The 56,465-nt window shown below is 69.8% G+C and carries 55 protein-coding genes (1 of these 55 running past the window's edge); 43 read left to right on the forward strand and 12 right to left on the reverse strand.

Features of this window, described 5'->3' with window-relative positions; genetic code table 11:
• The 7 genes from B2W79_RS14745 to B2W79_RS14775 form a co-directional block, all read left to right on the forward strand.
• Window positions 1-360 (forward strand): CPBP family intramembrane glutamic endopeptidase (locus tag B2W79_RS14745; RefSeq protein ID WP_292790655.1); only part of this gene is annotated, 360 nt, incomplete at its 5' end.
• Between the two features lie 206 nt (window positions 361-566).
• Complete coding sequence (locus B2W79_RS14750) at window positions 567-1,496, forward strand: CPBP family intramembrane glutamic endopeptidase (protein ID WP_292790658.1); 930 nt, start codon at window positions 567-569, stop codon at window positions 1,494-1,496.
• A gap of 37 nt (window positions 1,497-1,533) precedes the next feature.
• Window positions 1,534-2,316: a CPBP family intramembrane glutamic endopeptidase gene (locus B2W79_RS14755; protein WP_292790661.1), complete on the forward strand. Its 783-nt coding sequence runs from the start codon at window positions 1,534-1,536 to the stop codon at window positions 2,314-2,316.
• A gap of 21 nt (window positions 2,317-2,337) precedes the next feature.
• Window positions 2,338-3,267: a CPBP family intramembrane glutamic endopeptidase gene (locus B2W79_RS14760; protein WP_071329874.1), complete on the forward strand. Its 930-nt coding sequence runs from the start codon at window positions 2,338-2,340 to the stop codon at window positions 3,265-3,267.
• A 224-nt stretch (window positions 3,268-3,491) separates the two neighbouring features.
• On the forward strand, window positions 3,492-3,845 hold the full coding sequence (locus B2W79_RS14765) for a hypothetical protein (protein WP_292790666.1): 354 nt from the start codon (window positions 3,492-3,494) through the stop codon (window positions 3,843-3,845).
• 114 nt (window positions 3,846-3,959) lie between these two features.
• Window positions 3,960-4,277, forward strand: a complete 318-nt coding sequence (locus B2W79_RS14770) for a sugar ABC transporter ATPase (protein WP_292790667.1) — start codon at window positions 3,960-3,962, stop codon at window positions 4,275-4,277.
• Window positions 4,277-4,489: a DUF2188 domain-containing protein gene (locus tag B2W79_RS14775; RefSeq protein ID WP_292790670.1), complete on the forward strand. Its 213-nt coding sequence runs from the start codon at window positions 4,277-4,279 to the stop codon at window positions 4,487-4,489. Before B2W79_RS14770 ends, B2W79_RS14775 begins: the two co-directional genes overlap by 1 nt.
• A gap of 14 nt (window positions 4,490-4,503) precedes the next feature.
• Here the strand turns inward: B2W79_RS14775 and helR are convergent, their stop codons facing one another.
• Window positions 4,504-6,633 carry an RNA polymerase recycling motor ATPase HelR gene (helR, locus tag B2W79_RS14780; RefSeq protein WP_292790673.1) on the reverse strand — a complete coding sequence of 710 codons (2,130 nt, stop codon included), beginning with the start codon at window positions 6,631-6,633 and terminating at the stop codon, window positions 4,504-4,506.
• 128 nt (window positions 6,634-6,761) lie between these two features.
• Between helR and B2W79_RS14785 the strand changes: the two genes are divergently transcribed.
• Entirely contained in the window at window positions 6,762-7,343 is a 582-nt protein-coding gene (locus tag B2W79_RS14785) for an NADPH-dependent FMN reductase (protein ID WP_071329869.1), read from the forward strand.
• Between the two features lie 20 nt (window positions 7,344-7,363).
• On the opposite strand, the gene B2W79_RS14790 is transcribed toward B2W79_RS14785, so the two are convergent.
• Window positions 7,364-8,227: a DUF72 domain-containing protein gene (locus B2W79_RS14790; protein WP_071329903.1), complete on the reverse strand. Its 864-nt coding sequence runs from the start codon at window positions 8,225-8,227 to the stop codon at window positions 7,364-7,366.
• An 84-nt stretch (window positions 8,228-8,311) separates the two neighbouring features.
• On the opposite strand from B2W79_RS14790, the gene B2W79_RS14795 reads away from it, so the two are divergent.
• Together B2W79_RS14795 and B2W79_RS14800 are read left to right on the forward strand one after the other, a co-directional pair.
• Window positions 8,312-8,527 (forward strand): hypothetical protein, encoded by a 216-nt coding sequence (locus tag B2W79_RS14795; protein WP_292790675.1) that lies wholly within the window; start codon window positions 8,312-8,314, stop codon window positions 8,525-8,527.
• A gap of 388 nt (window positions 8,528-8,915) precedes the next feature.
• Window positions 8,916-9,296, forward strand: coding sequence for a hypothetical protein (locus tag B2W79_RS14800; protein WP_292790677.1), 381 nt, complete (start codon window positions 8,916-8,918; stop codon window positions 9,294-9,296).
• Between the two features lie 48 nt (window positions 9,297-9,344).
• Here the strand turns inward: B2W79_RS14800 and B2W79_RS14805 are convergent, their stop codons facing one another.
• The 3 genes from B2W79_RS14805 to B2W79_RS14815 are packed head-to-tail and all read right to left on the reverse strand — an operon-like array spanning window position 9,345 to window position 15,117.
• The gene (locus B2W79_RS14805; RefSeq protein ID WP_292790680.1) at window positions 9,345-12,800 is read right to left on the reverse strand and encodes an error-prone DNA polymerase; all 3,456 of its coding nucleotides are present in this window, start codon (window positions 12,798-12,800) and stop codon (window positions 9,345-9,347) included.
• Window positions 12,800-14,335 (reverse strand): DNA polymerase Y family protein, encoded by a 1,536-nt coding sequence (locus B2W79_RS14810; RefSeq protein ID WP_292790683.1) that lies wholly within the window; start codon window positions 14,333-14,335, stop codon window positions 12,800-12,802. Before B2W79_RS14810 ends, B2W79_RS14805 begins: the two co-directional genes overlap by 1 nt.
• Window positions 14,332-15,117, reverse strand: coding sequence for a hypothetical protein (locus B2W79_RS14815; RefSeq protein ID WP_292790686.1), 786 nt, complete (start codon window positions 15,115-15,117; stop codon window positions 14,332-14,334). Before B2W79_RS14815 ends, B2W79_RS14810 begins: the two co-directional genes overlap by 4 nt.
• Window positions 15,118-15,246: 129 nt before the next feature.
• Between B2W79_RS14815 and B2W79_RS14820 the strand changes: the two genes are divergently transcribed.
• The 6 genes from B2W79_RS14820 (at window position 15,247) to B2W79_RS14845 (ending at window position 19,634) form a co-directional block, all read left to right on the forward strand.
• Window positions 15,247-15,717, forward strand: coding sequence for a prepilin peptidase (locus B2W79_RS14820; RefSeq protein WP_071329863.1), 471 nt, complete (start codon window positions 15,247-15,249; stop codon window positions 15,715-15,717).
• A 47-nt stretch (window positions 15,718-15,764) separates the two neighbouring features.
• On the forward strand, window positions 15,765-15,980 hold the full coding sequence (locus B2W79_RS14825; protein ID WP_025105115.1) for a hypothetical protein: 216 nt from the start codon (window positions 15,765-15,767) through the stop codon (window positions 15,978-15,980).
• Window positions 15,973-16,584, forward strand: a complete 612-nt coding sequence (locus B2W79_RS14830; RefSeq protein WP_292790690.1) for a CYTH domain-containing protein — start codon at window positions 15,973-15,975, stop codon at window positions 16,582-16,584. The genes B2W79_RS14825 and B2W79_RS14830 overlap by 8 nt, the downstream gene beginning before the upstream one ends.
• Window positions 16,585-16,646: 62 nt before the next feature.
• On the forward strand, window positions 16,647-17,804 hold the full coding sequence (locus B2W79_RS14835) for a type III polyketide synthase (protein WP_292790693.1): 1,158 nt from the start codon (window positions 16,647-16,649) through the stop codon (window positions 17,802-17,804).
• Window positions 17,801-18,526, forward strand: coding sequence for a methyltransferase domain-containing protein (locus B2W79_RS14840; protein ID WP_292790696.1), 726 nt, complete (start codon window positions 17,801-17,803; stop codon window positions 18,524-18,526). The genes B2W79_RS14835 and B2W79_RS14840 overlap by 4 nt, the downstream gene beginning before the upstream one ends.
• On the forward strand, window positions 18,513-19,634 hold the full coding sequence (locus B2W79_RS14845; protein ID WP_292790698.1) for an FAD-dependent oxidoreductase: 1,122 nt from the start codon (window positions 18,513-18,515) through the stop codon (window positions 19,632-19,634). Before B2W79_RS14840 ends, B2W79_RS14845 begins: the two co-directional genes overlap by 14 nt.
• A gap of 53 nt (window positions 19,635-19,687) precedes the next feature.
• Here the strand turns inward: B2W79_RS14845 and lpdA are convergent, their stop codons facing one another.
• Both lpdA and B2W79_RS14855 read right to left on the reverse strand, forming a co-directional pair.
• Window positions 19,688-21,085 carry a dihydrolipoyl dehydrogenase gene (gene lpdA / locus B2W79_RS14850; RefSeq protein WP_071329858.1) on the reverse strand — a complete coding sequence of 466 codons (1,398 nt, stop codon included), beginning with the start codon at window positions 21,083-21,085 and terminating at the stop codon, window positions 19,688-19,690.
• Between the two features lie 9 nt (window positions 21,086-21,094).
• Window positions 21,095-21,751, reverse strand: a complete 657-nt coding sequence (locus B2W79_RS14855) for a copper resistance CopC family protein (RefSeq protein ID WP_071329857.1) — start codon at window positions 21,749-21,751, stop codon at window positions 21,095-21,097.
• Between the two features lie 100 nt (window positions 21,752-21,851).
• Between B2W79_RS14855 and B2W79_RS14860 the strand changes: the two genes are divergently transcribed.
• From B2W79_RS14860 to B2W79_RS14870, 3 genes are all read left to right on the forward strand, one after another.
• Window positions 21,852-22,334 carry an FHA domain-containing protein gene (locus B2W79_RS14860; protein ID WP_060921153.1) on the forward strand — a complete coding sequence of 161 codons (483 nt, stop codon included), beginning with the start codon at window positions 21,852-21,854 and terminating at the stop codon, window positions 22,332-22,334.
• Entirely contained in the window at window positions 22,334-23,020 is a 687-nt protein-coding gene (locus tag B2W79_RS14865; protein WP_071329856.1) for a MerR family transcriptional regulator, read from the forward strand. Before B2W79_RS14860 ends, B2W79_RS14865 begins: the two co-directional genes overlap by 1 nt.
• Before the next feature lie 99 nt (window positions 23,021-23,119).
• A complete protein-coding gene (locus tag B2W79_RS14870; protein WP_060921155.1) occupies window positions 23,120-23,665 on the forward strand; it encodes a MerR family transcriptional regulator in 546 nt (181 codons plus the stop codon).
• Between the two features lie 64 nt (window positions 23,666-23,729).
• On the opposite strand, the gene B2W79_RS14875 is transcribed toward B2W79_RS14870, so the two are convergent.
• Window positions 23,730-24,542: a ParA family protein gene (locus B2W79_RS14875; protein WP_060921164.1), complete on the reverse strand. Its 813-nt coding sequence runs from the start codon at window positions 24,540-24,542 to the stop codon at window positions 23,730-23,732.
• Between the two features lie 92 nt (window positions 24,543-24,634).
• On the opposite strand from B2W79_RS14875, the gene B2W79_RS14880 reads away from it, so the two are divergent.
• The 3 genes from B2W79_RS14880 (at window position 24,635) to def (ending at window position 30,082) form a co-directional block, all read left to right on the forward strand.
• Window positions 24,635-28,042: a pyruvate carboxylase gene (locus B2W79_RS14880; protein WP_292790713.1), complete on the forward strand. Its 3,408-nt coding sequence runs from the start codon at window positions 24,635-24,637 to the stop codon at window positions 28,040-28,042.
• A 64-nt stretch (window positions 28,043-28,106) separates the two neighbouring features.
• Window positions 28,107-29,591 (forward strand): MinD/ParA family ATP-binding protein, encoded by a 1,485-nt coding sequence (locus tag B2W79_RS14885; RefSeq protein WP_292790716.1) that lies wholly within the window; start codon window positions 28,107-28,109, stop codon window positions 29,589-29,591.
• Complete coding sequence (gene def / locus B2W79_RS14890) at window positions 29,591-30,082, forward strand: peptide deformylase (protein ID WP_071329853.1); 492 nt, start codon at window positions 29,591-29,593, stop codon at window positions 30,080-30,082. The genes B2W79_RS14885 and def overlap by 1 nt, the downstream gene beginning before the upstream one ends.
• Window positions 30,083-30,172: 90 nt before the next feature.
• Here the strand turns inward: def and B2W79_RS14895 are convergent, their stop codons facing one another.
• Window positions 30,173-32,005, reverse strand: a complete 1,833-nt coding sequence (locus B2W79_RS14895; RefSeq protein WP_292790719.1) for an AMP-dependent synthetase/ligase — start codon at window positions 32,003-32,005, stop codon at window positions 30,173-30,175.
• A 150-nt stretch (window positions 32,006-32,155) separates the two neighbouring features.
• On the opposite strand from B2W79_RS14895, the gene B2W79_RS14900 reads away from it, so the two are divergent.
• Complete coding sequence (locus B2W79_RS14900) at window positions 32,156-32,845, forward strand: lysophospholipid acyltransferase family protein (protein WP_071329902.1); 690 nt, start codon at window positions 32,156-32,158, stop codon at window positions 32,843-32,845.
• A 47-nt stretch (window positions 32,846-32,892) separates the two neighbouring features.
• Window positions 32,893-34,233, forward strand: coding sequence for a class II 3-deoxy-7-phosphoheptulonate synthase (locus B2W79_RS14905; RefSeq protein WP_071329851.1), 1,341 nt, complete (start codon window positions 32,893-32,895; stop codon window positions 34,231-34,233).
• A gap of 61 nt (window positions 34,234-34,294) precedes the next feature.
• Here B2W79_RS14905 and pknB read toward each other — a convergent pair whose 3' ends face one another.
• Together pknB and B2W79_RS14915 are read right to left on the reverse strand one after the other, a co-directional pair.
• Window positions 34,295-36,250 carry a Stk1 family PASTA domain-containing Ser/Thr kinase gene (gene pknB / locus B2W79_RS14910; protein WP_292790724.1) on the reverse strand — a complete coding sequence of 652 codons (1,956 nt, stop codon included), beginning with the start codon at window positions 36,248-36,250 and terminating at the stop codon, window positions 34,295-34,297.
• A gap of 76 nt (window positions 36,251-36,326) precedes the next feature.
• Window positions 36,327-37,451, reverse strand: coding sequence for a LysM peptidoglycan-binding domain-containing protein (locus tag B2W79_RS14915; RefSeq protein WP_292790727.1), 1,125 nt, complete (start codon window positions 37,449-37,451; stop codon window positions 36,327-36,329).
• Window positions 37,452-37,580: 129 nt separating this feature from the next.
• Between B2W79_RS14915 and B2W79_RS14920 the strand changes: the two genes are divergently transcribed.
• Window positions 37,581-37,937 (forward strand): Rv2175c family DNA-binding protein, encoded by a 357-nt coding sequence (locus B2W79_RS14920; protein WP_349680470.1) that lies wholly within the window; start codon window positions 37,581-37,583, stop codon window positions 37,935-37,937.
• A gap of 9 nt (window positions 37,938-37,946) precedes the next feature.
• Here the strand turns inward: B2W79_RS14920 and B2W79_RS14925 are convergent, their stop codons facing one another.
• Window positions 37,947-39,050, reverse strand: a complete 1,104-nt coding sequence (locus tag B2W79_RS14925) for a polyprenyl synthetase family protein (protein WP_292790730.1) — start codon at window positions 39,048-39,050, stop codon at window positions 37,947-37,949.
• 84 nt (window positions 39,051-39,134) lie between these two features.
• On the opposite strand from B2W79_RS14925, the gene B2W79_RS14930 reads away from it, so the two are divergent.
• The 18 genes from B2W79_RS14930 to lspA form a co-directional block, all read left to right on the forward strand.
• Window positions 39,135-39,509 carry a DUF3040 domain-containing protein gene (locus B2W79_RS14930; RefSeq protein ID WP_025105096.1) on the forward strand — a complete coding sequence of 125 codons (375 nt, stop codon included), beginning with the start codon at window positions 39,135-39,137 and terminating at the stop codon, window positions 39,507-39,509.
• Between the two features lie 261 nt (window positions 39,510-39,770).
• A complete protein-coding gene (mraZ, locus tag B2W79_RS14935) occupies window positions 39,771-40,202 on the forward strand; it encodes a division/cell wall cluster transcriptional repressor MraZ (protein WP_025105095.1) in 432 nt (143 codons plus the stop codon).
• 103 nt (window positions 40,203-40,305) lie between these two features.
• Window positions 40,306-41,244, forward strand: coding sequence for a 16S rRNA (cytosine(1402)-N(4))-methyltransferase RsmH (gene rsmH / locus B2W79_RS14940; RefSeq protein WP_071329847.1), 939 nt, complete (start codon window positions 40,306-40,308; stop codon window positions 41,242-41,244).
• Complete coding sequence (locus tag B2W79_RS14945) at window positions 41,241-41,813, forward strand: hypothetical protein (RefSeq protein ID WP_071329846.1); 573 nt, start codon at window positions 41,241-41,243, stop codon at window positions 41,811-41,813. Before rsmH ends, B2W79_RS14945 begins: the two co-directional genes overlap by 4 nt.
• A gap of 25 nt (window positions 41,814-41,838) precedes the next feature.
• Entirely contained in the window at window positions 41,839-43,608 is a 1,770-nt protein-coding gene (locus tag B2W79_RS14950; protein WP_292790741.1) for a peptidoglycan D,D-transpeptidase FtsI family protein, read from the forward strand.
• A 27-nt stretch (window positions 43,609-43,635) separates the two neighbouring features.
• A complete protein-coding gene (locus tag B2W79_RS14955; RefSeq protein WP_292790744.1) occupies window positions 43,636-45,048 on the forward strand; it encodes a UDP-N-acetylmuramoyl-tripeptide--D-alanyl-D-alanine ligase in 1,413 nt (470 codons plus the stop codon).
• Window positions 45,045-46,151, forward strand: a complete 1,107-nt coding sequence (mraY, locus tag B2W79_RS14960) for a phospho-N-acetylmuramoyl-pentapeptide-transferase (RefSeq protein WP_071329843.1) — start codon at window positions 45,045-45,047, stop codon at window positions 46,149-46,151. Before B2W79_RS14955 ends, mraY begins: the two co-directional genes overlap by 4 nt.
• The gene (murD, locus tag B2W79_RS14965; RefSeq protein WP_292790747.1) at window positions 46,141-47,676 is read left to right on the forward strand and encodes a UDP-N-acetylmuramoyl-L-alanine--D-glutamate ligase; all 1,536 of its coding nucleotides are present in this window, start codon (window positions 46,141-46,143) and stop codon (window positions 47,674-47,676) included. The genes mraY and murD overlap by 11 nt, the downstream gene beginning before the upstream one ends.
• Window positions 47,645-48,850: a putative lipid II flippase FtsW gene (gene ftsW, locus B2W79_RS14970; RefSeq protein WP_292790750.1), complete on the forward strand. Its 1,206-nt coding sequence runs from the start codon at window positions 47,645-47,647 to the stop codon at window positions 48,848-48,850. Before murD ends, ftsW begins: the two co-directional genes overlap by 32 nt.
• Window positions 48,847-49,923: a UDP-N-acetylglucosamine--N-acetylmuramyl-(pentapeptide) pyrophosphoryl-undecaprenol N-acetylglucosamine transferase gene (locus B2W79_RS14975; RefSeq protein ID WP_071329840.1), complete on the forward strand. Its 1,077-nt coding sequence runs from the start codon at window positions 48,847-48,849 to the stop codon at window positions 49,921-49,923. The genes ftsW and B2W79_RS14975 overlap by 4 nt, the downstream gene beginning before the upstream one ends.
• Window positions 49,924-49,965: 42 nt before the next feature.
• Window positions 49,966-51,366, forward strand: a complete 1,401-nt coding sequence (gene murC / locus B2W79_RS14980) for a UDP-N-acetylmuramate--L-alanine ligase (protein ID WP_071329839.1) — start codon at window positions 49,966-49,968, stop codon at window positions 51,364-51,366.
• Window positions 51,367-51,549: 183 nt separating this feature from the next.
• Entirely contained in the window at window positions 51,550-52,293 is a 744-nt protein-coding gene (locus tag B2W79_RS14985; protein WP_256209486.1) for an FtsQ-type POTRA domain-containing protein, read from the forward strand.
• Window positions 52,294-52,457: 164 nt separating this feature from the next.
• The gene (gene ftsZ / locus B2W79_RS14990) at window positions 52,458-53,612 is read left to right on the forward strand and encodes a cell division protein FtsZ (RefSeq protein ID WP_060922670.1); all 1,155 of its coding nucleotides are present in this window, start codon (window positions 52,458-52,460) and stop codon (window positions 53,610-53,612) included.
• The gene (locus tag B2W79_RS14995; RefSeq protein WP_071329838.1) at window positions 53,609-54,316 is read left to right on the forward strand and encodes a YggS family pyridoxal phosphate-dependent enzyme; all 708 of its coding nucleotides are present in this window, start codon (window positions 53,609-53,611) and stop codon (window positions 54,314-54,316) included. Before ftsZ ends, B2W79_RS14995 begins: the two co-directional genes overlap by 4 nt.
• A gap of 43 nt (window positions 54,317-54,359) precedes the next feature.
• Complete coding sequence (locus tag B2W79_RS15000) at window positions 54,360-54,827, forward strand: cell division protein SepF (protein ID WP_071329837.1); 468 nt, start codon at window positions 54,360-54,362, stop codon at window positions 54,825-54,827.
• A gap of 3 nt (window positions 54,828-54,830) precedes the next feature.
• Window positions 54,831-55,130, forward strand: coding sequence for a YggT family protein (locus B2W79_RS15005; protein ID WP_025105081.1), 300 nt, complete (start codon window positions 54,831-54,833; stop codon window positions 55,128-55,130).
• Window positions 55,131-55,311: 181 nt separating this feature from the next.
• A complete protein-coding gene (locus B2W79_RS15010) occupies window positions 55,312-55,914 on the forward strand; it encodes a DivIVA domain-containing protein (RefSeq protein ID WP_071329836.1) in 603 nt (200 codons plus the stop codon).
• Window positions 55,915-55,923: 9 nt separating this feature from the next.
• Window positions 55,924-56,465 carry the 5' portion of a signal peptidase II gene (gene lspA / locus B2W79_RS15015; protein ID WP_396654767.1) on the forward strand. The gene runs 31 nt beyond the window's last position, so 542 of the gene's 573 nt are visible here — the first part of the coding sequence; its start codon is at window positions 55,924-55,926; its stop codon lies off the right edge, out of view.

Genomic DNA, 56,465 nt, shown 5'->3' on the forward strand with positions numbered 1-56,465 from the left:
ACCACTCAAACGGACGCGGCCGGCGAACGCGCGAAAGACAGGATCACCGCCGGGGCTTCACTCGCCACCATCGCCTTCGAGGTCGCGTTCCTGGCGGCAGCCGGCGCCTCGTCCTACTGGGTGCGTCGAGTGACTGGACGGCTCTGGGTCGCGATTCTCGTCCACGCCTTCACAGACTGGGCCCTCTACCTCGCCTCGGGTGCGGGTACCCCGGCTGCCTCCCTGCCGCAAGCTCACTCCTCGGAGAACCCTGACCCCTTCCAGGCCACCTTCCAGACCCTGTTGCGCATCGCGACGACGATCAGTCTCGTCAGCATCATCCGCGAAGACCGACTCACGAGGCGCGAGATGCGCGTGTAGACGACGGATGCCTGACCTTTTCCGCCCGAGCTCGTCCATATCCGATCGGTCCTCCGGACTCGGCGAGCGACCACTCGCCGGGGCGATCCCGGCGCGGGTCACGGCGTCCGAGTCGCGTCGAACCGTGTACGCCCGTTCAGCGTTGCGCTAGCGTGACGAGCAGAACTTCGCTCGATCTTTGTCTCGCCCCCCATACGAGGAGACCGATGTCCGTACGTTCCACGCCGTTCATTCAGGATGCCGCTACCGGAAAGCGCGTGACGCCCTGGTGGCTGGCTTACATCTTGGTGTTCCTCGTACTCATCATCGGGGTGCAGGCGGGCGTGCTGGCGGTGTTCGCGCAGGCGTGGCCGGTGGAGAAGGGCACCCCCGAGGCCCAGCTGCAGGACATGATTTCCTTTGCTGTCGCGGGCCTGGCCCTGTTGGTGTGGGTGGTGGTGTTCGAGCGCCGCAGGATCCGCACCCTCGGCTTCCGCCGGCCAGGTCGGGGTCTGCTCACGCTGCTCATCGGTTTCGTCGCCGGCGTCGTCCTGCTGTCTATCCCGACCCTGTTCCTGTGGGCGACGGGGGCGTACGTGCAGGTGGACGCCCCGGTCGCATCGACCAGTGGTGCCAGCGCCACGGGGCTGCTGGTGCTGCTTGCTCTGACGTTCGTGGTGCAGGGCGGCACGGAGGAGCTGCTCACGCGCGGGTTCCTGCTGCAGAACGGTGGCCTGAAGTTTCCCGGGTGGTTGGCGGTGCTGCTTCCCGCACTGCTGTTCACGCTGATCCACGGCGTGCTCATCCACCCGCTGCCGTTCGCGATGATCTTTCTGTTCGCGTTGATGGCCTCGTTCCTCGTGCTGCGCACCGGCGCGCTTTGGCTCGTGATCGGCATCCACGCCGGCTGGAACTTCACGATGGGCAACATCTTCGGAGTTCCGGTGTCGGGGCTGCCCCCGCTGACCACCTCCGCGATCTTTCTCGAGCCGGCCCCGGGCGCCCCGGACTGGCTCACCGGCGGGGACTTCGGTACCGAGGCGAGCCTGCCGGCGGTGATCGTGCTGATCATCGCGGCCGCGGTGTCGTTCATCGTCTACCGGCGGTGGGATGCGGCTCGCTCCGCACAGGTCACCGCGACCTCGGTGACGGCATGAGCGCGCGAACTCGGGCACGGCACGGAGGGGTCGTCTGATGGAATTCGCCGTCATGGGCGTAGCGGCGGCCTTCGGGATCTTCGCGATCGTGTGGTTGGCCCGCAACCGTCGTCCCATCGGTCGGAGCCTCGGATTTACCGTCAGCCGGTGGACGGTGCCGGAGATTCTGGTCGGTCTGGCCATCCCGCTTCTGGTGATCGGTCTGGTGTTCCTCGTCGAATGGGCGCTCGGCGCCATCCGCGTGGGCGCTGGGGCGGAGGACTGGTCGGGGCTGGGTGGAGCGGTGGGCGAGATCATCTTCTTCGCGGTGTTCGAGGAAGTCCTGTTCCGGGTGTTGCTGCTCGCGGCCCTTGTGATCCTCCTGCGGCGCCTCTCCGCCGGGCGGTGGATCGCTGTCGCCATCGTCGCGGTGATCTTCGGCGCGGTGCATCTCACCAACGACAACGCCACCCTCATCGGCGCTTTCGGCACGGCCCTGGGTGGCGTCATCTATGGGATCGCGTACCTCGGCACCCGGGCGATCTGGCTTCCCCTGTTCCTGCACATCTCGTGGAATCTCAGCCAAGCGCTGTGGGGGTTCCCCGTCAGTGGCACGACGCGCTGGCCTGGATGGGTGACCTCGACCTCGGTCGAAGGGGGCGAGGTGCTGAACGGGGGTGCCTACGGCCCCGAAGCGGGCGTGCCCGGGATGCTCGCACGACTCGTGATCATCGCCCTGGTGTTCCTCTACCTGAAGCTCGTGTGGAAGGACGGCAGCATCCGCACGCTCACTTTCGCCCCTGATCCCCTCAAGCACCCCAAGCCGACCGTAGCCGCCTGACATCCGTACAGAAGGAGTCCGATGTCGATCCGCGACACCCCGTTCATCCAAGACGCCGCCACAGGCAAGCGGGTCACCCGCTGGTGGATCGCGTACCCGCTCGTGTTGATCGGGATGATCTTTATCGTCCAGTTCGGCCTCATGGGCGTGTTCGAGCTGACGTTGCACCCCGAACCCGGCTCGCCTGAAGCGCAGTGGCTGGAAATCCCGGCCGGCCTCGTCCCTACCGCGCTCATCATTCTCTGGGTGGTCCTGTTCGAGCGCCGCCACATCAAGACCATGGGATTCAGGCGCCCCGGACGTGGCGTCCTTCTGCTCCTCCTCGGGATCCCGATCGGCGCACTGATGATCACCGTGCCGATCCTGCTGCTGTGGGCCACAGGCAACTACCGACTGATCGACGCTCCTGCCGGCACCACCAGCGGCACCGCGGCACTGTTGCTCGTCCTGGTGCTCGTGCTCACCCACGTGGTGCAGGGCGGCAACGAGGAGATCCTCATCCGCGGCTTCCTGATGCAGAGCTCCGGCCTGCAGATGCCCGGATGGCTAGCCGTCGTCCTCCCCGCGCTGCTGTTCACGCTTATGCATGGCGTCCTGACCAAGCCGCTCGGGTTCACCACCATCATGATGTATGCCATCTTCGCGGCCTTCATCGTCCTCTGGCAGAACTCCCTGTGGCTCATCATCGGCATCCACGGTGGCTGGAACTGGGCCGAGGGCAACGTCTGGGGCGTCCAGGTCGACGGCATCAACGTCCAGAAGACCGGCCTCATCTTCCTCGAACCCACCGAGAACGCCCCGGAATGGATCACCGGAGCGGGATTCGGGCCAGAGGGCGGCGTCGTCGGCGCCATCTCGCTCATTGTCTTCGCCGGTATCGCCTCCATGCTCTATCGGCGCAACCGCTCGCGGGGCACGCGCCCAGCCACCGTCGGCGGCAGCGCCAAATAGAAGCGCGGCCCTCCGAGATACGTATACTCGCTGCTCGGTGTTGGTTTGAACTCGTCCGAGACGTCCGTGTGCACGCTTCTGCTCAGCCCATGTTCCGCTGTTCACGAGTTGCCGGGGGGCGTCGTCGCTTCCCAACCCCCAAGTGCTCGCAAGAATCTCCGGGCCTTCGTCACGTCCCGTCAAGGGGGTACGACACCCCGGCTTCGCGTCCTAATGTCGGAGTCATGGCTATTGAACTGAACCGACCGGCGCTGAAGCTCGCGCGCTCCCTCGTCCGCGACGGCAAGGTCGTGCGGGACGAGCGCGACGACTGGTCGGAGGCGGCGCCCAGCGCGGAGGACGAGAACCGCTTCATCGACGAGCACGGGTGGACGGAGTTCGCCCACTGGCACCTCGGCATCGACAAGAGCGAGAACCCCGAGACGAAGAAGGCGTACAGCTTTCCGTTCGGCGACTTCCGGAAAGTGCGTCGTTCCGGCGTGATCTCGGGGGAGAGCCGCGCCGGTCAGTACGACCACGCGGAGATCCGGGACGAGCTGCGCAAGCTCCTCGAGCTCATCGACTCGGCGGAGTCCTGACGCCCGCTCCTCGCGGAGTCCCGGAACCTAGCTGCTCGGCGAGGTCTCCTCAAGCCCCTCGGCGACTCCGGTTCCAGCCGGGAGACTGGGGCCAGCCCGATCGAAGGAGAAGACATGGAATCGACACCCGACGACGTCGGCGGTCAGCCGCTGCGCGACGGCGACGCCACCACCGAGGCTGACCCGAGCAACGATCCCGCGCAGGCGGAATGGGAGCGCACAGAAGCCCTCGACGACGGTGCGGCACCGGAAGATCTGGCGGCGCAGACCGCCACCAGCCGTGATCCCGAGGAGATCCCCGGTCCCGACGATGAGGTGCCGGCGGAGGACGTGCCGGGCTCCACCCCGCAGCCAGAGAGCCAGGGGGAGGACCCGGTCCTCGCCGACCTCGGCGAGGAAGGCCAGGGCGACCTGGGGCCGGGGGACGTCTGATGGCCATCACGACGATCGTCACCCGCTCGAAGAACGGCCAGTGGGTCAACGAGGTGGAGGGCGCGCCAGAGCTCTCCCGCAGCTACACCAGCCGTGACGAGGCGATCGAGGAGGGGGAAGCGCTGGCCTCCGAGCACGGTGCCCGCCACGAGATCGAGGAGAGCGAGCCGACCGGCACCATCACCGACGGCGGCGACCCGGACGACGTCTGAAGCTCCACGACTGCTCAGCGCACGATGACGAGTTCGCGCGTCGTGCGGGTCATCGCCACATAGCGGTCGACCGCCCCCGTGCGCCCGGAGCCGAATGCCTCCGGGCGCACGAGGACCACGAGGTCGAACTCCAGTCCTTTGGCGTCCTCCGGTGTCAGCGCCCTGACCCGCGGACTCGGCGCGAAGGTGGGGTCGCCGATGACTGCAGCGACTCCCTCCGGGTTCGCCGCGAGCCACGCCTCCAGCACCGCGTCGCGCTCGGCCACCGCGCCGTATCGGACCGGGATGCCGCTCTCCCGCACGGACGTCGGGACATTGGCGTCGGGCAGCGCTTGGCGGATGGTCGGTGCAGCCAGCGCCATCACCTCGGCCGGCGTGCGGTAGTTGACCCGGAGCGAGGCGATCCGCACGTTCCGCAGGCCGAGGCGTTCGAGGCGATCCGCCCAGGACTCCGGGAAGGCCCTCCGTGCCTGGGCCCTGTCGCCCACGACGGTGAAGCTGCGAGAGGGGCACCGCGCGATCAGCGTTCGCCACTGCGCATCGGTGAGCTCCTGCGCCTCATCGACGACGATGTGTCCGAAGGGGCCCGCGAGCTCATCCGGCGGGAGCGGGGGAGGTGCGTCCGCTCCCGCGAGCACGTTCCGCGCATCTTCGCCGCGCAGGATCGACATCACCTTCATCTCGCTGTCATCGCTTTCGATGAGGTGGTCGACGACCGCGGACATCTGTTCCTCGGCCGCGGCGGCTGCCACGTGTCGCCGGTGCTGCTCTCGGACGGCTTCGGGGTCGCCGATCCGGCGGTGCGCTGCGTCGAGCAGGGAAAGGTCCGCGTCCGTCCAGGGTGCCCGTTCTGCTCGGCTCAGCAGAGCGCGCTCGTCGGCCGTGAGGTCGGGCGCGCACTGCTCGAGCAGCGTCGGGGATGCCCAGAGCGCGGCGACCACCGCCTCCGGTGCCAACAGCGGCCAGGCCCGCCGGAAGGTCGCCGTGAGTTCGTCGTCCTGCCGCAGCCACCGGCGGATCGAGGACTCGGAGACCTCCGCGTCGCGGACCTGGTCCACGAGCATCTCCAGCACTTCCTCCCAGACCTCGTCGCGCGCTTCGTTGTGCGGCGACGCCGGATCCGCTGTGGCGAACAGGTCGGCCCAGTCCTCGCGGCTCACCCAGAGATCGGCCCACGGTGTCTCGAGGCGGAGAGCGTGCGTCGGCGGCCGGGTCAGCGCCGAGATCGCCGCGGGGATCACCTGCTCCGGGTCGAGGCGCTGCTTGATCTCAGCCACCCGGGGATCCGCCTCCGGGATGGCGCCCGCGCCTTCGGGAGTGAGGTCGCGCAGGGTGCACAACATCACCGTGTCCTCGCCGAGGCTCGGCAGCACATCCTCCACGTAGCCGAGGTACTGCGGGTTCGGCCCCACGAGGAGCATGCCGCCGGCTCCGTTCGTCAGCCGCGGCTCGGCGTACAGGAGGTGCGCGGCGCGATGCAGCGCGACCACCGTCTTGCCGGTGCCCGGGCCGCCGTCTACGACGAGCGCACCGGGCGAAGGCGCTCGCACGATGGCGTCCTGATCCGCCTGGATGGTCGCCAGCACGTCGCGCATCCGCCCGGTCCGGTGGGCGTCGAGGCTGGCGAGAAAAGCCGACTGGTCGTCGAGGGAGGCGGCGCCGTCGAGGCCCTCCGGCGACAGGGCCTCGTCCCAGTAGTCCGTGATCCTGCCACCTTTCCACCGGTACCGTCGCCGGGAGAGGAGGCCCCGGGGGTCTTCCCAGGTCGCGGCGAAGTACGGTTCCGCAGCCCGAGCCCGCCAGTCGACGAGCAGGCGGGTGCCGTCCGCATCGGACACCCCGGCGCGACCGATGTACACCGGCGGTCCGGCCGCGGGGGTCATCCGGCCCAGGCACATGTCGATGCCGTAGCGCTCCCGCAGGCGCAGCGTCGCGCTGAGGCGGCGGATCTCCAGGTCGCGATCGACCGCCGTGACGCCCGCGTCCGCGGCCTGCCGGCGCACGAGGGCGAGACGAGCGGTCAGGGCGTCGCGTTCCCGGGAGAGGGCGACGCCGAGCCGTCGGAGGTGGACGCGGTCGGCGGCGATGAGGTCGTCTGCGGACTTCGCCGCATGGTCGGCGGACAGGTCAAAGGGGTCGAGCACCGGAGGTCTCCTTCGCGAGGGCATGCGGGGGCACGCGAGTCGTCGATTCTGCCTCTCGAGGGGGGCCTTGTGGCAAGCCCCCACCCCGGCGATATCCTGGAGATGCAGGGAGACGAGGGGACCTCACCATGACCCATCGGATCGGCTACCTCATCGGCAGCCTCGCATCGGACTCGATCAACCGCGTCCTGGCCACGGCGCTCGTGCGGCTGGCTCCGCCGGACCTGGAGCTCGTGGAGATCCCGATCCGCGACCTCCCCCTCTACAACCGCGACGACGAACTCGAACCGATCGCTGCGGTCACCGCGTTCAAGAGTGCGATCGAGGGCGCGGACGGGCTGCTGCTCGTGTCTCCGGAGTACAACCGCTCCATCCCCGGGGCGTTGAAGAACGCCATCGACTGGGGCTCGCGACCCTGGGGGCACAACTCGTTCGCACGCAAGCCCACCGGCATCATCGGCGCCTCGACCGGAGCGATCGGCACCGCGGTCATGCAGTCGTCGATGCGGAGCGTGCTGAGCTTCCTCAATGCGCCCCAGCTGAACGCCCCGGAGGCGTACATCACGTTCCGACCCGAGGTGTTCGGCACCGACGGGCAGGTGTACGACGCCGACACCGAGAAGTTCCTCGCGCACTACATGGAGGAGTACGCGGCGTTCGTCGAGCGGGTGCTGTCGCTCACCGCTCCGGGTCACGTCGGCGACCGGTAGCCGCCGCCGCGCTCGCCGCGTCAGGAGAGCGTGTCCGCCACGAGGGCGCTCAAGGCCAGGGCGTCGTGGGGTGCGTGCCCGCGGGCGTCGTTGTCGAAGTACACGAAGACGTCGCGCGGTGTCCCGTCGTCGGCGCCGGTCCCGTCGGCCCACCCGCGGATGAGCCTCGCCCACTCCCGCAGCTCCGCCTCGGTGTAGGCGCTGTGGTAGAGCATCTGCGCGCCGTGGAGGCGGACGTAGACGAAGTCGGCGGTGAGGGCGTCGAACCGCGGCCACGTCCCGGCGGTGTCGGCGATGACGAGGGAAGTCCCGTGATGCTGCAGGAGCCTCAGGCTCGAGGGGTCGGCGAAGGAATCTGAACGCGGTTCGAGGGCGAAGCGGAGCGGGCGGTCGGCATCGATCTCCAGCCACGCCCGGTCCTGCAGCCGCTCGTCGTGCCGCCGGGCGAGGGAGAGGGCCTCCGCCGTCGTCTGCGGAAGGGCGTCGAGGAACGCCTCCACGAGCTCCGCGTCGAAATGCTGCCGCGCGGGGAGCTGCCAGAGGATCGGTCCGAGGCGGGGACCGAGGGCGAGGACGCCCGAGGCGAAGAAGTTGGCCAGCGCCTGTTCGACGTTGCGCAGCCGCAGCATGTGGCTGACGTAGCGTGAGCCCTTGACCGCGAACACGAAGTCGTCGGGAACGCTCGCCGCCCACCGGCGGTAGCTCTCGGGCCGCTGCAGAGAGTAGAACGAGCCGTTGAGTTCGACGGTGGGGAACTGCGATCCGATGTGCTCGAGCTCTCGACGCTGCGGCAGGCCGCGCGGGTAGAAGTCGCCGCGCCACCGGGCGTACCGCCACCCGGAGACGCCGATGCGTACCCGGCCCTGCTTGCTCTGCCGCGTCATGGCCGCCTCCGTCGGGTCAAGCCCCTTGCCGCTGCCGTTCGGCGTCGGCAGGCTGGACTCGTCCACACCGAAGGAGGAGAAGCCATGTCTCTCAATGACCATCCGATCGACGATGTGAAGCCCGAGGCGGACCTGCAGGAGCAGGAGCGCCTTGCGGAGGAGGTTCCCGAGGACCCGGAAGTTCCGACCCCCTTGGCACCGGAGCCGCATCCCATCGAGGCGGACCCCGCGGACGCCGCGGAGCAGCGCATCGAAGTGCAGCTGGATGAGGACGGCCTCGACGAGCCCACCGACGGCTGACGGCCTCCGGCGGCAGGTGCACCGGGGCGGCGGTCGAGACAGGGGAGAGGCGTCATGACGAACGACCGTAGCCCGAGCGGTGCACGCCCTCGCCGGGGTTGACGCTCGGCGGGACGGCGGCTAGCCGCGGGGTATGCCCTCTCGACGGGACCGCCCCAACCCGGTGCTGCCGAGAGGGCTCACCGTCCTACCCGGACGGTTGGGGAGGCGGCGAAGTCTCGCTGTCTCTACGGCTGATCCCCCAGAGATTCAGCCGGTAGCCCCCGCTACGAAGAGCAGAATATCCCTTAATCCTCTTGTCCGCCATTTGGGGGACAAAACTTTCTTCGAAAATTCTGCGCGGCTCCCGGCTCTGTCGCCGATACGGGCCGTTCCGTAGGGTGGGGGCATGGACAGGATGCTCGTCTTCGCTGGTCAGGTCGCACTTCCGGTCGGGCACCGGGTCGAGGTCTCCGAACTCGTCGACCCGCAGACGGAGGAGCCCGTCGTCCTCTCGCTGCTCGATCTGGACACCGGCATCCGCTATCGACGCGCCGAGGAGCCGCGCGCCGAGGTGACGCACTGGATCGGTCGCGTCCTCGACTGCACGGTGGCCGTGGGCGTCGCTCCGCGGACGTCGCTGCTCATCGACCCCATCGGGCCGTCGGCCAGCGGCGCGGGCATCGCTCTGCGCGGCGCGGACGCGGCGGTCAACGCGGCCAAGGCCGAGGCGGATCGCTGGGGTGGATCGGACCGTCCCGCTCCGGAGGAGCCCGAACGCTTCTGGTGACCACCGGAAGCCGGGCGCCTCGGGCGCCGGACTCATCGGGCACCGGACTCATCGGAAGTCCCGCGAGCGGTGCATGACCCCCGTGCGGAGGTCTTCGAAGGCGTCGGCGAGCACATTGACGACCCCCTCCGGTGAGCGCTCGAGGATGCCGCGGATGATGAGCGCCGGGGACTCTCGGGCGATACGACCGAACCGACCCCAGACCCCCGTCGAGCAGATCACGTTCACCAACCCGCTCTCGTCCTCGAGGTTGACGAAGGTGACGCCGGCGGCCGTGGCGGGGCGCTGTCGATGGGTGACGAGACCGGCCACCTCGACGCGTCGTCCGGTCTCGTGCCGCTGCAGGTCCGCGGCCGTCAGGACGCCGCGAGCCCGGAGGTCGTCGCGGAAGTGCGTCATCGGGTGGTCGTCGGTCGAGATACCGGTCGCCCAGAGGTCGGCCGAGAGGCGCTCGTAGCTGGTCTGGTCGGCGAACAGCGGGGGCTGCACCGCCACCGTGGTCCCCGGAAGGAACCGGGCGCGGTCTTCCGCGGCGGCTCCGGCGAGCCAGATGGCCTCCCGGCGCTCCAACCCGAGGCACGCGAAGGCTCCGGCGGTGGCGAGGGCCTCCAACTGAGCGGCCGTCGCGTCGGTCCGGCGCACGAGGTCGTGCAGATCGCGGTAGGGACCGTGCGCCTCCCGCTCGGCGACGATGCGCTCCGCCATCGGCACCCCGATCCCGCGGATGCCGCTGAGCCCGAGGCGCACCGCGAACCGTCCGTCCCGCCGGTGCGCCGCGGACTCGTCCGGTGCGCTCCGGTCGAAGCGGTGCACGGGTGGTTGCGGGTCGGCCAGGCAGTCGTCCCTCCCGGTCGTCCCTGCGGCGTCCGGCGTGAGGGGTTCGAGGGTCTCGGTGGCGGAGGAGAGATGGAGATCCGGGCGACGGACCTCCACACCGTGCCGACGGGCATCCGCCGTGAGGGTCGCAGGGGAGTAGAAGCCCATCGGCTGCGACCGCAGCAGGCCCGCGAGGAAAGCGGCCGGATAGTGCAGCTTCAACCATGAGCTCGCGTAGACGAGCAGGGCGAAGGACAGGGAATGGGACTCGGCGAAGCCGAAGTTCGAGAACGCCTGGATCTGCGCGTAGATCCGGTCGGCGGCATCGTCGACCAGCCCGCGGCGGGCCATCCCGGCGTACAGCTTGTCCCTGACCTTCTCGATCTTCTCCAGACCCCGCTTCGATCCCATCGCCCGGCGCAGCAGGTCGGCCTCATCGGCCGTGCAGTCGCCGACGGCCGTGGCCATCTGGATCAGCTGCTCCTGGAAGATGGGGATGCCCAGAGTCCGCGCGAGGATGTCCTCCAGGTCGCTGTGCGGGTAGGGGATGGGGAACTCCTCCGGGGGCTCGCCCCTGGCCTCCCGCTCCCGGTTCACCTCGTCCACCTTGTCCTTCGCCATCTTCCGACGGACGAACGGGTGCACGGCGCCGCCCTGGATGGGTCCGGGGCGGATGAGAGCGATCTGGATGGCGAGGTCGTAGAAGCGTCGCGGCTGCAGCCGGGGGAGCAGCCCGATCTGCGCGCGGGACTCCACCTGGAAGACGCCGATCGAGTCGGCCCGGCAGAGCATGTCGTAGACGCCGGCCTCCTCCTTCGGCAGGGTCTCCAGCGTCCACTCCTCGCCCGTCGCCTCCCGGACCAGGTCGAAGCAGTGCTGCAGCGCCGCGAGCATGCCCAGACCGAGGAGGTCGAACTTCACCAGTCCCATGAAGGCGGCGTCGTCCTTGTCCCACTGGATGACGGTGCGGTCCTCCATGCGGGCGTGCTCGACCGGCACCACCTCACCGACCGGCCGGGCTGTGAGCACCATGCCGCCCGAGTGGATCCCCAGATGCCGTGGAGCCTTCAGCAGCTCGGCCGCGTAGTCGAGCACGGTGTCGGGGATGTCGTGGCCCTCGACGGGTTCGAGCCCCGATCCCCAGCCGTCCACCTGCCGCGACCAGGAGTCCTGCTGTCCCGGAGAGTGCCCCAGGGCTCTGGCCATATCGCGGACCGCATTCTTCGGCCGGTACTGGATGACGTTCGCCACCTGAGCCGCCCGCTCCCTGCCGTACTCCCGGTAGACCCACTGGATGATCTCCTCCCGTCGCCGTGAGTCGAAGTCCACGTCGATGTCCGGCTCCTCCGTGCGGGTGGTGGCGAGGAAGCGCTCGAAGGGAAGACGGTAGAGGATCGGGTCGACCGCGGTGATGCCCAGCAGATAGCAGACCGCGCTCGCCGCGGCCGAACCCCGGCCCTGGCAGAGGATGCCGCGTCGCCGGGCCTCCGTCACGATGCCGTGCACGATGAGGAAGTACCCGGGGAAGTCCTTCTCCTCGATCACGTCGAGCTCGCGGGCGATGCGCCGACGGCCGTCCGCGTCCAGCCGCGGGTACTTCGACGGGACAGCCTCCCAGACGAGGTGCCGCAGCCAGCTCATCGGCGTGTGCCCCGTCGGCACGTCCTGACGGGGGAGAGCCGGGCGCGCCATCCGGAGCGGGAAGGCCGAGGCCGCGGCCAGCTCCAGGCCGTGCGAGATCGCACCGGGGTACCGTCGGAAGCGCGCGGTCATCTCCGCCCCGCTGCGCAGGTGCGCGCCGCCGTGGGCCGGCAGCCAGCCGTCGAGCTCGTCCATGCTCCGGACCGCACGGACCGCGGCCACCGCCTCGGCGAGGGGGGCCTGGTCCGGGCGGGCGTAATGCACGTTGTTGGTCGCCACGACGGGCAGCCGCATCCGGCGGGCGAGGTCGGCGAGGGCGTCGTTGCGCCGGGTGTCCAGCGGATCGCCGTGGTCGAAGAGCTCGACGGAGACATTGTCGCGTCCGAAGAGGTCGACGAGGTGGCGTAGCGGCGCGGCGGCGTCTCCGGCCTCCAGGCCCTGCCGTACCGCCCCCTTGCGGCAGCCGGTGAGGATCGTCCAGTGCCCGTCGGCGGTCGCCGCGAGCTCGTCGAGGTCGTAGACCGGGCGCCCTTTCTCCCCGCCGCGGAGCTGGGCCGCGGTGATCGCTCCGGACAGGCGGTGGTACCCCTCGAGGCCCCGGGCGAGCACCAGCAGATGAGTGCCCGGCGGGTCGGCGGCCCCCTGCGGAGCGGAGGGCAGATCGAGAGAGAGCTCGGCACCGTAGACGGTCTGCAGGCGCAGCTCCATGAGCTCCGCCAGCTCGGCGAAGCGCGCGGCGCCGTAGAACCCGTCGTGGTCGGTGAGGGCGAGCGCGCGGAGGCCGAGACGCTCGGCCTCCGCGAGGAGGTCCTCGGGGGAGGACGCCCCGTCGAGGAAGGAGTAGGACGAGTGCGCGTGCAGCTCGGCATAGGGCACGGCCTCCTCCGGACGCTCCGGGAGGGACGGGGGGACGCGCTTCCGTGGACGACTCACCGGCCCGGGGTCCGGTCGGAGCCTCGGCGGCGCGGAGGTCGCTTCAGGGGTGGGCTCTCCGCTGAGGGTGCGTTCGAGCTGATCCCAGGTCAATGGCGGATTGTGCCAGCCCATCAGCGGTACCTCCCTTCAGCCCACCAGCGCTCGCCGGCCAGGAAGACGAGCCAGGCGCGGTCTCGGTCGTCGACGATCTGGAGTCGGTGGCCTCGCTTGCCGCCGCCCGTGCTCCAGCGCCGTTCGTGCACGGGCCACGGGCCGGCCCAGGCCTGCACGGTCGCCCCGTCGATGCGGGCGGGGTCGTGCGTGAGGGCGCCACGATCATCGACGTCGATCGTGCTCCCGTCCGCAGCGACGACGCCGATGGGGCGCGGCGGGCGGAACACCTCGGAGGGGAGAGGGTCGGGAAGGCTCCCCGGCCAGGGGGACCGCGGATCACGAGGCGGGACCGGACGCTCGCCCCACGGCGTGAGCACCTGACGATCGGCGAGCCAGCGCCCTCCGGAGAGGGCAGCGGTGACCACGCCCTGATGCCCCAGCATGGTCTGCACCCGTGAGACCGCGTGATGCAGTCGCTCATCGGTGCCCGAGCCGAAGAGTCCTGGTTGGTGATGGGCCGCATCGTCCACCGCGACGGGGAGGAGGCGGGCGGCCACGATGCCCCCGAATGCCCTGGCCTCGTCGACGGGCGCGCTCGCGGTCAGGGCGGCCAGCGCCTCCAGCTGCCAGCGCACGCGGTCCACGAGGTCGGCGGCGTCGAAGCTCGTCGGGTGCAGCCAGGTGCGGGAGTGGACGGCGCCGTCGTCGTCTGTCAGGTCGATCCGCACCTCGGTGCACACGAGCGACGCGTCCGCCAGAGCGAGCATCACGGCATCGGCGGTCTGCCGCACGGCGAAGGCCACCTGGTCGGTGCCTCCGAGAGGGGACTCGAACTCGATGGTCCTGGCCAGTTCGGGGTCGGGCGGCCGGGGAGTCAGGGGCCGGGAGTCGGCGCCGGCGGCGAGGGCCTGCAGGCGGGCGCCGTGTTCGCCGAAGCGGTCGCGGACGTCGAGAGGGGCGAGCGCGGTGAACTCGCCGAGAGTGCGTACGCCGAGGCGGAGGAGGAGATCGCTGATCTGCTCGTCGCGGAGCACCTGCACGGGATAGGGGGCCAGGAACTCGCGGGAGCCGCCCGGAGGTACGACCGTGCAGGACGCCGTTCCTCGGGCCGCGATCTCGGCGGTGAAGGGTCCGTCGGCGACGCCGACACGCACTTCGGGGAAGCCGGCAGCGGCGAGGATCGTGGACAGGGCTGTCGCCGCCTCGGCCTCCCCGCCGTGATAGCGGGCGATCCCGCGGGCGCGCAGGATCGCGAGGCCGGGACGCAGCAGCGTCACACCCGGGGCGTGCTTCTCGATGAGCTGCAGCACCGGGACGAAGGCACGCTCGTCCTTCTCGGCGTCGTGGGGGAGGACCTGCAGCGAGGAGAGGAGGCCCTGGGCGACGCGGCGACGCTGCCCGATGCGGACGCCGTGCGCGCGAGCGGATGCGGTGCAGGCGACGACCATGTTGGCCTGTACCAGGGCCGTGGGCGGATGCGACCCTCCGCCCAGCACCGCTCGCAGCGGCCAGTCGGGGAACCAGAGGACGAGGACACGGAGAGGGGCGTTCATCCCGCCTCCGCCCAGAAGAGGAGGTCGGATGACCCGGCCTCAGCGCTGTCCGTCGCCGAGGGGGCGAGCGGCGGCAGGGCGGTCAGCTCTGCGCCCACGGTCTCCACGGCTCCGTGCCCGCCGGGCAGTCGGACACGCACGCTCGAGGCGCGAGGGCTGTGCCTGGTCCGCGCCGTGACCGTCACCGTGCAGTCCGAGAGCAGCCCCCACCCCTCGCCGAGCCCATGCCAGTCCGGATCATGGAGCCGGATGGTCCCCTCGCTCTGTGCCCAGCGCCCCGCGCCCGGTTCCTCCGCCACGAGGAGCGTGGACCCGCGGTCGCGCAGGCGGGCGCTGAGTCGGGACACATCGGCATCCCGTGCCCTCGTCGTGGGCTGCACGACGATCAGGGGCACCACCTCGGCCAGCGCGGATGCGACGGCGAGCCAGCGGTCCCCCGGGTCGGGGACGAGGATCAGTCGGCTCAGGTCGATGCCGTAGGCGGCAGCGGCCTCGACCCCCAGGGTGGGCATGCCGATCACCGCGCACCAGTGCCCGCGGTCGGAGGAGGCGCTGAGCAGCGCGAGCACGAGGGCGGGCGAGGGGGAGACGGTGTACGAGGTGCCCGTCTGCAGCCCCTCCTCCGGCAGCAGTGCGGCGAAGGCGGGATCGAGGGGGAGGAGCGTGTGCTCGCTGCGCCGCCGCTGCATCCGGCTGATCTCGCGGCGCAGCCGCAGCACCTCTCCGGCGCGGCTGTCGCTGGTCGGAGAGAGCGCGGTCATCGCATCGAGCCCGATCCCCATGTGTCCATCCTCGAAGATATGTACGAGTAAAGCAAGTGGCGCGACTGACGCTAGTTCGTACATCCGACATTGCTCCGCGGTTGTCCACAGGGCTCTCCGCGCCTTCCTGGATCTCCCTAACCTGCGGGGATGGACATCCGTCTCGCCCTCCTCGGCCTCGTGCATGGCGGCCTCCTCGCGATCGGCATCCTGCTGACCGTGATCGACGCCCGCACGCACCGCCTCCCGAACCGCATCGTGCTGCCGACCCTGTTCCTGCTGCTCCTGGCTGCGGCCGCCGACGCCGTCGTCACCGCCGACGCGGCCGCGCTGGGGCGGGGCCTGCTCGGGTCCCTCGTGCTCGGCGGCTTCTATGCGGCCCTGCGGCTGCTCAGCCGGGCGGGCATGGGTGGAGGAGATGTGAAGCTCGCCCTCGTGATCGGGCTCGTCCTCGCCTGGCACGGCTGGGGCGCGTTCCTCCTCGGCGCCTCGTCCGCCTTCGTGCTCGGAGCGGTCTACGCTCTCGTGCTCCTCGCCGCGGGACGGGCCGACCGGAGGACCCGCATCGCCTTCGGCCCGTGGATGATCGCGGGGGCGGTCCTCGGCGTCCTCGGCGGCTGACCGGGCAGGTCGCCCCGAATGAGGGAGGGCAGCGCTACCCTGGGCACATGGCACTCGCACGACTTCACGGTGGCCCGCTGGACGGGCAGATCATCCCCCTCGACGACGACGCGGACGACAAGCTGATCGTCCCCTACAGCGAGACGCAGGTGGTCTACAACCGCCGCGGCGAGCCGCAGAACACGGGCGAGGGCGATGGCCCCACCGAGATCGACTACTGGTTCGAGGAAGCCCTCGAAGACCTCACGCTCGAGGATGACTGAGCCCTCTCGCACCGTCGAGGTCGAGCGCACGTACGACGTCGACGAGGGGACGCCCCTGCCCGACTGGACGGCGATCCCCGGCGTCGACGCCGTCTCGCCCGGCGAGCACCGCGCTCTCGACGCCCGCTACCTGGACACCGTGGATGGAACGCTGGCCCGTGCCGGCGTCGCGGTGCGCCGTCGCTCCGGGGGCCCGGACGAGGGATGGCACATCAAGGGTCCGCGGCAGGGCGACGGCCGGGTCGAGCAGGGCTGGCCCCTCGGTGGCGAGGAGCTCCCGACGGCGGTGCGTGAGGCGATCGCCGCCTGGACGACCGCGCCGCTGGAGCCGCTCGCGCGCATCGAGAACGACCGGACGGCCTACCTCCTCACCGGACCGGACGGCGTCGTGGCGGAGTTCGTCGACGACCGTGTGCGCGCGACCGATCTGCGCAGCGGAACACGTCGGGCGTGGCGGGAGTGGGAGGTCGAACTCGGACCGGCGGCTCCGTCCGACGACGCCGGTCGTGCGGCGTTCTTCGCGGCGATCGAGACCGCCGTGCGCACCGCCGGTGCACGAGCGGCCGGCTCCGATTCGAAGCTCGCCCGGGCTCTCGGCTTCTAGGCCTCCCACCCTCCGGAAGCAACCCCTTTCCGGGTGGGCGTCCGGGGTGGTTGAGTGACGACATGAGTCGACCGCCCGTGCTCCGATCGCTGCAGACGATCGTCCCCGAGACCGTCATCGTGCAGGAGCAGGTGCGCGACGTCTTCGCCGCGCAGCCCGACCTGGGACGGCTGGCGCAGCGCATCGTGGCGACGTCGTTCAACGTCTCCGGCATCGACACGCGGCACACCGTGATCGCGGAGCTCGCCGAAGACGCCGCTCCGGACGAGCCGCTGTTCTACGACCGCGGTTCGGGAAGGCTGCTGGCGCCGGGCACGAAGGCGCGCAACGACGTCTATACGCGTGAGGCTTCCCGTCTTTTCGTCGAGGCCGCGCGCCGCGCCCTCGAGGCGGACCCCGACCTGGACGCGGCGGACGTGACGCACGTCATCACGGTCTCCTGTACGGGCTTCCACGCCCCGGGACCCGAATACGAGATCGTGCGCGGGCTCGGCCTGTCCGACGCCGTGCAGCGCTACCACCTCGGCTTCATGGGGTGCTATGCCTCGATGCCGGCTCTGCGCGCGGCCGCACAGTTCTGCGCGGCCGAGGAGAACGCCGTCGTCCTCGTCGTCAGCGTCGAGCTGTGCACGCTGCACCTGCGCTCCTCCGAGGATCCGGACACCATCGTGGCCTCCTCCCTGTTCGCCGACGGGGCGGCCGCGGGGATCGTGACGGCACGGGACCTGCCCACGGCCGTCCCCGCCCTCCGGCTCGACGGCTTCCACACCGCGATCGTGCCGGAGGGTGTCGACGACATGGCCTGGACGATCGGCGACTCCGGTTTCGAGATGATCCTGTCGACCGCCGTCCCGCAGATCATCGGCGAGTCGATCATCGGGGCACTCGCGCCGCTCTACGGGCGGGAGGAGGGGCTGGCGGAGGCCTTCGCCGCTGGGCAGGTGGGGGACCGGGTGCGCCACTGGGCGATCCATCCCGGCGGACGGAGCATCCTCGACCGCGTGCAGGAGCGGATGGCGCTGAGCGATGCGCAGCTGCGGCCCGCGCGCGAGACGCTCCGGGAGTACGGGAACATGTCGAGTGCGACGGTGCTGTTCGTGCTGAAACGCATCCTCGAACAGGAGGGTGCGGAGCCCGGCGACCGCGTGGCGGCGATGGCCTTCGGGCCTGGCCTCACCGCCGAGAGCGCGTTGCTGACCGTCGTCGCACCCGCACCGTGAGCGTGGATCTGTCGGCGCGTGCCGCCGAGCTCGTCGAGCTCATGGACGACCCCGACGCGGACGAGGAGGCGCTCGGTCGCACGTACCGACGCTTCAGCGCCGTCAACGCGGTCGTCTCGCGCCCCGGGCGGCTGTACCGCCGCGACATCCGTCCCCGGGCGGCGTCCGGGCGTCCGCTGCGCATCCTCGACATCGGCGCCGGCGGGGGAGACCTGTGTCGCGACCTCGTCCGCCGACTGCGGCGCGACGGCCTCCGGGCCGACATCACCGCTCTGGACGCCGACGAGCGCGCGATCCGCTGGGCCTCGGCACACGACGACGGCGCGGGGATCCACTATCGTCACGCACTCTCCAGCGACCTCGTGACGGCGGGCGAGACCTATGACATCGTCCTCTCCAACCACGTCCTCCATCACCTCGACGCCGCAGCGCTGCACGCGGTGCTCGCCGACTCCCGTGCGCTGGTGGGCGATCGCGGACTCGTCTCCCACCACGACATCGCCCGCAGCCGTCTGGCCTATGGGGCGTTCGCGGCCGGGACCTGGCCGTTCGCGCGGAACCTCCTCGCCGGGTCCTTCATCCGGGTCGACGGTCTCCTGAGCATCCGCCGCTCGTACACTCCGCAGGAGCTCGCGGCGGTGGCCCCGTCGGACTGGGAGGTGCGGTCGCACCTGCCCGCACGGCTCGAGCTGCGCTGGGAGGGCGCAGATGGTCGACCATGACGTCCTCGTGGTGGGAGGCGGTCCGGTCGGGCTGCTCCTCGCCTGCCTCGTGGCGCAGGACGGCCGCCGGGTGCGCGTGTGCGAGCGTCGCACGGACCGGGGCACGCAGACGCGCGCGATCGGGATCCACCGTCCGGGGCTCGATGCCCTCGATGCGGCCGGGGTGGGCACCGCGGTGCGCTCCGAGGCGCTCCGGCTGTCCGGCGGGGAGGTCCGCAGTCGCGGGCGGCGGCTCGCTGCCCTGACCTTCCCGTCCGAACGTCCTGTCCTCACGCTCGCGCAGCCGCGCACCGAGGAATTGCTGCGGGGCCGCCTCCGGGCGCTGCGACCCGATGCGCTGCAGTCCGGCTCCGTCGTCCGCTCGATCCGCGACGAGGGGCCGTTCGTGCGGGTCGGGATCGACGGCGAGCACGGGTGCCGCGAGGAGACGGCGTCGATCATGGTCGTCGCCGACGGCGTGCGGAGTCCTTTCCGGACGGCGTTCGGTGCCGGCTGGGACCCGCGGTCGGGGAGCGCCGACTACGCGATGCTCGACGTCGACGCCCCGCAGACCGACGATCGTGCCGTGCTGTACTTCGAGCCGGACGGCCTCGTGGAGTCCTTCCCCTTGCCGGGCGGGCGGCACCGCTGGGTGGTGCGCGAAGACCGTGGCAGGGCGGTGACCTCGGCCGCTGAGCTGGCAGGCCTCGTCGCGCAGCGGACGGGGCACGCCCTCGACGTGGACCCCGCCGCGCCCGTGTCATCGTTCCGCGCGGCCCAGCATGCCGCGCGACGGCTGCACCGCGGACGGATCGTCCTGCTCGGGGACGCCGCGCACGAGGTGAGCCCCATCGGCGGTCAGGGCATGAACCTCGGCTGGGCGGATGCGCTCCGGCTGAGGGACGCGTTGCGCCGGACCGACCGGGGCGCCGTCCCCGTCCTGGACGGCTTCGCCCGAGAGGTCCGGAGGACCACGCGGAGGGCGCATCGCCGTTCCGCGTTCTTCATGGCGATGGGGACTCCGGCGATCGCGCCGGTCGTCGCCGTCCGGGAGGGGCTGGTCGGCGTGCTCGGCTCTACGCCACTGCGCGGGTGGACGACCGGCCTCATCACGATGCGCGGCCTGTGACGCGAGAAGGCCCGGTCCGCGATGCGCGGACCGGGCCTTCTCGAGGCGTCGGATCAGAAGTTGATCATGTGGCCGGCCAGGCCGTGGAAGCCCTCCTGCAGCGCCTCCGACAGCGTCGGGTGCGTGTGCACGTTGCGGGCCAGCTCGAGAGCCGTGAGGTCCCACTTCTGCGCGAGGGTCAGCTCGGGCAGCAGCTCCGACACGTCGGGACCGATCATGTGCGCGCCGATGAGCTCCAGGTGCTCGGCATCGGCGATGAGCTTGACGAAGCCGACCGGCTCGCCGAGGCCGTGCGCCTTGCCGTTGGCCATGAACGGGAAGGTCGCGACCTTGATCTCACGCCCCTCGTCCTTGGCCTGCTGCTCGGTGAGCCCGAACGATGCGACCTGCGGGGAGCAGAACGTGGCGCGCGGCATCATGCGGTAGTCGCCCAGCGTCTGGGTCTCAGCACCGCCGATGGTCTCGGCCGCCACGACGCCCTGGGCCTCGGCCACGTGTGCGAGCTGCAGCTTGGCGGTCACGTCGCCGATGGCGTAGATGCCCTCGACGTTGGTGCGCATGTGGTCGTCGATGTCGATCGCGCCGCGCTCCGTCAGCTTCACACCCGTCTTGTCGAGTCCGAAGCCCTCGACGTTCGGGGCGAACCCGACCGACATGAGCACCTTGTCGGCCTCGATCGACGCCTGCTGGCCGTCCTTGCCGGTGTAGGAGACGGTGACGGAGGAACCGTTATCGACGACCGACTCGACCTTGGTGGAGGTGAGGATGTCGACGCCGTAGTTCTTGTACTGCTTCGTGATCTCCTTCGACACGTCGGCGTCCTCGTTGGGGAGGGCGCGGTCGAGGAACTCGATGATCGTGACCTTCACGCCGTAGTTCGTCATCACGTAGGCGAACTCCATGCCGATGGCGCCGGCGCCGACGATCACGATGGACTTCGGCAACTCACGGGAGAGGATCTGCTCCTCGTAGGTCACGACGTTGTCGCTGAGCTGCACACCGGGAAGCAGGCGGACCTTCGATCCCGTCGCGATGATCGCGTTGTCGAACGTGACCTCCTCGGTGGAGCCGTCCGCCTTCGCGACCGAGATGGCCTTCGGGCCGGTGAAGGTGCCGCGGCCGTCGTACTCGGTCACCTTGTTCTTCTTCATGAGGAAGTGGATGCCCTTGACCCGGCCGTCCGCGACGACGCGGCTGCGGTCGAACGCCTTGCCGTAGTCGATCGTGAACTCTCCGGAGATCCCGAAGAAGTCGGCCTTGTGGTTCAGGGTGTGCGCGATCTCCGCGTTCTTCAGGAGCGCCTTGGAGGGGATGCAGCCGACGTTGAGGCAGACACCACCCCAGTACTTCTCCTCGATGATTGCGGTGGACAGGCCGAGCTGTGCGCTGCGAACCGCAGCGACGTATCCGCCAGGACCTGCACCAAGGATGACGACGTCGTAATGTGGCATGTCTTAAGCCTATCGCTCAGAGGGGGCGTCGGAATCGGTGGGGGCCGGTCCTCGAGGGCGGCGCACGATGAGCCAGACGACCGCGCTCAGCGCGGCGAGCACGCCCAGGATCACCAGCACCCAGATCCATGGGGAAGCGGCTCCGGCGTCGTCTCCCGCGTCCGGTGCCGTCGTCGCGGTCGCCTCGGGGGTAGCGGTCTGCTCCGTCGTCGGCGCCGCGGTCGGGGGAGCGGTGGTGGGCTCGCCCGTCGCGGCGCCCTCGTCGCCGACGGTGACGGTGAAGGAGAACTCTCCGGACGTCGGGTGGCCGTCGCTCGAGACGACCTTCCAGACGACGCGGTACTCCCCGGCGGGGCCCGAGCCGGTCAGGGGCTGGGTCACGATCGCCCCGTCGACCGTGGGGGCGCCGTCGATCACGGACTCGCCGGCCGGATCGGTGACGGTGAGTTCCGTCGCACCCTCCCCCTCGATGAGCTTGGCGCTGAAGGTGAGGGTCAGCTCCGCGGGCAGGGTCTCCACACTGCTGTCCGCCGCAGGCGACGACGACACGAGAGCGTCGTGGGCCGAAGCCGACAGCGGCGGGGAGAAGAGGACGAGGAACGCGGCGAGGAGGGTGGCTACGAGGGCGATCGGGGCCGCCGGGCGGCGCAGAGCTGTGGTCTTCACGAGTCCAGCCTATGAATCCCCGGTATGGGACCGCTGAGTGCGAAAGCGGCCTCCCGCGCACCCCTTCGTATCGGATAGTCTGGACAGCCAGGAGGGCACAGTGACAGACAGCGACAGCCGACCGGCCGGTGAAGCCGCCATCCATCGCTCCGGCGAGCCGAGACACGATGTGACGCAGACGTTCGGACACGATTCCGATCTGTCGTTCGTCCCGTTCGGCGTGGAGTTGACCGATGTCGAGCAGTCGGCCATCGCGGCGCTGCCCTCGGGCTCGGCTCTGCTGCTCGTCCGTTCCGGAGCGCTCGCCGGTGCGCGGTATCTCCTCGACACCGACGTGACCACCGTCGGCCGCCACCCGGAAGCCGACATCTTCTTCGACGACGTCACGGTGTCCCGCCGTCACGCGGAGATCACCCGGACCGGGACGACGTTCGAGATCATCGATCAGCGCTCCCTCAACGGCACCTATGTGAACGGGGAGCGCGTGGACCGCAGCCCCCTGGCGGACGGTTCCGAGCTGCGCGTCGGCAAGTTCCGTCTGAACTTCTTCGCGTCCCCGCTCGACCGCGCGGCGAACGCCTGATGGCGGCAACTCCCGCCCGCGAACGCTCGGCGTCCGCGGGCCTGCTGAGTATCGGTCAGGTGCTCGCACGCCTCACTCCGGAGTTCCCCGACCTGACCTCCAGCAAGCTGCGGTTTCTCGAGGTGCAGGGCATCGTCCGGCCCTCCCGCACCGAGTCCGGCTACCGGAAGTTCTCCTCCGCCGATATCGAGCGGCTCCGTCTGGGACTGACGCTGCAGCGGGATCACTACCTTCCGCTCAGCGTCATCCGTGAGCAGCTCGACGAGGCGGAGGCCTCGGGGGAGACGGCGGCCCTCACGCCGCCGCCCTCGATCGCCCCGGCCCCGCGCCGTTATCGCCGTGAGGAGTTGCTGGCTGCAGCCGGCGCGGGTCCCCAGCTGCTCAACGACGCCATCAGCACCGGGGTCATCACCGCGCAGGAGACCTACTCGGACTCCACCGTCGCGCTGCTCCGTGGGCTTGTCGCCCTCGACCGGCACGGCATCGAGCCGCGTCATCTCCGCTCCCTGCGACAGGGAGCGGAGCGTGAGGTGTCGCTCATCGAGTCGGCGCTCTCCACGTTGCTGCGCCGGACCGATGCCGCCTCGCGAGCGCGCGCCAACGAACTCGCGCCGGAACTGGCCACACGGATCGACGACGTCCGGACCTTGTTCGTGAAGGACGCACTCACGCGGATCCTTTCGTAACGAACTGATTGCGACACACCTTCGGCGTCGCACGGATGTCGTTGCCGGTGCCGGGACCCTGCTCTACCGTGGAGATAACCGTTCCAGGGAGGATTTCAGATGAATGCGGATGAGCTCGCAGGCGACCCGCGGTTCGTGACCGAACTCCTCTTCACCGACGGTCTGCCCGCGATGGACGATGAGGTCGGCTATCGCGGTGCCGTGGCGGCCCGCGCGGCCGGTATCACCTACCGTCAGCTCGACTACTGGGCACGCACCGAGCTCGTCGAGCCCACGGTGCGCGGTGCGAACGGCTCCGGTTCCCAGCGCCTCTACGGCTTCCGCGACATCCTCGTGCTGAAGCTCGTGAAGAGCCTGCTCGACACCGGGATCTCCCTGCAGCAGATCCGCACCGCGGTGGACGAGCTCCGCCGCGCCGGTATCCGCGACCTCGCAGGGACGACCCTCATGAGCGACGGGGCGTCGGTCTACCTCTGCACGTCGAACGACGAGGTGATCGACCTGGTCAGCCGCGGTCAGGGTGTCTTCGGTATCGCGGTCGGCAAGGTCCTGCGCGAGGTGGAGTCGACGCTCGTCGCCTTCGACGCCTCCGCTCCCGACCCCGTCGACGAGCTCTCCGCCCGTCGCGCCAAGCGCTCCGCCTGACGGCCCCCGCTCCACGAAGAACGGCCACCCTCGAAGAGGATGGCCGTTTCGTCGTTCCGGGGTCTCAGCTCTGCGGCCCGGTCTCCGGGACGGGGATCCGACCCGTGCGGATGATGCGGTCGAGGAGTTGGTCGAAGTCTGCGGCGAGTTCCTGCGCCGAGTCGCCGGGCCAGATGTGCAGCGGCTTCGCGGCGCCCTGCGCCTGCTGGAGGGAGGTGCGCTCCGGCAGCTGCGGCGAGAGGACGAGGGGGCCGAACATGTCCCGCAGCTCCTTGATGCGGAACTGATGCTCGATCGACTGCGGGCGCACGCGGTTGACGACGATGCCCAGCGGCTGGAGGCGCGGGGAGAGGCCGCGGCGGATCTCCTCGATCGCACGCAGGGCACGGTCCGCTGCCGCCACGGAGAAGAGTCCGGGCTCGGTGACGACCATGACGCGGTCGCTCGCCGCCCACGCGGTACGGGTGAGGGCGTTCAGCGAGGGCGCGCAGTCGATGAGCACGAGGTCGTAGTCCGCCTCGACCGCAGCGAGCGCCTCCTCGAGCTTCCACACATCGCGGACGCTCGGGTGCGGGCCGTCGAAGTTGATGGCGGACGGACTGCCGATCAGCACATCGATCGTGCCGGGGTGGACCTTGGCCCAGCCGCTGGAGGTGATCGCCTGACGGACGGTCTTCTCCTTCGGGTTCGCCAGCACATCGGCGATGTTGAGTCGTCCCGCGACCTGGATGTCCATCCCGGTGGAGACGTCGGACTGCGGGTCGAGGTCGACGACGAGCGTCCGGACACCCCGGGCGAAAGCCGCGGAGGCCAGCCCGAGTGTCACGGTCGTCTTGCCGACGCCCCCCTTGAGAGAGCTGACGCTGAGTACGTGCACGGAGACCACGTTACCTTCCCCTAGGCTGGGGGAACACTCAGCCCCGCCCCATGTGCGTGCCTCGGCCGTGCATCGAGCTCTCAGAGGTGTGCATGTTCCAGAAGATCCTTGTGGCGAATCGTGGCGAGATCGCGATCCGGGCATTCCGGGCAGCGGTCGAGGTGGGGGCGCGCACCGTCGCCGTCTTCCCGCACGAGGACCGCGGCTCGGTCCACAGGCTCAAGGCCGACGAGGCGTACGAGATCGGCGAGCGCGGCCATCCGGTCCGCGCCTACCTCGATGTCGACGAGATCATCCGCGTGGCCACCGAGGCCGGCGCCGACGCCATCTACCCCGGCTACGGCTTTCTCTCGGAGAATCCGGAACTGGCGGAGAAGGCCGCGGCGAACGGCATCGTCTTCATCGGGCCGCCGGCGAAGGTCCTTGAGATGGCCGGCAACAAGGTCGAGGCGAAGCGTCACGCCGTCGAAGCGGGCGTCCCCGTGCTCCGGTCCACCGAGGCTTCGGACGACGTCGATGCGCTCGTAGCCCAGGCGGAGGAGATCGGGTTCCCCCTCTTCGCCAAGGCGGTCGCCGGAGGAGGAGGCCGCGGCATGCGGCGCGTCGAGACGCTCGGCGATCTCGGACCGGCCCTCGCCGAGGCCATGCGGGAAGCCGGCAGCGCCTTCGGCGACCCCCGGATGTTCCTCGAGCAGGCCGTCGTGCGGCCGCGGCACATCGAGGTGCAGATCCTCGCGGACAAGACCGGTGAGACGGTGCACCTGTTCGAGCGGGACTGCTCCGTCCAGCGGCGGCATCAGAAGGTCGTCGAGATCGCTCCCGCCCCCAACCTCGATGACGACGTGCGCCAGGCCCTGCATGGCTACGCCGTGGCTTTCGCCCGCTCCATCGGTTACGAGAACGCGGGGACCGTCGAGTTCCTGCTGGAGACGGCGGGGGAGCGCGCCGGCGAGGTCGTGTTCATCGAGATGAACCCGCGCATCCAGGTCGAGCACACGGTCACCGAGGAGGTGACCGACGTCGACCTCGTGCAGAGCCAGATGCGCATCGCCGCGGGGCAGACCCTCGCCGAGCTCGGACTGCAGCAGGAGAACCTGCACCTGCGCGGCGCCGCACTGCAATGCCGCATCACCACGGAGGACCCGACGCAGGGCTTCCGACCCGACACCGGGAAGATCACCACCTACCGCTCGCCCGGCGGCGCGGGGATCCGTCTCGATGGCGGCACCGTTCACCAGGGTGCCCAGATCAGCCCGCACTTCGACTCGATGCTGGCGAAGCTGACCTGCCGCGGCCGCGATTTCCCCGCCGCCGTCGCCCGTGCGCGCCGTGCCCTCGCCGAGTTCCGCATCCGCGGGGTCTCCACGAACATCCCCTTCCTCCAGGCTCTGCTCGACGACGAGGCGTTCATCCGGGGCGACGTCAGCACGTCCTTCATCGACGAGCGGCCGGAGCTGCTCCGCGGACGCGCCTCGAAGGACCGCGGGACGAAGATCCTCAACTGGCTCGTCGACGTCACGGTGAACAAGCCGCACGGCGCGCACCCCGGCGTCATCGACCCCGCGACCAAGCTGCCTCCCATCGACCTGGCGGCCGAACCTGCGCCCGGATCCCGGCAGCGGCTGCTCGAGGTCGGTCCCGAGGAGTTCGCTCGCGGCCTGCGTGCGCAGAGCGCCCTCGCGATCACCGACACGACCTTCCGCGACGCGCACCAGTCGCTGCTCGCGACCCGGGTCCGCACGAAGGACCTCGTCGCCGCCGCTCCGTACCTCGCCCGGCTCACACCGGAGCTGCTCTCTGTCGAGGCCTGGGGAGGCGCCACGTACGACGTCGCGCTCCGCTTCCTGGGAGAGGACCCGTGGGAGCGACTGGACAAGCTGCGGGCGGCCCTCCCGAACGTCGCCATCCAGATGCTCCTCCGCGGTCGGAACACGGTCGGCTACACGCCGTACCCGACGGCGGTGACCGAGGCTTTCGTCGCGGAGGCGGCGGCGAGCGGCGTCGACATCTTCCGCATCTTCGACGCGCTCAACGACGTGGAACAGATGCGCCCGGCGATCGAGGCGGTCCGCGCCACGGGGACCGCGGTCGCGGAGGTCGCGCTCTGCTACACCGGCGATCTGCTGGATCCGGCGGAGCAGCTCTACACGCTCGACTACTACCTCGGGCTCGCGGATCAGATCGTCGCCGCCGGCGCGCACATCCTCGCGATCAAGGACATGGCGGGCCTGCTCCGCCCCGCCGCGGCCGCGAAGCTCGTCACGGCGCTCCGGGAGCGCTTCGACCTGCCCGTGCATCTGCACACCCACGACACTCCGGGCGGACAGCTCGCCACCCTGCTCGCGGCCAGCGCCGCCGGCGTCGATGCGGTGGACGCTGCGTCGGCCCCGCTGTCCGGCACGACCAGTCAGCCGTCCCTGTCGTCTCTCGTCGCCGCCCTCGCCCACACGGAGCGGGACAGCGGGATCTCGCTCGCCGCCGTCTCGGACCTTGAGCCCTACTGGGAGGCGGTGCGTCGCCAGTACGCACCGTTCGAGTCGGGGCTTCCGGGGCCCACCGGACGCGTGTACCACCACGAGATCCCCGGTGGACAGCTGTCGAACCTCCGGCAGCAGGCCAAGGCTCTCGGCCTCGCCGACGACTTCGAACTCATCGAGGACATGTACGCCGCCGCGGACCGCATCCTCGGACGCGTGCCGAAGGTCACCCCGTCGTCGAAGGTCGTGGGCGACCTCGCTCTGCACCTCGCCGCGGTGAAGGCCGATCCCGCGGACTTCGAGGCGAACCCCGGGAAGTACGACGTGCCGGACTCCGTGGTCGGGTTCATGGCGGGCGAGCTCGGCGACCTCCCCGGTGGCTGGCCCGAGCCCTTCCGCTCCAAGGTGCTCGCCGGCCGTTCCGTGCGAACCGGCCTCACGGCGCTGACGGACCAGGACGAGGCGGAGCTGGCCGGGACGAGCGCGCAGCGGCGCTCCCGCCTGAACACGCTGCTGTTCCCCGCGCCCACGGCCGAGTTCGCGGAGCGGCGCGAGCAGTACGGCGATCTCTCCGTGCTCGACACCAGTGACTACCTCTACGGGCTGGTCCCCGGCCAGGAGCACCTCATCGAGATCGACCGCGGGGTGCAGCTCTACGTGGGTCTCGAAGCCATCGGCGAGGCGGACGACAAGGGCATGCGGACCGTGATGACGACCCTGAACGGTCAACTCCGGCCCGTGTTCGTGCGGGATCGCTCCATCGCCGTGGAGGCACACGAGGTGGAGAAGGCGGACACCTCCGTCCCCGGCCAGGTGGCGGCGCCGTTCTCCGGAGTGGTCACCCTCAAGGCCGAGGTGGGGGCGACGGTGCGGGCCGGTGAGCCGGTCGCGTCGATCGAGGCGATGAAGATGGAGGCTGCCATCACGGCCCCCGTGGACGGGGTCGTCGAGCGGCACGCCATCGCCGAGACCCAGCAGGTGGACGCGGGTGATCTTTTGGTCGTGATCCGACCGGCGCACTAATCTTGTCCGGGCGAGGCCGCGCACTCTGGGCGCATCCCGAGGCCCGCACAGGTTGGAGTGACACGTGACCGCGAAGAACAACGCCGATCCCGAGGACAGTCCGCTGGGGGTGCTCGACGACGCTGCGTCCGTCGACACCGCCGGCATCGGCATCCTCGGCGGGACCGCGCAGGTGCGGGTGACCCTGCCGGCGGAGGAGGACGACGATCTCGCCGACGACGGTGTGGTGGTGGGAGAGGTCGGCATCGACCTCGTCGTCGACGACCTCGCGCTCCCTGCAGCGCCCAAGCCCGTCCTGGATCCGCCGCGCATCGACGACGTGATCGATGCGGTCGTGGTGGAGGAGCCCGCGCCGACGGCGGATGCCGCACCGGATCTGGCCGCCGAGGAGGAGGCTGCGGCTCTCTTCCTCGCCAAGGCCGGTGCCGACCGTACGGAGATCCCGGCGGCGAAGCCGGTGCGCGCTCCGCAGCCACCCGTGCAGAAGGAGACCACGATGCCCGCATCCGACGACAAGCCCGTCGCCTCCGCGCCCGCGCGTCCGGCGCCGCGCACCGATGTGACGCTCACCGCGAAGCGCCTCGACGAGTTGGGGGAGTCCGCCCGCGAATCCGCGGACCTCCTCACCACCGATCGCCTCCTCGACCCGCATCGTGTGGCAAAGCCGGAACCCGAGGGCGGGTGGAGCCATCTGCTCTACACGTTGTCCGGACGCCGACTGAACCTCGGTGATGGACGACGTGCGCGTGAGCGCAAGGAGCTCACCGCGCGGATCGCCGCGCCGCTCGCCGGCGGGGCCCGTTTCGTGCCGGTGCTCTCGCGTAAGGGCGGTGTGGGCAAGACCACGGTCACCGCGCTCCTCGGCATGGCCCTTGCGGACGCGAGGGAGGACCGGGTCATCGCGGTGGACGCGAACCCCGATCGGGGAACTCTCGCCGACCGGGTGCAGCGCGCCGCGCACGGCAAGTCCGTGCGCGACCTCGTCCGCATCCGGGACGACGTGCGGGGCTACCACGATGTCTCCGCCATCGTCGCTCGGGATGCGACGCGCCTCGATGTGCTCGCGTCGGACGCCGATCCCCGCGTCGCCGAGGCCTTCAGCGACGACGACTATCGCGACGTCGCCGATGTGGCCGCTCATTACTACTCGCTCGTCCTCACCGACACCGGCACCGGAATCGTCCATTCGGTGATGTCGGCCACCCTCGACCTCGCCGACCAGATCGTCATCGTCTCCGGCCTCAGCGTCGACGAGGCGCGACTGGCCTCCGAGACGCTCACGTGGCTCGAGACCAACGGGTACGCGCAGCAGGCGCGGGATGCGATCGTGGTGCTCAACCAGGCCACGCCCGGGACGCCTCTCGTGCGACTCGGAGAGCTCCAGGCGCACTTCGCGTCGCGGGCGCGCAGCGTCGTGCGTGTGCCGTACGACCCGCAAATCGCGGCGGGCGGGACGATCGTCTTCGCGAACCTCCTCCCCGAGACGCGGAAGGCGGCGCGGGAACTCGCGGCGCTCCTCGTCGAGGGTCTCCGGGCGAAGGCCGCCTGATGACGGTCCGAGAGATCCGCATCTTCGGCGATCCCGTCCTGCGGACCGTCTGCGCGCCCATCGAGGAGATCGACGACGGCGTGCGCGCCTTGGTCGCCGATCTCCTGGAGACCGTCGAGCTCCCCGGTCGTGCCGGCGTGGCGGCCCCGCAGATCGGCGTCGCGCTCCGCGCCTTCAGCTACAACGTCGACGGCGAGATCGGATACGTCCTCAACCCTGTGCTCACGGAGGTGCGCGGCGAGCCCGAGCCGACGGGGGAGGGGTGCCTCTCGGTGCCGGGACTCTGGCACGATGCCCAGCGCCACCCCTGGGCCCGCGTCGAGGGGATCGACCTCGACGGGCGGCCGGTGGTACTCGAGGGGGACGGCTTGCTCGCGCAGGCCCTCCAGCATGAGACCGACCACCTCGACGGCACGCTCTTCCTCTCCCGGCTCGACCCCGAGACCCGGAAGATCGCGATGCGCGAGGTGCGCGAGAGCTCCTGGTTCTAGCCCCGACCCACCCCCTTACGTACGAACCGGCCCCTTGCGCTCGCACGCAAGGGGCCGGTTCGGTCAGAAGGGGGTGGGTCGACGAGGGTGTCAGCCGCCGATCGCGACGTTGGTGGTGGCGACGGGCTCGTCGTAGATCGCGGAGATCTCGTCGGCGAAGTCGTTCATGATGATGTTCCGCTTGATCGACAGCTTCGGGGTGAGGTGGCCGGAGGCCTCCGTCCACTCCGAGTCCAGGATCGTGAACTTGCGGATGGACTCCGCGCGCGACACCCGCTCGTTCGCCGCGTCCACGGCGCGCTGCACCTCGGCGCGGACCTGCGCGTTGGTCGAGGCCTCTGCCAGCGACATCTTCTCGTCGAGGCCGTTGTTGGCGAGCCAGGTCGGCAGCATCTCGGTGTCGAGCGTGACCAGCGCCGAGATGAACGGACGCTGGTCGCCGACGACGACCACCTGCCCCACGATCGGGTTCGCGCGGATCGGGTCCTCGAGCGCGGCGGGCGCGACGTTCTTCCCGCCCGCCGTGACGATGATCTCCTTCTTCCGGCCGGTGATGGTGAGGAAGCCGTCGGCATCGAAGCTGCCGATGTCGCCGGTGTGGAACCAGCCGCCCTCGCTGAACGCCTCGGCGGTGGCCTCGGGGTTGTTCCAGTACTCCTTGAACACGTTGATGCCGCGCACCTCGATCTCGCCGTCGTCGGCGAGACGCACCCCGACGCCGGGAAGGGCGGGGCCGACCGTGCCGATCTTCGACTTCGAGGCGAGGTTCACCGTCGCGGGCGCCGTCGTCTCGGTCAGACCGTAGCCCTCGAGGATCACCACGCCGAGGCTGTGGAAGAAGTGGCCCAGGCGTGCGCCCAGCGGAGCGGAGCCGGACACCGCATAGACGACGTTGCCGCCCATGGCCTCACGGAGTTTGGAGTAGACGAGCTTGTTGAACAGCGCGAACTTGAGCTTCATCCCGAACGGGATCTTCTTCCCCTCCTCGAGGAGCCGGGAGTGCTCGATCGCCACGTCGGCGGCCGCCCGGAAGATCTTGCCCTTGCCGCCCGCCTCGGCCTTCTGCTCGGCGGAGTTGTACACCTTCTCGAACACGCGGGGGACGGCCAGGAGGAAGGTCGGCTTGAACGACCCGAGCGCGGGCAGCAGCTGACGGGTGTCCGGCTGGTGCCCGGTGCGGACGCCCGCGTGCACGTTGAGGATCGAGATGAACCGGGCGAAGACGTGCGCCGTGGTGATGAAGAGCAGGGTGGAGGAGCCGGGGGTCTGCACGACTTCGTCGAGGGCCTTCGCGGAGTTGCGGGAAAGCTCGACGAAGTTGCTGTGCGTGAGCACGCAGCCCTTGGGTCGTCCCGTGGAGCCCGAGGTGTAGATGAGGGTCGCGATGTCCGAGCCGACGGCGAGGTTCCGGCGCCGCTGGATCTCGTCGTCGGAGACCGAGGCCCCCTGCGCGGTGAGCGTGTCGATGGCGCCCAGATGCAGCTGCCAGACCTCCCGGAGCAGCGGCAGGTCGCCGCGCACCTCGTCGACGCGGGCGAAGTGCTCCGGCGACTCGACGAGGAGCGCGATCGCGCCCGAGTCCTCGAGGATCCACTGGATCTGCGACGGGGAGCTCGTCTCGTAGATCGGCACCATCACGGCGCCGGCGTAGAACAGAGCGAAGTCGACGAGGCTCCACTCGTACGTGGTGCGGGCGAGGAAGCCCACCTTCTCGCCGGGCTGGATGCCGGCGGCGGCGAAGCCCTTCGCGAGCGCGATCACGGCGGTCTCGAAATCGGCGGCGGAGATGTCGCGCCAGCCGTCGCCCTGCGGGACAGAGAACAACGCCCGGTCGGGAGTCGCCTCGACGCGCTTCGCAAGCAGGTCGGCGACGTTCGCGTCGGGATCGGCGGGGACGATCGCGGGGACTTCAAACTGGACCACGGCAGCTCCTTCGGTACCGGTCGGGCACGGGCGTTGGTCCGAGTCTAGGGCATGGCACCGGGTCGCGGTCAGGGTGAAACTCAGTCGCTTCGGGCGTCGAGAGACGAGAAACGTGGGGCGATGTGCGACACGGCGCTAGACTTCACCTCGATGTTCTACTGGCTGATGAAGTACGTCGTGATCGGCCCCGTGGTCAAGGCCGTGTTCCGCCCCTGGATCGTGGGGCGGAAGAACGTGCCCGCGACCGGGGCGGCGATCCTCGCCAGCAACCATCTCTCCTTCGCGGACTCGATCTTCCTGCCTCTCGTGATCGATCGGCCGATGTCGTTCCTCGCGAAGAGCGACTACTTCACCGGACGGGGCCTGAAGGGGTGGTCCACCCGCTTCTTCATGAAGGCGACGGGCCAGATCCCCATCGATCGCTCCGGTGGCAAGGCCTCCGAGGCCTCCCTGAACACCGGCCTCCAGGTCCTCGGTGGGGGCGACCTGCTCGGCATCTATCCGGAGGGCACCCGCAGCCCCGATGGCAAGCTCTACCGAGGCCGCACCGGCATCGCCCGGATGGCGCTCGAAGCGAAGGTCCCCGTCATCCCGGTCATCATGGTCGACACCGACACGGCCATGCCCATCGGCCGCCGGATCCCGCGCGTCATGCGGGTCGGAATCGTCATCGGCGAGCCGCTCGACTTCTCCCGCTACGCCGGCATGGAGAACGACCGCTACATCCTCCGTTCCGTCACGGACGAGATCATGGTGGCGCTCCAGCGCCTCGGTCAGCAGGAGTACGAGGACGTCTACGCGTCGACGGTCAAGGACCGCCTCCCGGCGCGCGTCACATAGGCTCCGGGGCGCGTCTCGGCGGTGTCGCCGCCCACTAGGCTGGACGCATGCTCCCGCACCACATCGAAGCCCTTGATGCCTGGCGCTCGCTTCCCATCAAGCAGCAGCCGCAGTGGCCAGACGCCGACCGCGTCGCCGACGTCTCCCGGCAGATCTCGAGCCTTCCGCCGCTGGTCTTCGCCGGTGAGGTCGACAACCTCCGCGACCGTCTCGCCCGGGCAGCCTCGGGGCAGGCCTTCCTGCTGCAGGGCGGCGACTGCGCCGAGACGTTCGCCGGCGCGACGGCTGAGCAGATCCGGAACCGCATCAAGACGGTGCTGCAGATGGCCGTGGTGCTCACGTACGGTGCCTCCATGCCGGTCGTCAAGATGGGGCGCATGGCCGGGCAGTTCGCCAAGCCGCGCTCGAGCGACACGGAGACGCGCGGCGACGTCACGCTTCCGGCGTACCGCGGCGACATCGTCAACGGCTACGACTTCACCGAAGGCTCGCGTCAGGCCGACCCCGGTCGTCTGCTGCAGGGCTACCACACCGCGGCCTCGACGCTGAACCTCATCCGGGCTTTCACGCAGGGTGGATTCGCCGACCTCCGGGAGGTGCACTCCTGGAACAAGGGCTTCGCCCAGAACCCCGCCAACCAGCGCTACGAGCGCATGGCCGCCGAGATCGATCGTGCGATCAAGTTCATGGAGGCCGCCGGCGCGGACTTCGACGAGCTGAAGCGGGTCGAGTTCTTCACCGGCCACGAGGGCCTGCTCATGGACTACGAGCGCCCGATGACCCGCATCGACTCCCGGACGGACACGCCGTACAACACCTCGGCCCACTTCCTGTGGATCGGGGAGCGCACGCGCGAGCTCGACGGTGCGCACGTCGACTACTTCTCGAAGATCCGGAACCCGATCGGCGTGAAGCTGGGCCCCACCACGACGCCGGAGACGGCGCTGGCGCTCATCGACAAGCTCGACCCTGAGCGCGAGCCCGGCCGCCTGACGTTCATCACGCGCATGGGTGCCGGCCGGATCCGCGACGCGCTGCCCCCGCTGCTGGAGGCCGTCCGGGAATCCGGTGCGCAGCCGCTGTGGGTCACCGACCCCATGCACGGCAACGGCATCACGACGCCCACCGGATACAAGACGCGCCGTTTCGATGACGTCGTCGACGAGGTCCGCGGCTTCTTCGAGGCGCACCGCGCCGTGGGTACCTTCCCCGGCGGCATCCACGTCGAGCTGACCGGCGACGACGTCACCGAGTGCCTGGGTGGGTCGGAGCAGATCGACGAGGCGGCCCTCGCGACGCGCTACGAGAGCCTGTGCGACCCGCGCCTGAACCACATGCAGTCCCTGGAGCTGGCCTTCCTCGTGGCCGAGGAGCTCGAGAAGCGCTGATCCACGTGCGGGATGCACGAAGGGGCCGGAACGATGTTCCGGCCCCTTCGTCGTGTCGGCGTCAGCCGGCGAAGCTCATGGTGAGCGTGATGCTCGTGCCCTTCCGCTGCGGGTCGGACGGGCTGTACGACTCCACGCGCGTGTTCTCGTTCGCGAGGAGATCCCACACGGAGTCGGGCAGACCGGTGCTGCTCGTGTAGCTCCAGGTGAAACCGGCGTCGCGCAACGCGGCGGTGGCCTCATCGCGCGTCATCCCGGAGACATCGGGAACGTCGAACAGCGGCGGCCCCTGGGAGACGATCAGCTGGATCGTCTCGCCCGGGCGCCATGATCCTCTCTCGGCGCGGTCCGCGTAGCCGATGACGCGGTCCTTGCCGATGGAGTCGCTCGGGCGGTAGATGTTCTCCTCCGCCACCTTCAGTCCCTTGCCGGTGAGCGTCTCGGTGGCCTGCTTGACCGTCATGTCCGTGACATCCGGCACCGGGCCGCGCGACACCTGGATGGTCGCCGTGTCCTTCTCGTGGACCGTGCAGCCCTGGTCGCAGGCGAAGGCATCTCCGCCGGCTCGGGGGGTGATGCGGACATTGACGACCGACCCGTCCGCGGTGTCGGTGAAGTACTCCTCGTCGTCGGTGATCTCCAGATTCGCCGCCTGCAATGCGGCCCGCACATCGTCGGCCGGCTCCCCGGCGACGGGGGCGAGGTCGTGCGAGGCCGGGCCGGCAGAGACGACGACGGCGACCGTGGTGCCCTTGTCGATCCTGGTGCCCGTGCCGGGGTCCGTCTCGATGACGATCCCCTTCTCGACATCCACGGAGAACTCGTCGCGCTGGGCGGGTTCGAAGCCGGCTTCGGTGAGGTCCGCGGCGGCTTCGTCGTAGGTCTGGCCCGCTACATCGGGCACCGCGATCAGCGATCCGGGACCGGAGCCGAACCACCATCCGACGCCGCCGGCGAGGACGGCGAGCAGCAGCACGAGGGAGAGGAGGAAGGTACCGCGGGCGCGGCGCTTGGCGGCTCGCCGGCGGAGGATCGTGGCGTTGTCGATCCCCGGGGAGGTGGCCGTCGCCGGCTCGGGGAGGACCATGGTGCCCGGCATGACCTTGGTGAGGTCTCCGGAATCTGCCTGGCCGTGGGAAGCGCCGGTGGTGCGGGTCACGGCGGGAGCGACCCCGATCTCACGCTCGATCTCGCGCAGGCGCTCGAGCATCTGCTGGGCATCGTCCGGACGCTCGTCCGGAGACTTCTCGGTCGCCCACAGCACGAGCTCGTCGAGCTGCTCCGGCACCGCGGGATTGCGGACGCTGGGCCGGGGAACCGACTCCGTGGCGTGCTGGAACGCGATCTGCATTGGCTGCTCGCCCTTGTAGGGCTGCTCGCCGACGAGCATCTCGTAGAGCATGATGCCGAGCGCGTAGATGTCGCTGCGGGCGTCGGCGGTACCGCGGGTGACGAGCTCGGGCGCGAGGTACGCGATCGTCCCGAGGAGCTGCTGCCCGGTCGCGGTGTTCGCGGTCGTCGCCCTGGCGAGTCCGAAGTCGCCGATCTTGATGCGGCCGTCCTCCGCGAGCAGGACGTTCTCCGGCTTCACGTCGCGATGGACGATGCCCGCCCGATGCGCGGCGGACAGCCCGGCGAGAACGGCGTCCATGATGGTGATCGTCTGAGCGACGGTGAGGCGCTTCTGCTCGCGGAGCAGCTCCCGCAGGGTGATGCCGGGCAGATACTCCATGACGAGGTAGGCGAGCTCGCCGTCCTGGCCCTGATCGAAAACGTTGACCACGTGCGGGTCGGCGAGCCGCGCCGCGGCGCGTGCCTCCTGGATGAACCGGCTCTGGAACGCGGAGTCGTCGCTGAGGTGGGCGTGCATGACCTTCAGGGCGATGCGACGCTCCAGTCGGAGGTCGGTGGCGACATAGACCGTGGCCATTCCGCCGCGGGCGATCCGCGCACGCACCCGGTACCGACCGTCGACAAGCCGCCCGATGAGGGGATCGGCTTGATGATTGGTCGTCACGACAGAAGTCTATGGACGATTGGCTGAAAGCCCCGGGAACGCCTCACCCCTCGAGGCATCCGGATTTCCGCAGGCGTCACCCGTGCTGGGCGAGCCATGCGTATGCCTGGTCCTCCCACTGCCCGTAGCGGTCCGGGTAGGCGGAGATCTGCACGGCCTGTGCCGCATCGGTGAACGCCATCGACTCCCAGCCCGGAATGTCGAGCAGCCCGCGGGTCAGATGCCCGTTTGGGTCGCCGGCGCCCCCGTAGAAGACGCGGGTGCTCCGCTCCGCGTCCATGATCTGCGTCGGGGTGCCCCAGCCGGTGCTCGGGCGCTGTTGGAAGATACCGAGCGAGTCGCGATCCCCCCAGTCCAGGTTGCGGAGATCCGACTCCACCATCCCGGTGGCGAGGGCGATGGCGATCCCGCGGTCGGAGACTCCGAGCTCGCGGCCCACGCGGATGATGAGCGCGGCGTTGGCTGCCTGCTCCGCTGTCAGGGTGGCACTGCGCTGTCCGGTGGGTGCGGTGGCGGGCTTCGGAGCAGGAGCCTGCACGGCGAGGTGCTGACCCGGGTAGATGATCGACGACGCGCCGAGGCCGTTCCAGGCGAAGAGGGACTGTGTGGTGGCCCCGTACCGTTGAGCGATCGAGAACAGCGTCTCACCCGCGGCCACGGTATGTGTCGCGCCACTCGGCTGCGCGCGCGGTGCCGGTGCCGCCGCGGGCGCGGCTGCGGGCGCAGCAGGTCCGGACACGACGAGCTTCTGCCCGGGATAGATGATGGCGCCGGCGGAAAGGCCGTTGGCGGCGAGGATCGCGCTGACCGAGGTGGCGTATTTCTGGGCGATGCCGAAGACGGTATCGCCCGCCACGACCGTGTGGCTCTTCGTCGCTGCGGGAGTCGGCGTGGGTGCCGGCGCCGGAGCCCCGGCGGCGGCGCGCAGCTGCAGGCTCTGCCCCGGATAGATGACCGATCTCCAGGTGAGGCCGTTCCAGCCGAGGACGTCGGTCGTTCGGAGCCCGTAGCGACCGGCGATGCCGGCGACCGTGTCGCCCGGTTGCACGACATGCGAGGGCGGGATGTTCTGCGTCGGTGTGACACGCACCGGAGCGATGCGATGCCGTTCGTGCGGCGCGACCGGCGGTGCAGGCGCGGCGGCGGGCGTCGCCGTCAGAGTGGCGGCGAGAGCGCCGGCCACGGCTGTCTGGAAGATCACGTCAGCCCCCTTTTCGAGCACTTCACGCTGACACGGATGTATAGAGATGTCAACAGAAGTGACGCGTGTGACGAATGTGACGGAAGTGCTGAACATGCGCTCCGGCTGCCGAGGTGAGATAGTGGCAACGTGTCTGAGAACGTCGCTGCAACCCGTGATTCCGCCCTCGAATGGCTGACCATGCCCGACCTCGTCGAGGTTCTCGGCGAGCCACTCGGGCGCGTGCGTCGTCTGATCGACGAGCACTACCTCGTCGGCTCGCGGCGCAGCGGCGTCTTCGCGGTGCCGTCGGTGTTCATCGTGGACGGGCAGCCGCTGAGCTCGCTTCGCGGGACGATCATCGTCCTGCAGGATGCCGGCTTCTCGGACGATGAGCTGATCGACTGGCTGCTCGCCGAGGAGGAGACCCTCGGGCGTTCCCCGATCGCCTCCCTGCTCGCCGGACACAAGAGCGAGGTCCGTCGGCTCGCGCGCACGCTCGCCTGAGAGATTCGTTCAGGAGGAGCGCACGGTCGCTGCTCTGCCGAGGTCGCGGAGCTCTCCGACAGCGGCGTCGTCGAGCCGGGCGCCGGAAAGCGCGCGATCGGCCACTCTGGCGTACTCCGCGATCATCGTCTCGACCCGTTCGAGGGCCCCGGTTCCGGCGATCGTCTCCTGCAGGAACGACACCTGCGCCGCGGTCAGATCGGGATCGCCGAGCATCTCGTCGAGCAGCCGCCGCGCAGGGGTGTCCAGCTTCTCCCTGGTGAGGGCGATGAGCACGGTGCGCTTGCCCTCGCGCAGGTCATCGCCCGCGGGCTTGCCGGTGACGGCGGTATCGCCGAAGACGCCGAGCACGTCGTCACGCAACTGGAACGCGAGGCCGAGCGGGTGCCCGAAGCGCCGCAGCGCCGAGGTCTGCTCCGTGTCCGCGCCGGCGAGGCTCGCACCCAGGATGAGGGGCTGCTCGATGCTGTACCGCGCCGACTTCAGCGAGGCCACACGGAGCGCCCGTTCTGCATGCTCGCGGTCGTCGCTGACGCTCCACGCCGACTCCTCGGCGATGTCGAGGAACTGTCCGATCGTGACGTCGCGCCGCATGCGCGCGTACTCGGCGCGCACGGTCCGTGCCTCCCCGTGCCCATCGAGCGCAGACTCCAGGAGGTCATCGCTCCACGCGACGAGGAGATCGCCGAGCAGCACGGAGCCGGCGCGGCCGAAGGCGGCGGCGTCTCCCCACCAACCGGCGGAGCGGTGGGACGCCTCGAGAGCTCGGTGAGCGGCGGGGCGGCCTCGACGGGTATCGGAGTTGTCGATCAGGTCGTCGTGCACGAGTGCGGCGGACTGGAAGATCTCCAGCGCCGCGCAGAGGTCCCACAGGGCGTCGTCCTCGGCGGCGAGACGGTCGCGGAAGCGGGAGACGGCGCGCCATCCTGCGTGGCAGAAACGGGCGCGCAGCCTCTTGCCTCCGGAGAGGGTGTCGGACGCCGCGTCGAGGAAGGCGGCGGCATCGTCGCCGTACTCCGCCGACTCCGTTCGCATGCGGTCGAGGAAGAGGTCCAGTCGCGCGGCCACGGCGTCGGGGACGGAGGGGGAGGGGGACGGCACGACTCCCAGCATACGTAAAGGATGAGACGCCCGAACTGCTAGCCCCGGACGCCGCTCGCGCGTAGACTGGAGGGCACGATACCCGAGGGGGATGAGATGCCACTCTCCGAACAGGAGCAACGTCTGCTCGACGAGATGGAACGCCATCTCCTGCACAATGACGCCGACGTGGTGAGCGCGCCGTCGGGTGATCGCACGCTCAGCTATCGCAACCTCGTCTACGGGGCCCTTCTCCTGCTCGCCGGCATCGGCGGACTCGTCGTCGGCGTCATCCTCGGGGACGTCTGGGGCATCGTCGTCGGCGTGATCGGATTCGCGGCCATGCTCGGCGGAGTGATGCTGGCTGTCACCCCGGTCCGGCGCAGCGGTCCGGCCGAGACCCGCACGCGCACCGCCCCGAAGCGGCAGGACTCCTCCTCCTTCATGGATCGCATGAACGACCGATGGGATCGGCGCCAGGACGGTCACTGACCCCTCCCTTTCTCTCCACCACGAAGCCCGGATGCTGAGCATCCGGGCTTTTTCGTGCGTGCTGCACCGTCGGCCCTCCACCAGCCCTCCACTGTCCTCCACCCTCCCTCCACCCTTCTCAACCGCGGAATTCCAGGGCATGAGCGAATGTCCGCCCGGCGGTGGGTGACGATAGCCTGGATTCACCGTAGGAATGTGGAGGAAAGTGGAGTAAAGTGGGGCGCACCTCGAGTTGGCCGGACGGAGAGGGGGTGATGGCCGATGCTGCTGGGCACGCACTCACCGAAGCTGGACGACAAGGGACGGGTCATCCTTCCCGCGAAGTTCCGCGAGGACCTGGGCGGCGGCATCGTCGTCACCCGGGGCCAGGAGCGCTGCCTCTACGTCTTCAGCACGGCCGAGTTCGAGGCGATGCACGAGCGGATCCGTCAGGCACCGCTCGCAAACAAGCAGGCGCGTGACTTCATGCGCATGTTCCTCTCCGGCGCCAGCGCGGAGATGCCCGACAGCCAGAACCGCATCACCATCCCCGCCCACCTGCGTCAGTACGCGGGTCTTCAGAAGGAGCTCATCGTGACCGGAGTCGGCGCCCACGCCGAGATCTGGGACGCGGAGAGCTGGAACGCCTACCTCGCCGCCGGCGAGGAGTCCTACGCCGAGCTGGAGCAGGAGGTGATTCCCGGACTGTTCTGACCACGGCTGTGATGCCCCGCCGCTCCCGCCCCGACACACTTCCCCGGTGCCGGGTCGAGATGCGGAGGGGGATCAGAGCCGAAGGTCGGACCCGAGAGAGATCATGAACCTCCGCGACATCCACACTCCTGTCCTGCTCGACCGCTGCGTCGAGCTCCTCGCGCCCGCCCTCCAGGAGGACGGCGCCGTGCTCGTCGATGCCACCCTCGGCATGGGCGGCCATTCGGAGGCGCTGCTCGAGCGATTCCCCGGCATCCGCCTCATCGGGCTGGACCGGGACACCGACGCGTTGAAGATCGCGGGGGAGCGGCTCGCCCGTTTCCGGGACCGGGTCACGCTCGTCCACACGGTCTACGACGAGATCGGGCTGCACGCTCAGGGCGCCGCCGGGATCCTGTTCGACCTGGGTGTCTCGTCGCTGCAACTGGACGAGGCCGAACGCGGCTTCGCGTACTCCAAGGACGCGCCGCTCGACATGCGGATGGATCAGACGAAGGGCATCACCGCCGCCGAGGTCATCGCCACCTACAGCGAGGGGAACCTGCGGCGCATCTTCGAGCGGTACGGGGAGGAGAAGCTCGCCGGCCGGTATGCGCGCTTCATCATCGACGCTCGTCAGAAGCAGCCGATCACGCGATCGGGGGAGCTCGTCGATATCCTCGTGGCCGCGACCCCCGCGGCCGCGCAGCGGTCAGGGCACCCGGCGAAGCGCGTGTTCCAGGCCCTCCGGATCGAGGTCAACGCCGAGCTGAACGTCCTCGCTGACGCGATCCCCGCCGCGATGGACGCCCTCGCGGTCGGGGGACGCATCGTGGTGATGTCGTACCAGTCCCTCGAGGACCGGTTGGTCAAGCAGGCCTTCGCCGCCGCCTCCTCCTCGACGGCGCCCGCCGGTTTGCCTGTCGAACTGCCCGAGCACGCCCCCCGATTCCGCATCCTGACCAAGGGTGCGGAACTCGCCGATGACGAAGAGCGCGCACGCAATCCGCGTGCAATACCGGTGCGCCTGCGCGCCGCCGAGAAGGTGCGGGAGAGCGCATGAGCATGAACGCAGTCCGCAAGCCGACCCTGCCGCTGCAGCCGGCCGTTCCGGAGACGGCGCCCGAGCGGCGCCTGCAGCCGGTGACGGCCCCGGCACGACGCCGCAAGCCCAAACTCGCCTACGCGCTCGTCGCGCTGGGGGGCGCCCTGGCCATCGGCGCGGGGCAGGTCGGGCTCTCGCTGGCCATCACCCAGGATTCGTTCACGCTCGCCGGGCTCACGTCCCAGCAGCGTGAACTCGACCTCCGGACCGATGCGCTGCAGGAAGAGCTCACGGGACTGAGCTCCCCGCAGGTGCTCGCCAGCAGCGCCGCCGACCTCGGCATGGTCGTCGCGGGCGCCCCGTCCTATCTCCGCCTCAGCGACGGTGCCGTCTTCGGGGCGGGTACTGGGGCGGAGGGGGTGTCCACGATCGATCCCAACGGGAAGGCGGCCGTCGGCAACGTCCTCGTCACGGAGGAGACGCCGCCGGCGACGGACACGGCGGATGAAGCGGCCGGCGGCACATCGCCGGCGCAGGACCTGCCCCCGGCCATCACCGACGGCCTGCCCAGCCCCACGACGCACTGACCATTCCGACCGACGGAGAGATCCCATGACGACACGAGCCACGCGCGGACCGCGGCGACGCACTGTCGTCGCCCTGGCGGTCATCCTTTCCATCCTGGTGGCGTTCGTCGTCCGCCTCATCGACATCCAGGTGGTGAGCGCCGACGAGCACGTCAGCCAATCCCTCGAGCACATCGGCGACGGCTCGACGATCCCCGGCCAGCGGGGATCCATCGTCGACTCCGAGGGCACGGTCCTCGCATCGAGTGTCATGGTCTACGACGCGCAGCTCAGCCCACAGGTCATCAGGCTCACCGAGGAGAAGGATCCGGCTCTGCCGTGGGCCGAGGCCTCCGAGAAGATCGCCGCGATCACGGGGGTGCCGGGGGATGAGATCCGCAAGCGTGTCTCCGACGCCCTCGCCGAGAACCCGAACAGCCAGTACGCGCCACTGAAGACCGGGCTCAACACCGAGCAGTACATCGCGCTGCGCGACCTGGGCCTCGGATCGTATCTCGCGCTGAAGCCGCGCGAGACCCGGGTCTACCCCAACGGCGCCGTCGCAGGCAACGTGCTGGGCTTCCTCGACAACACGGGCGAGGCCAAAGCCGGTGTCGAGCAGCTCGAGGAGGCGTGCCTGGCGCCCGTGGACGGCGAGAAGACCTACCGCAAGGGCAAGGACGGGGTCGTGATCCCGGGCAGCGAGTCCGTCACCGACGCCGTCGACGGCGGCACGGTGCAGCTCACCATCAACAGCGACCTGCAGTGGTACCTCCAGCAGATGGTCGGCGAAGAGGCGCAGAAGCAGGGCGCGAAGGGCGGGACCGTGACGGTGGTCGAGGTGGGCACCGGCAAGATCCGCGCCGCCGCCGAATGGCCGGCGATGGATCCGAACGACCTGGACTCCTCGACGCCGGAGACCCGGTACAGCCAGATCTTCCACCGCGACTTCGAGCCCGGCTCGACGTTCAAGGCGATCACCGCGGCCGCGGCGATGGAGGGTGCCGGTCTCACTCCGCTCAGCACGGTCACCGCGTCGTCGCGCGAGACCTTCCCCAACGGCGCCGTGGTCAACGACGCGTTCAGCCACCCCGCCTACAACTACACGCTGGCCGGCGGACTGATCGACTCGTCCAACACCGCGCTGTCGAAGTTCGGCACGATGGTCGCCCCCGAGGTCCGCTATGACTACCTGCAGCGCTTCGGAGTCGGGCAGAAGACGCTGGACTTCCCCTCCGAGGTGGGCGGCATCCTCCACCCGGTGAGCGACTGGGACAGCCAGTCGCTCTACACGACGACGTTCGGCCAGTACTTCACGGTGACGGCCCCCCAGCTCGCCGGCGCGTACCAGGCCATCGCCAACGGCGGGGAGAAGATCGACCTGTCGATGGTCGAGTCCTGCACCGCCCCCGACGGGACCGTGACGGAGACCCCGAAGCCGAAGCACGAGCAGATCGTGAAGGAGCAGACCGCGGCCGACCTGACCCGGATGCTGGAGAACGTCGCGGTGCAGGGCGGCAACGCCGATCGCATCCAGGTCCCCGGCTACCGGGTGACCAGCAAGACCGGTACCGCGCAGGTGTCGGACGGCAAGGGCGGTTACAAGGCGGGCGTCTACTACACCAGCATGGTGGGCTTCGCTCCCGTCGACGACCCCCAGTACGTCGTCGTGGTGACCCTCGACGAGCCGACTAAGGTTGTATCGTCCGCGGCCACCGCTTCCGCCTTCCAGAAGGCGATGACGCAGGTGATGAAGACCTATCGCGTGATGCCGTCCTCTGTCCCGATGGACGCGCTCCTCCCCAAGTTCGGATAGCCGGCGAGAGCCGCGCATGGAGATGACATGATCGCCCTGACGCTCGCTGAGATCACTGCCGCCATCGGTGGTGAACTGCGCGTGGCCGGAGAGCACACGCCGGAGACGGTGGTCGACGGGATCGTCGACACCGATTCGCGCACCATGGAGGCGGGGTCGATCTTCGTCGCCAAGCCCGGAGCCGAGACGGACGGGCACCGCTTCGTCGGTGCCGCCGTCGAAGCCGGTGCCGTGCTGGCGATCGTCGAGCACCCGGTCGACGTCGATGTCTCGCAGATCGTCGTGCCGGATGCCGTCGCGGCGCTCGGCGAGCTCGCCCGTGAGGTCGTGGCGCGCGTGCGGGCCGGCGGGAACCTGCGCATCGTCGGCATCACCGGCTCCAACGGCAAGACGACGACCAAGAACTTCCTCGCCCGCATCCTCGAGGACGAGGGCGAGACCGTCGCTCCGGTGAAGTCCTTCAACAACGAGGTCGGCGCCCCGGTGACGATGCTCCGCGTCACGCACGACACCCGCTTCCTGGTGAGCGAGTTCGGCGCCGCCGCGCCGGGCAGCATCGCGCGCCTCGCCGGCCTCGTCGAGCCCGACCTCGTCGTGGTGCTCATGGTCGGGATGGCCCACGCCGGGGGCTTCGGCGGCATCGAGGCCACGGCGAAGGCCAAGTCCGAGCTCGTCGCCGCGGCCCGCGTGCCCGGCACCGCCGTGCTCAACGCCGACGACCCCCGGGTCTGGGCGATGCGCGAGCTCGCGGAGAGCCGCGGCCTCCGCGTCGTCGGCTTCGGTCAGTCCGCCGCGGCCGCCGTGCACGCGCGGGACATCGAGGTGTCGGCCTCCGGCACCCAGTGCGTGATCGAGGCCGCGGGAGAGGACCTGCCGCTGCGGCTGCGCGTACTCGGGGCTCACCACGTCACGAACGCCCTCGCCGCGATCACCGCCGCCGTGGAGCTCGGCGTGGCCCCGTCCGATGCCGTCTCCCGGCTGGAGACCGTCGAGATCGCGGAGCGCTGGCGCATGCAGCCGCTGGGCAACGACCGCGTCCGGATCATCAACGACGCGTACAACGCCAGTCCCGATTCGATGGCGGCCGCGCTGCGGACCCTCGCCCAGATCACCGGCCCGGACGAGCGCACCGTCGCCGTGCTCGGCGCCATGAGCGAGCTCGGCGAGAGCGCCGGGGAGGAGCACGACCGCATCGGTCTGCTCGCCGTGCGCCTCAACATCCGGCGCATCGTCGTCGTCGGCCCGGAGGCCCGTCGGCTCTACCTCGCCGCCGTCGGCGAGGGGTCGTGGGACAGCGAAGCCGTGCATCTGCCGGACCAGGACGCCGCGTTCGAGTACCTCCGCACCGAGCTGCGCGACGGCGACCGCGTCCTGGTGAAGTCGTCCAATTCCGTGGGCCTCCGGCATCTCGGCGATCGTCTGGGAGAATTGTTCTCGTGAGGTCCCTCATCATGGCGGCGGCCATCTCGCTCGCCTTCACTCTCTTCCTGACTCCCGTCTTCCTCCGGCTCTTCCGCAAATGGGGCTGGGGGCAGGTCATCCGCACCCCGGAGGCCGCAGGCAACCCGAGCCACGAGGCCAAGCGCGGCACGCCCACGATGGGCGGGGTCATCTTCATCCTCGGCTCGATCGTGGGCTACTTCACCGGGGTCCTCGTCAGCGGGGAGACGCCGGCCCTGTCCGCGATCCTCGTCATCTGGCTCATGGTCGGCTTCGGCGTGGTCGGGTTCATCGACGACTACATGAAGGTGCGCAGCCAGCGCAGCCTCGGGCTGTCGGGGTGGCGGAAGGTGATCGGTCAGCTCATCGTCGTGATCCCCTTCGGCATCGTGGCGCTCAACTTCCCGAACAAGTGGGGGCAGACGCCGGCCAGCGCGTCCATCTCCCTCTTCCGGGACATCACCTGGCTGAACCTCTTCGCGTTCGGCGTCATCCTCGGCTGGATCCTCTACCTCGCCTGGATCTCGATCATCGGGGTCGCGACCTCCAACAGCGTCAACCTCACCGACGGCCTCGACGGGCTCGCCGCCGGCGCGGGCGTGATCGTCGTCGGTGCGTACAGCCTCATCGCGTTCTGGCAGTTCAAGCAGCCCTGCATCGGGGGAGACCCCGGTTCCCTCGGCGGTTGCTACGAGGTGCGCGACCCGTTCAACCTCGCCATCATCTCGGCCTCGTTCGCCGCGAGCCTCATCGGCTTCCTGTGGTGGAACGCCCCGAAGGCGAAGGTCTTCATGGGCGACGTGGGCTCGATGGCCATCGGCGGTGTCATCACCGCGATGGCGATCATGACCAGGACGGAGCTGCTGCTCCTGATCATCGCGGGCGTCTTCGTGCTCGCCTCCGGATCCGTGATCCTCCAGCGCGCCTACTTCAAGATCACCCGCGGCAAGCGGCTCTTCCTCATGAGCCCGTTCCACCACCACCTCGAGATGCGGGGATGGTCGGAGGTCACGATCGTGGTGCGGATGTGGATCATCGCGGGTCTGCTCGCCGTGTCCGCCGTCGGACTGTTCTACGTGGAGTGGCTGACCCGTGTCGGCTGAGCGCCTCGCCGGGCTGACGAGCTGGCACGCCGACTGGAGCGGCCTGCGCGTCGCCGTCCTCGGCCTCTCCATGACCGGCTTCTCCGTGGCCGACACCCTCGCCGAGCTCGGCGCCGACGTCCTCGTGCTGAGCGAGTCCGCGGAAGAGGAGTACGCCCGCCTCCTGCCCGTCATCGGCGCACGGCTGGAGCTCGGACCGCTCGACGCCGTCCCCGAGGCGCTGACGGCGTTCGCGCCTGAGGTCGTCATCGCGTCCCCGGGGTTCGCTCCGGCGCACCCGGTCATCCGCTGGGTCCAGGACGAGGGCATCGCCCTGTGGGGTGACGTCGAGCTCGCCTGGCGGGTGCGCGACAAGGTCCTCCGTGCGGACGGCACGCCGGCGGACTGGGTGCTCATCACCGGCACCAACGGCAAGACGACCACGACCCAGCTCACGGCGACGCTGCTCGTCTCCGGCGGACTCCGTGCCGCACCGTGCGGCAACATCGGCGTCCCCGTGCTGGACGCGGTCCGCGACCCCGTCGGGTTCGACGTGCTCGTCGTCGAACTCTCCAGCCACCAGCTCTGGTATCTCGGCCTGTCGCGCCCGGAGGGGGAGCTCTTCCCGCACGCCGCGGTCTGCCTCAACCTCGCCGACGATCATCTCGTCTGGCACGGCAGCGCGCAGGCCTACCGGGACGCGAAGGCCCTGGTCTATCGGAACACCCGCGTCGCCTGCGTCTACAACAAGGCCGACGAGGCCACACGGCGGATGGTCGAGGAGGCCGAGGTCGTCGAGGGCGCTCGTGCCATCGGCTTCGACCTCGGCATCCCCGGGCCGAGCGATCTCGGCGTCGTGGAGGGGCTGCTCGTCGATCGGGCGTTCCTCGACGACCGCGCGCGCAGCGCCCTGGAGCTGACCACGGTCGCCGACCTGGAGGCCGCCGGCCTGTCGGCCCCGCACATCGTGCAGAACATCCTCGCTGCCAGTGCTCTCGCCCGGTCCCTCGGGGTCGAGCCCGAGGCCATCCACGGGGCGCTGCAGAGCTTCCGGCTGGATGCGCACCGCATCGAGGTCGTCGCACGCCACGCCGGCATCACCTGGGTCGATGACTCCAAGGCGACGAACCCGCATGCGGCCGCGTCGTCACTGCGCGCGTACCCCGGTGCGGTGTGGGTCGTGGGTGGCGATCTCAAGGGCGTCGACATCGCCGATCTCGTCGCGGACGCGGGCGCGACCGCGCGCGCGGCTGTCGTCATCGGAGTGGACCGCACGGCCGTCGTCGCGGCATTCGAGCGACACGCGCCGACGGTGCCGGTCTTCGAGGTCGATGCTGGCGACACTGGACAGGTCATGAACCGCGTCGTGGAGATCGCGGCGGGGATCGTCGACGGGGAGGGCACCGTGCTCCTCGCTCCCGCCGCCGCATCCTTCGACCAGTTCTCCAGCTACGCGGATCGCGGCCACCGCTTCGCCGAAGCGGTGCGGGAATGGATCGATCGGGGGAGCGCCGATGACGCAGGTGGCTCGCCCTCCGCGGTCTGAGTCGGGAGGCCTCGCGGCGCGGGTCTCGCTCGGACGCCGGTTCACGCCGGTGTCCACCGAGTTCCTGCTGATCGCGTCGACCGCCCTGCTCCTGACGATCTTCGGTCTCGTGATGGTGCTGTCCGCGACGAGCGCGACAGAGGTGGCGAAAGCCCAGAACCCGTTGGACAGTGCTCTCCGCCAAGGCGTGTTCGCTCTGCTCGGCATCCCCATGATGTTCCTCATCAGCCGCTTCCCCGTGGCGTTCCTCAAGCGCATGGCGTGGCCGGCGCTGTTCGGCGCCGTGGCCCTGCAGCTCCTGGTGTTCACGCCACTCGGCGTCGCCGACGGCGGAAACCGGAACTGGATCCAGGTGGCGGGCTTCCAGATGCAGCCGTCCGAGTTCCTCAAGCTGGCGCTCGCCCTGTGGATCGCCGCGGTCCTGCTGCGCAAGCAGACCATGCTCGGCACCTGGCATCACGTCTTCATCCCCGTCGTCCCCGTCGGCGCGCTGGCGATCGGCACCGTGCTCGCGGGCAAGGACCTCGGCACTGCGATGGTGCTGGTCCTCATCCTCCTCGGCTGCCTCTTCTTCTCCGGCGTGAAGCTACGCCTCTTCATCATCCCGATGATCCTGGGCGTGGTCGCGGTGCTCGCCTACGCGCTCTCCAGCGAGGACCGCATGCGCCGCATCACCGCGACGTGCGACGACATGGCGCTGTACTACACGGACTGCTACCAGTCGATCCACGGCATCTGGGGCATGGCCACCGGCGGCATCTTCGGCCTCGGGCTGGGCAACTCCCAGGAGAAGTACGGGTGGCTTCCGGCGGCAGGGAACGACTTCATCTTCGCGATCGTCGGGGAGGAGTTGGGCCTGATCGGCTGCATCGTCGTGCTCGCCCTCTTCACGTTCTTCACGGTGGGTGCCTTCCATGTGATCCGCAAGACCTCCGACCCGTTCATCCGCGTGGCGGCCGGGGGGATCACGGTGTGGATCGTGGGTCAGGCGGTGCTGAACGTCGGCGTCGTCATCGGGGTCTTCCCGGTGATGGGTGTGCCCCTTCCCTTCATGTCTCAGGGTGGGACGGCGCTCTTGGCCGTGCTCATCGCCTGCGGTGTGCTGCTGGCTTTCGCGCGGACCATCCCGGTCGCCGAGAAGCAGTCAGCCGAGCGGGGTAGGGTCGCGAGGTGACTTCGTACCTCCTCGCCGGCGGTGGCACCGCCGGCCATGTCAACCCGCTGCTCGCCGTCGCCGACGCGTTGCGTGAGCGCGACTCCACGGCGACGATCCTGGTGCTCGGTACCGCGGAGGGCCTGGAGTCCCGCCTCGTCCCCGAGCGCGGCTACGAGCTGCTCATCGTCGACAAGGTGCCGTTCCCGCGGCGCCCGAACGCCCAGGCCGCCGCGTTCCCCGCGCGGTTCCGCCGGGCGATCGCCCAGGTGCGTGCGCACATCCGGCAGCACGGCATCGACGTCGTGGTGGGCTTCGGCGGCTACGCCTCCGCGCCCGCCTACGTCGCCGCGCGTCGCGAGCGTGTGCCCTTCGTCGTGCATGAGGCCAATGCGAAGCCCGGGCTGGCGAATGTGCTCGGCGCCCGGGCAGCGGCGGGGGTCGGCGTGGCCTTCGCCGGGACGCCGCTTCGCGGGAGCGAGGTGGTCGGCATGCCGCTGCGGCGCGAGGTCATCACGCTCGACCGGGCGGCACGGCGCGCCGAGGCCGCGGAGTACTTCGGGCTCGACCCCGATCGCCCCGTGCTGCTCGTCTTCGGCGGCTCGCTCGGAGCGCAGCGCTTGAACGACGCTCTGGCGGATTCCTGGCGCGACATCCTCGCCGCGGGCTGGCAACTGCTGCACGTGACGGGGGAGCGCAGCGACCTCGCCGACCCGGGAGTGCCCGGCTATGCCCTCCGCCGGTACGTCGACCGCATGGATCTCGCGTTCGCCCTGGCCGACCTCATCGTGTCGCGTTCGGGATCGGCCACGGTGAGCGAGATCAGCGCGCTCGGTATCCCCGCGCTGTACGTGCCGTACTCGGTGGGCAACGGGGAGCAGCGTCTGAACGCCGGCTCGGCCGTGGCCGCCGGTGCCGCGCAGCTCCTTGACGATGCGACGTTCGACGGCGACGCCGTCCGGCGGATCGTCGTGCCGCTGCTCGGCGATCCTGACCGCATCGGGCGCATGGCGGAGGCGGCGGAGACCGCGGGCACCCGGACAGGGACCGAGAACGTCGTGGCGATGATCGATCGTGCCCTCGGTGCGGTGTGACGCCGCCGCCCGGACGAGAACGAAAAGTAGACTGAAGCGGACATGATCAGACCCGACCTCTCCCTCCCCATCCCCGAGACGATCACCTCCGCGCACTTCATCGGCATCGGTGGATCCGGGATGAGCGGACTCGCCAAGATGTTCCTCGACGCGGGCATCCGCGTCTCCGGCAGCGACCGCGCCGACAGCGACAACCTGCGGGCGCTGGCCGCCGCGGGGGCGACGGTCCACGTCGGTCATGATGCCGCTCACCTCGGCGACGCCGACACGGTCGTGCACACCGGCGCCATCTGGCCGGAGAACCCCGAGTTCGTCACCGCCAAGGAGCGGGGCCTCCACGTCATCCACCGGTCCCAGGCGCTGCACTGGCTGATCGGCACGCGGCGCCTCGTCTCGGTGGCGGGCGCGCACGGAAAGACCACATCGACGGGCATGATCGTCACCGCCTTGCGTGACCTCGGCGCCGATCCGCACTTCGTCAACGGCGGCGTGATCGAGCAGCTCGGCACGTCCAGCGCGACCGGGAGCGGCGACCTCTTCGTCATCGAGGCGGACGAGTCCGACGGCACCTTCCTCCTCTACGACACGGCTGTCGCGCTCATCACGAACGTCGACCCCGATCACCTCGACCACTACGGCTCCGACGAAGCCTTCCACGACGCCTTCGTGCGGTTCGCGGACGCCGCGTCGGAGGCGGTCGTCATCTCGAGCGACGACCCCGGCGCGCTCCGGGTCCTGGCAGGGCTGTCCCACCCGCGTGTCCTGACGTTCGGGCAGGCCGAGGAGGCCGACGTCCGCGTCAGCGAGATCGTCACCGCGGGCCCCGTCGCCGCCGTCGTCTCGCACGGAGGGGAGACGGAGCGCATGCAGCTCGCGGTCCCCGGCGTGCACAACGCGATCAACGCGACGGGGGCGGTCGCCGTCCTCCTCGCGCTCGGCCACCCGCTCCGCGACGCCGTGCGCGCCGTCGAGGGCTTCGCGGGAACCGTCCGTCGTCTCGAGCGCCACGGTGAGGAGCGCGGGGTCACGGTCTACGACGACTACTCCCATCACCCCACCGAGGTGCGCGCCGCGTTGGAGGCCATGCGCAGTCTGGCGGGTTCCGGCCGGCTTATCGCGATCCAGCAGCCGCACACGTACTCCCGGACGCAGCACATGTACCAGGAGTTCGCGGACGTCCTGGAGGAGCTCGCCGACCACACCGTGATGCTGGACGTCTACGGCGCCAGGGAAGACCCGGTGCCTGGCGTTACCGGTGAGCTGGTGAGCGGCGCGTTCCAGGACCCCTCCCGCGTGCACTTCGTCGCCGACTGGCAGGAAGCGGCCGACTACACGGCATCGGTTGCGGAGGAGGGTGACTTCGTCGTGACCCTCGGCTGCGGTAACGTCTACCAGCTCATCCCGCAGGTGCTGGAGTCACTTCGCCGGACCGACGGGGCGTAGCCCATGCGCCGGCCGCCCCCACTCCCGAGCGCTCCGGATACCCCGGGGGAGACGGACGACGCGTCCGAACGGCCCCTCCGCCGGCGTCCCGCCCCGCTGCGGTCGCCGGAGGAGGGGGGAGGCGCCTCGCCGGTCGAGTCCGCCGCAGTGATGCCCGAGGAGCGACCGATCCCGCGTTCGTCCATGGATGTCTGGCGCGCCGCACGCGCCCGCCGCAGGGCGCTCAGGGCGGAGATCCGTCGGTTCACCCAGCGATCCCGGCGGCGTCGTCTCGTCTGGCTGAGTGCCCTCGGAGCCGTGGTGCTGCTGATCGGAGGGAGTGTCGCCGCCGCCTACAGTCCGCTCTTCGCTGTGCAGCGCATCACGGTCACCGGCACCACGACGATCGATCCCGCGGTGATCGAAGGTGCCCTCGCGGACCAGCTCGGCACGCCGCTCGCCCTGGTCGATACGAGCGAGGTCAAGGCGGCATTGCTGACGTTTCCGCTCATCGAGACGTATGCCCTGGAAGCACGTCCGCCGCACGACCTGACCGTGCGCATCGTCGAGCGTACGCCGATCGGGGTGGTCGAGTCGGGTGCCGGGTTCACGCTCGTCGACGCAGCGGGCGTCGCTCTCTCGACGACAGCCCAGCGCCCCGCGGGTCAGCCGCTGGTGGAGGTGGAGGGTGGGGTCGACTCGGCTGCCTTCCGCAGTGCCGGGCTCGTCGTCCGGGCGCTTCCGTCGGACATCCGCAAGACGCTCACCGGTGTGCGGGCCTCGACGGCGGACGACGTGACCTTGACCCTTGAGTCAGGACTCACGGTCGTGTGGGGGAGCCAGGAGGACTCGGGGTTGAAGGCGCTCGCACTCTCCGCCGCGCTCGTGAAGAACCCCGATGCCTCGTCGATCGACGTCACGTCTCCCGACGTGGCGGTCGTCGGCTGATCACTTTCGGCGGGAATGGCGCGACACGCCCATGTCGCTGCGCGTGCGGGGCCGGGCGGCGCATACCTTCGATCTGAGAGAACGCAATACCGGGAAATACTTTACACCTCTAGTTGAGGTTTAAGGTTCACCCCCTTCCAGGCTCTACTAATCGGAGGCCGGCCATGAGCCAGAACCAGAACTACCTCGCCGTGATCAAGGTCGTCGGCGTCGGCGGTGGCGGCGTCAACGCCGTCAACCGCATGATCGAGCTCGGTCTCCGCGGAGTCGAGTTCATCGCCGTCAACACCGACGCCCAGGCGCTGCTCATGAGCGACGCCGACGTCAAGCTGGACGTGGGCCGCGAGCTCACCCGCGGTCTCGGCGCTGGTGCCGACCCCGAGGTGGGTCGTCGCGCCGCAGAGGACCACGCGGAGGAGATCGAGCAGGCCCTGACCGGTGCCGACATGGTCTTCGTCACCGCCGGAGAGGGTGGCGGCACCGGAACGGGTGGTGCCCCCGTCGTCGCCCGCATCGCGAAGTCGATCGGCGCGCTGACCATCGGTGTCGTCACGAAGCCGTTCTCCTTCGAGGGGCGTCGCCGCCAGAGCCAGGCCGAGGCGGGCGTCGCGAAGCTGAAGGAAGAGGTCGACACCCTCATCGTCGTCCCGAACGACCGTCTTCTCGAGATCAGCGACCGCGGCATCTCGATGATCGAGGCGTTCGCGACTGCCGACCAGGTCCTCCTCGCCGGTGTGCAGGGCATCACCGACCTCATCACGACCCCCGGTCTGATCAACCTGGACTTCGCCGACGTGAAGTCGGTCATGCAGGGAGCGGGATCCGCCCTGATGGGCATCGGTTCGGCCCGTGGCGCAGACCGTGCGATCAAGGCGGCGGAGCTCGCCGTCGAGTCGCCGCTGCTCGAGGCCTCGATCGAAGGTGCGCACGGTGTGCTGCTGTCGATCCAGGGTGGCTCGAACCTCGGCATCTTCGAGATCCACGACGCGGCGGATCTCGTCAAGGAGGCCGCGCACCCCGAGGCCAACATCATCTTCGGTACGGTCATCGACGACACGCTCGGCGACGAGGTGCGGGTGACCGTGATCGCCGCGGGCTTCGACGGCGGCGAGCCCTCGCTGCGGCTGGACCCGATGGTCGTCTCGCGTCCCTCGACCGCGTCTCTTCCCGAGGTGGCGCTGTCGGAGACCTCCGAGCCTGCGGCAGAGAAGAGCACGCCCGAGCCCGCCCCGGCGCCGACGGCACCGCGCACGCCGACGACGAGCATCGAGCCGGCCTTCGCCGACGACGACATCGACATCCCCGAATTCCTGAAGTGACGACACCGGTCGGCGCTTCGGCGCCATCGGACCTGGCCGCGCGGCTGTCGGCGATCGACGAGAAGATCGCCGACGCCGCGCGTGCCGCCGGGCGTTCCCCCGAGGGGATCACCCGGATCGTCGTCACCAAGTTCCACCCTGCCTCCTTGGTGCGCGATCTGCACGCTCTCGGAGTGCACGCGGTGGGGGAGAACCGGCAGCAGGAGCTCACCGCCAAGGCGGGCGAACTCTCCGCCCTCGACCTCGAATGGCATTTCATCGGGCAGGGGCAGACGAACAAGGCCGCGGCGATCAGGCGGAGCGCCGACGTCGTGCATTCGGTGGACCGTGGCCGGTTCGCCGATGCCCTGCACCGTGCAGCCGAGACCGACGAGGTGCTCGACGTGCTCGTCCAGGTGAATCTCACCGAGGATGAGGGCAGGGGAGGCGTGGCGCCGGCGTCGGCGGTGGCGCTGGCCGAGCACGTGCTCGGTCTGTCCTCGCTGCGGCTCCGAGGCGTGATGGCCGTCGCGCCCCTCGACGAGGATCCCGCAAGCGCCTTCGCCCGTCTGCACCACATCGCCGCCGACGTGCGGACCGTCGCTCCCGAGGCGACCTGGATCTCCGCCGGGATGACCGGCGATTTCGCCGAGGCCATCGCCGCCGGCGCGACACACCTGCGGATCGGTTCCGCAATCACGGGACCGCGCCCCGCCCGGGGCTAACCTGTGACAAGACCAGCCCGAAACGTTCGAACCGGAGGACACGATGGGTAACCCGCTGAAGAAGACCATGGTGTATCTCGGCCTCGCCGACGAGGAAGAGGTCTACGAAGAGGAGACGCCGGCACCCGCCCGCGCCCAGCGTGAGCGTGAGCGTGAAGAGCCGGCTCCGGCTCCCGTCACACCGCTCCGTCGTCCCGTCGCCGTCCGCCAGCCTGCAGCAGGAGCCGTGAACGAGATCCTCACCGTCCACCCGAAGCAGTACCGCGACGCCCAGCTGATCGCGGAGAGCTTCCGCGAGGGCGTCCCGGTCATCATCAACCTCTCCCAGATGAGCGACGCCGACGCGCGCCGCCTCATCGACTTCGCGAGCGGTCTCTCCCTCGGCCTCTACGGCCGGATTGAGCGGGTGACCTCCAAGGTCTTCCTGCTCTCGCCGGAGAACATCGCGGTGTCCGGCCACGGGGGTATCGCGCACGCAGACGCCGAGTCTGCGGGCTTCGACCACTCGTAGACCGTGCAGCTGGTCTCGGTCCTCGCCAGCATCGTCCACCTGGTGCTGCTGGTCTACATCCTCGTGCTCTTCGCGAGGCTCATCCTGGACTACATCCCGATGTTTAATCGGGAGTGGCGTCCCAAGGGCTTCGGTCTCGTGGCCGCGGAGGCGGTGTACACGGTCACCGATCCGCCCATCCGGTTCTTCCGGCGGATCATCCCGCCGCTGCGTATCGGTCAGCTCTCGCTGGACTTCGGCTTCGCGCTGACCCTTCTGGTCGTCCTGATCCTGATGAACATCGTCCGGTTGTTCATCCGCTGACCACCCCGCGTGTCGCGCCCGGGGACGGCGGCGAGTTCGCCGAGCCTGGGTGTCGTGGCATCGCGACCCCAAGGCTCGGGGGCTATGCTGGCACCCAGGTGCGCGCCCCGGGTTCGCGCCACATCACGAACACGCCATACATCGGTACTGGCAATCGAACTCATCGAAAGAGGAGCCACCCATGGCACTTACCCCGGATGACGTCGTCACCAAGCAGTTCCAGCACGTCCGCTTCAAGGACGGCTTCGACCCGGACGAGGTCGACGACTTCCTCGACGAGATCGTCATCGAGTGGCGCAAGGCCCTCGAGGAGAACGCCGAGCTGAAGGCGAAGCTCGCCGCGTACGAGTCGGGCTCCACGCCTGCTCCCGCTGCGGCCGCCGAGCCGGCCGCCGCTGCTCCTGCCCCGGCGGCTGCCGCCGAGGCTCCCGCCGCCGACGCCGCACCGACCGGCTCCGCGACCGCGACCGCCGGCATCATCGAGCTCGCACAGCGTCTGCACGACGAGCACGTGGCCGAGGGTGAGGCCAAGCGCAACCAGCTCATCTCCGAGGCCGAGGCCGAGGTCGCCCGCATCCGCACGGAGGCCGAGGCGAAGCAGCGCGAGGAGACCGCGCGCCTGGAGCGCGAGCGCAACACGCTGGAGGCCCGCATCACGGAGCTGCGCAACTTCGAGCGCGACTACCGCTCGCAGCTCCGTGGCTACATCGAGGGCCAGCTCCGCGAGCTCGACGAGAAGTCGGCGTCGACGGACTCCACGCCGGTCTCCGCGATCGGCCTGTAAGGCGCCCTCTTGTCAGGACGTCGTCCCCTTCGTCGGTCGGCGGCCGGTGCGATCGTTGCGATTCTCGCAGCGGTCGTGCTGGCCGCCGATCAGTTTGTGAAGTACCTCACGATCGAGAACCTGCCGCTGCATGAGGTTGTCCCGGTCCTCGGAGAGTTCCTCCAGCTCTACTACGTGCGCAATCCCGGCGCGGCGTTCTCCCTCGGCTCGGGGGTGACCTGGATCTTCACCATCGCGCTCGCAGTCGTCGCGGGCGTGATCGTCTGGAAGGCGTTCGGGCTCCGGTCTCGCCTCTGGGCGGTCGTCCTCGGCTGCCTGCTCGGGGGCGTGCTCGGCAACCTGTCGGACCGCCTCTTCCGCGAGCCAGGATTCCCCGTCGGCCACGTGGTCGACATGATCTCGATGCCGTGGATGATGCCGGCCATCTTCAACGTCGCCGACATCTTCATCGTCACCGGGATGATCTCGGTCGCCCTGCTCGTCGTGTTCGGACTGCGCTTCGACGGCACGCGGGAGAAGGACCACGCCCCGGTCGAGACCGACGAGGACGC

This window comes from Microbacterium sp. UBA7513 (assembly GCF_002478345.1).
Lineage (GTDB): Bacteria > Actinomycetota > Actinomycetes > Actinomycetales > Microbacteriaceae > Microbacterium.

Coding starts and splice junctions, on each gene's coding strand:
- B2W79_RS14750 (WP_292790658.1), top strand. CDS start 567: ATGTCCGTACGTTCCACGCCGTTCATTCAGGATGCCGCTACCGGAAAG.
- B2W79_RS14755 (WP_292790661.1), top strand. CDS start 1,534: ATGGAATTCGCCGTCATGGGCGTAGCGGCGGCCTTCGGGATCTTCGCG.
- B2W79_RS14760 (WP_071329874.1), top strand. CDS start 2,338: ATGTCGATCCGCGACACCCCGTTCATCCAAGACGCCGCCACAGGCAAG.
- B2W79_RS14765 (WP_292790666.1), top strand. CDS start 3,492: ATGGCTATTGAACTGAACCGACCGGCGCTGAAGCTCGCGCGCTCCCTC.
- B2W79_RS14770 (WP_292790667.1), top strand. CDS start 3,960: ATGGAATCGACACCCGACGACGTCGGCGGTCAGCCGCTGCGCGACGGC.
- B2W79_RS14775 (WP_292790670.1), top strand. CDS start 4,277: ATGGCCATCACGACGATCGTCACCCGCTCGAAGAACGGCCAGTGGGTC.
- B2W79_RS14785 (WP_071329869.1), top strand. CDS start 6,762: ATGACCCATCGGATCGGCTACCTCATCGGCAGCCTCGCATCGGACTCG.
- B2W79_RS14790 (WP_071329903.1), bottom strand. CDS start 8,227: ATGACGCGGCAGAGCAAGCAGGGCCGGGTACGCATCGGCGTCTCCGGG.
- B2W79_RS14795 (WP_292790675.1), top strand. CDS start 8,312: ATGTCTCTCAATGACCATCCGATCGACGATGTGAAGCCCGAGGCGGAC.
- B2W79_RS14800 (WP_292790677.1), top strand. CDS start 8,916: ATGGACAGGATGCTCGTCTTCGCTGGTCAGGTCGCACTTCCGGTCGGG.
- B2W79_RS14805 (WP_292790680.1), bottom strand. CDS start 12,800: ATGGGCTGGCACAATCCGCCATTGACCTGGGATCAGCTCGAACGCACC.
- B2W79_RS14810 (WP_292790683.1), bottom strand. CDS start 14,335: ATGAACGCCCCTCTCCGTGTCCTCGTCCTCTGGTTCCCCGACTGGCCG.
- B2W79_RS14815 (WP_292790686.1), bottom strand. CDS start 15,117: ATGGGGATCGGGCTCGATGCGATGACCGCGCTCTCTCCGACCAGCGAC.
- B2W79_RS14820 (WP_071329863.1), top strand. CDS start 15,247: ATGGACATCCGTCTCGCCCTCCTCGGCCTCGTGCATGGCGGCCTCCTC.
- B2W79_RS14825 (WP_025105115.1), top strand. CDS start 15,765: ATGGCACTCGCACGACTTCACGGTGGCCCGCTGGACGGGCAGATCATC.
- B2W79_RS14830 (WP_292790690.1), top strand. CDS start 15,973: ATGACTGAGCCCTCTCGCACCGTCGAGGTCGAGCGCACGTACGACGTC.
- B2W79_RS14835 (WP_292790693.1), top strand. CDS start 16,647: ATGAGTCGACCGCCCGTGCTCCGATCGCTGCAGACGATCGTCCCCGAG.
- B2W79_RS14845 (WP_292790698.1), top strand. CDS start 18,513: ATGGTCGACCATGACGTCCTCGTGGTGGGAGGCGGTCCGGTCGGGCTG.
- lpdA (WP_071329858.1), bottom strand. CDS start 21,085: ATGCCACATTACGACGTCGTCATCCTTGGTGCAGGTCCTGGCGGATAC.
- B2W79_RS14865 (WP_071329856.1), top strand. CDS start 22,334: ATGGCGGCAACTCCCGCCCGCGAACGCTCGGCGTCCGCGGGCCTGCTG.
- B2W79_RS14870 (WP_060921155.1), top strand. CDS start 23,120: ATGAATGCGGATGAGCTCGCAGGCGACCCGCGGTTCGTGACCGAACTC.
- B2W79_RS14880 (WP_292790713.1), top strand. CDS start 24,635: ATGTTCCAGAAGATCCTTGTGGCGAATCGTGGCGAGATCGCGATCCGG.
- def (WP_071329853.1), top strand. CDS start 29,591: ATGACGGTCCGAGAGATCCGCATCTTCGGCGATCCCGTCCTGCGGACC.
- B2W79_RS14900 (WP_071329902.1), top strand. CDS start 32,156: ATGTTCTACTGGCTGATGAAGTACGTCGTGATCGGCCCCGTGGTCAAG.
- B2W79_RS14905 (WP_071329851.1), top strand. CDS start 32,893: ATGCTCCCGCACCACATCGAAGCCCTTGATGCCTGGCGCTCGCTTCCC.
- B2W79_RS14925 (WP_292790730.1), bottom strand. CDS start 39,050: ATGCTGGGAGTCGTGCCGTCCCCCTCCCCCTCCGTCCCCGACGCCGTG.
- B2W79_RS14930 (WP_025105096.1), top strand. CDS start 39,135: ATGCCACTCTCCGAACAGGAGCAACGTCTGCTCGACGAGATGGAACGC.
- mraZ (WP_025105095.1), top strand. CDS start 39,771: ATGCTGCTGGGCACGCACTCACCGAAGCTGGACGACAAGGGACGGGTC.
- rsmH (WP_071329847.1), top strand. CDS start 40,306: ATGAACCTCCGCGACATCCACACTCCTGTCCTGCTCGACCGCTGCGTC.
- B2W79_RS14945 (WP_071329846.1), top strand. CDS start 41,241: ATGAGCATGAACGCAGTCCGCAAGCCGACCCTGCCGCTGCAGCCGGCC.
- B2W79_RS14950 (WP_292790741.1), top strand. CDS start 41,839: ATGACGACACGAGCCACGCGCGGACCGCGGCGACGCACTGTCGTCGCC.
- B2W79_RS14955 (WP_292790744.1), top strand. CDS start 43,636: ATGATCGCCCTGACGCTCGCTGAGATCACTGCCGCCATCGGTGGTGAA.
- ftsW (WP_292790750.1), top strand. CDS start 47,645: ATGACGCAGGTGGCTCGCCCTCCGCGGTCTGAGTCGGGAGGCCTCGCG.
- murC (WP_071329839.1), top strand. CDS start 49,966: ATGATCAGACCCGACCTCTCCCTCCCCATCCCCGAGACGATCACCTCC.
- B2W79_RS14985 (WP_256209486.1), top strand. CDS start 51,550: ATGGATGTCTGGCGCGCCGCACGCGCCCGCCGCAGGGCGCTCAGGGCG.
- ftsZ (WP_060922670.1), top strand. CDS start 52,458: ATGAGCCAGAACCAGAACTACCTCGCCGTGATCAAGGTCGTCGGCGTC.
- B2W79_RS15000 (WP_071329837.1), top strand. CDS start 54,360: ATGGGTAACCCGCTGAAGAAGACCATGGTGTATCTCGGCCTCGCCGAC.
- B2W79_RS15010 (WP_071329836.1), top strand. CDS start 55,312: ATGGCACTTACCCCGGATGACGTCGTCACCAAGCAGTTCCAGCACGTC.